The sequence below is a fragment of the Helicobacter sp. genome, assembly GCF_022511165.1.
Classification (GTDB): domain Bacteria; phylum Campylobacterota; class Campylobacteria; order Campylobacterales; family Helicobacteraceae; genus Helicobacter_C.
This window is the reverse complement of sequence record NZ_JAFLSB010000013.1, coordinates 1-40982: the sequence shown is the minus strand read 5'-3', so window position 1 is coordinate 40982 and position 40982 is coordinate 1. Positions and strand designations below refer to the sequence as shown.

The window sequence follows — 40982 nt, the reverse complement described above, 5'->3', positions numbered from 1 at the left end:
ATTATTAATAGTTGCAGAGGCTGTGAGTAAGGTGCCCATAACATCTTTGGTTACAGAGTGAAGTAAGTTCCCATAGCGATAAGAGGCTTGCTCTAAAATAAAACGTGTCTCTTGATTAATGGTTTTGCTTGCAATAGTGGTAATAAAAAATGCGAGTATAGCTATACACACAATCACAAGCGCACTTATAACAGCGGCTACTTTTGATCCAACACTTAAGCGAGAAAAAAAATCCATACATAACCTTTCTTATTTTTGTTTTTTGCAGTGATTATCAACCTCAAAATACTATCAAAAAAAAAAAAAAAAAGAATTTTAATAAGGGGAGTATAGGAGAAAAAAGCAGAATAAATGTTGCATATTGTAATATAGTGAATAAAAATTCAAGTATGTAAAAGGAGTTTATTTAGTATCTATCAATAGATAATTTCTACTTTTCTTTTTTATATTTTTATGATTTAAGCCCCCTCTTTTGCCCAAAAGGCAAAAGGGTTTAAGCAAAAAGTGGCACAATCACAAACCCCAAAGCCACAGCAAATGCAATCGCTAAAATACCCGGTATAATAAAGCTGTGATTAAAGACATATTTGCCAATGCGCGTTGAGCCGGTATCGTCCATTTGCACTGCTCCAAGTAGTGTGGGGTAGGTAGGTAAGACAAAGAGTGCAGAGACAGCGGCAAAACTTGCTACGAGAATATAAGAAGATTCAGGTGTGCTTGCGCTAATGCCAAGTGCGGTTATTACCACAGGCATAATTGCCTTTGCGGTAGCAGCTTGAGAGTATAAGAGCATACTTGCAAAGAAAAGCGCCACCGCCAAAAGCGCGGGATAATCGCTCACAAGGCTACTTGCTAGATTACCAATTTCTGTTTTATATCCAGCTACAAAAGTATTGCCAAGCCACGCCACGCCAAGCACACAGATACAAGCTGTCATTCCTGCCTTAAAGGTGCTTGCTTCAAGGAGTTTGTTTGTCTCTACTTTGCAAAAAATCGCAATACAAGTGGCAATAGCGAGCATAAATGCCATAATCGCCCCATCGCGTGGCAAACGCACAGGATCAATGTAGCTTTTGATTATGGCGCTTAAGTTTGCGAGGATTCCATCTTTTTGCGCCCAATCTGTGAGAATATCCTCTGCTTCACTTTTTAAGCTTATGAGCTGTGAAAGCAAGTCGGCTAGACTTCGCCTATCTGCTTGAGATTCTACGGCTGCTAGCAGGGCTGCTCCTGCTTCATTAAAGTGTGAATCTAAAAAGCCTGCTATATCGCCCTCACCCTTTGCAACATTAGCTTTAATCGTGCTTTGTGCGTCTATATAGGCTTTTTTGAGGGATTCTAGGGTAGGAGCAAATGTATTAAACTCTTCTTGTGCAAGTTTTGATTGCGCTTCTTTTTTAATCGCCTCTACCCTTTCATCAAAATATACAGGGATATTTTTGCTCACAGATTCTAGCATTGGTTTGCGTACCACATCAGAAATAGAAGTTGCATAAATAACTACGCATAATACGCCAATAAGAAATATGCCTACGCTTAATTTCGCGCCTTTTTTAAGCTCAATATGTTGTGCGCCCACAGAAGCTTTAACAAGCCCAGCCTTTAATCGCTCTTGATATACTGCATCTTTGCTTAAATCAAGTGGAAAAAATGTGCTCACTACAAAAGCAGTAAGCATACACGCTGCAAAGGTGGTAATTAGCCAAATAAGCAATAAAGTAGGATAGTTCCAGCCAAATGCCTCCAATGCCCCAGACATATACACCACCGCTGCACTCACGGGAGAAGCAGTAATAGCAATTTGACTTGCCACCACTGCAATAGAAAGGGGGGCAGAGGGCTTGATATTTTGCTCTTTTGCCACCTCTACAATCACAGGAATCATCGAAAAGGCAGTATGTCCTGTTCCGGCAAGAAATGTGAGGAAATAAGTAACCGTTGGGGCAAGGTAGTTAATGTATTTTGGATTCTTGCGCAGAATCTTTTCTGCTACTTGCACCATATAGTCTAAACCCCCAGCAAGTTGCATTGCTGCAATAGCTGCAATCACAGACATAATAATTAAAATCACATCCCACGGAATATCGCCGGGCTTCATACCAAGCACAAGGCATAAAATTACTACACCAAATCCCCCAGCATAGCCTATTGCCATACCCCCTAAGCGAATCCCTAAAAAAATCGCGCCAAAAAGCACGATTAATTGCAAAATCAAAAGTATCGTATCCATAAAAATCCTTTAGCCCTTGTAAAATCAATGCTTATTTTTTGAATCTTGCCTTATCTTCAGCGCTCATATGAGGATTAAGCATATTTTTGGGTTGGAAAATTTCATTCAGCTGCTCCTCGCTCAAAAGCCCTCGTGCAAGAGCAATTTCTTTGACAGGTTTGCCACTTTGGAGGGATTCTTTAGCAATAGAAGCGGAATTTTCATAGCCGATGTAGGGATTAAGCGCTGTAACAATACCGATACTATTATAAACAAAATCGCTACATACTTTTTCATTTGCAGTGATACCATCGATACATTTACTTGCAAGAGTAAGCATTGCATTGCGCATCATTGAGACAGAATTAAAAAGTCCATAGGCAATCACAGGCTCAAATACATTGAGTTGGAGCTGTCCGCCCTCACTTGCAAAGCTCACGGTTACATCATTACCAATTACTGCATAGCAAACTTGATTGACAACTTCAGGGATTACAGGATTTACTTTACCGGGCATAATCGAACTTCCCGGTTGCATTTTGGGGAGATTAATTTCATTTAATCCCGCCCTTGGACCAGAGCTTAAAAGACGCAAGTCATTGCATACTTTAGAGAGCTTAACAGCCACTCTTTTAAGCACTCCGCTTACTTGCACATACGCACCGGTATCCTGTGTCGCCTCAATCAAATCATCAGCAGTTACAAAAGGATAGTTTGTAACTTCACAGAGATGTTTTTGGACGATTTTTGGATAATCAGGGTGGGAGTTAATACCTGTACCAATAGCTGTGCCACCCATATTAATTTCAGTAACAAGACTTCTTGCTTCAAGCACGCGTGAAATATCTTCACCCATCATTACTGCAAAGGTATGAAACTCCTGCCCCAAAGTCATAGGCACAGCATCTTGGAGCTGTGTGCGTCCCATTTTGAGTACATCTTTAAACTCTTGTGCTTTGCGCAAAAAGGCATCTTTAAGCACACCCATATCTTGCGCGAGAGCTGAAAGCTCGGCATAGAGTGCGACACGAATAGCCGTAGGATAAGCATCATTAGTGGATTGAGAGAGATTGACGTGATCGTTTGGGTGGCAATACTGATATTCTCCCTTTTTATGCCCCATAATTTCTAGGGCGAGATTAGCTACCACTTCATTTGTGTTCATATTGGTGCTTGTGCCTGCTCCTCCTTGAATCATATCCACGACAAATTGATCTTGGAGCTCACCAGCAATCAGCCTATCACAGGCTTTGCAAATAGCGTCCTTTTTATCCTTATCAAGAAGCTTTAAATCATAATTTGCCAAAGCCGCAGCTTTTTTTACCTGTGCAAATGCTTTAATAAAGCTTGGATAGCTACTAAGTTTATCTCCTGTAATATTAAAGTTTTGCAATGCCCTAAAGGTTTGCACGCCATAATATACATCATCAGCAATTTCTAGTTCACCGATAAAATCGTGTTCTTTTCTACCCATTGTGATTCTCCAACATTGAAATAAAAAGTTGGAATCTTATCTTAAACAAATAAATAATAAGAATGAAGGGCATAAATAAACAGCCTATTAAAGAAATAAAGTGCTATAGAAGAGCAAGGATTGTGCAAGGTAGATATTAAAGAATCGCTATACATTTAAATATCTTAAATTTTTGCATTATCTTGCCCTTAGTTTGCCTTCACATCATCTCAAAAAGCTAGATAAAAATTTATATATAAGGCAGGGGCTTAGGGCTAATTATTGGGATTCTTGTGTATTTGGCTCTTGTTGAGATTCTTCATTTGTGTTATTAGCATTATTTGGGGTAGATTCTTGATTTGTTTCATTTGTTTCTTGGCTCAAATCTTGAGAAGCATTTGAATCTTGGGTAGATTCTGCTTCATTTTGTGTATTTGCTGGTTTTGGGGGGATATTTGGAAGTGTTTCAGGGAGACGATTTGGACTTATTTCGCGGATAGCTGAAGTAATTTTTGCCGCCTTTTGATTATCCATTTTGCCTAGAATCTTTACCATATCCCTTACATCCATTTGTGAGAGAATCTCCACAGCTTCTTTTTCGGGCAAATCCTCAAGTATGGCAGCAGCCTTGGCTTCTTTTAAGCCTTTATAGGCTTGGACAATTTTATCGTCTTTTTGTGTCTTAATTTGTGAGAGAATCTCCTCATTTTGCGCGATAAGCTGCTCTATCTCTTTATTTTTTTGCTCTAATTCTTCCAAATTGCGCTTGTGGGTTTGCTCTTCTTGCTCTTTTGCCTTTTTTTGCTCCTCTGCAAAAAGCACAATTTTTTGATCAATCTCTTTTTCTTTATCTTTGAGTTGTCGCTCTTTTTCATCAAGAAGCACTTGGGTGGCATTTTGAAGCACTTGTAGGGCTTGTTGCCGCTCATCAATCTCATCAAGTTGCGCTTTAATTTCATCTTTGCGTAATTCAAAAATAACGCTACAATCAAGGAGTTGTGATGTCTGCCCAAAGCTGTATGTACCCAAAGCGCATATAAGGGCTGATGCCATTAAGATTCTCATATGAATCTACCTTCGGTATTACTATATAGCATTGTTGCAATCTCATCAACTTCTTTTTTCTCTTTAAGTTTTAAGTTTTTAAACATACTCTCTTGCTCCCTTTTTTCTAAAGATGCCATTTTTTCATATTCAATATGACATTTTTTATATTGCTCTTGTAAAAGCATCTTGTTTGTGTGTAGCTCCTCTAGCTCTTGCTGTGCAATACTCATACGAAAAAGTAGCATTTTTTTAAGCTCTTCGTATGCCATAAAGGCTTGGAATGCTCCACTTTGTGGCACTTTAAGCCCTACAAGCTCATCAGCAATATCATCAATTTGCATTCGCTTACTCGCGATTTTATTTTCATTTTGCATTATTGCACGCTCGCATTCTTGCATATCCCTTTTGCGTAAATGCACGATAGCACTAAATTTTGTTTTCATTTTCTAACGCCTAATTGTATCATCGCGTTCGGGGCTTGTAGAAATCATAGCAATTTTTATACCAGTGAGACGACCGAGTTCTCTAATGTAATGTTGCGCCGCTTTTGGTAGCTTAGTAAAGGCGCGTATGCCAGAAGTCTTATCCCAGCCCTCAAATTCCTTATAAATAGGACGGACATTCTCATAATCAGTTGGCACATAGCTAATCTCTTTGCCTTTATACTCATATCCTACGCATACTTTGATAGAGGGGAATCCATCAAGCACATCAAGCTTCATTATACTAAGAGATTCACAGCCATTTAAACGCGCTCCATAGCGCACCGCCACCGCATCAAACCACCCACATCGCCTTGCCCTGCCTGTTGTCGTGCCAAATTCTTTTCCTGCCTCGCGTAGTCTCTCTCCTATTGCTCCGCTTTCTTCGGTAGGAAATGAGCCATTGCCTACTCTTGTGCAATAGGCTTTAGCAATGCCTATAACGCGTTTTATGTCTCTTGGAGCAAGCCCACTCCCACTACACGCTCCTGCGGTAATAGTCGTGGAGCTTGTTACAAAAGGATAAGTGCCGTGATCAATATCAAGCATACTGCCTTGTGCTCCTTCTAAAAGAATACGCTCACCCCTCTCTTGCGCGTCCCATAAAAGCTGCGCGGTGTTTGTGATAAAAGGCAGAATCTCTCCTGCAATCTCTTCTATTTGTTTTACTACACTCTCCACACTTGGAAGCTCTATATCATAGAGGCTTTGTGCATATTGCACTTGCTCATAAATAGCTTGAATCTTTGCCTTTAGTTGTGCGGGATTATGTAAATCTATAAGTCTCACACCATTGCGTGAGACTTTATCGGCATAACAAGGTCCTATACCCTTGCCTGTTGTGCCAATAGCGGCTTTATTTTTGCTTTTTTCTTTTGCTTTATCTAAAATCTCGTGGTAAGGGAGGATAATATGGGCTTTATCACTGATAAAAAGTCTCCCCTGCAAGTTGTTAAAAGCTTTCATCTCTTTAAGCAATGCTTCAAGGTTTATCACCACGCCATTACCGATAATATTTTTGCATTGATTATAGAGGATTCCAGAAGGTAGGAGATGTAGGGCGATTTTTTGCCCATTTACAACAATCGTATGTCCGGCATTATGCCCCCCTTGATAGCGCACGACATAATCATACTCTCCTGCCATTGCATCAACGACTTTACCCTTGCCCTCATCGCCCCATTGAATCCCCACAACCAAATCAGCCATATTATTTCCTCTTTATCTTTATTATATTCTTTGCTTAATGAGGCATTCTACCACCTCATCAGTATAAATAGCAAAACCACAGGAGCTTTGCTTCCCTACGCTATATTTGCCTCCTTGCAACAAAGTAGCATTGCCAAGAAACATTCTAAAAAACAAATCCTCATAATATGAAGCAGGAGAAAAAGCAAGAGGGGAGAAAATGCTTTTTTCATACTCACAATAACTCGCACACTCTAAGAGTCTCTCAAGCTCTCCACGCAAAAATACAGGCACTTTATCCATTGCATTTTGTACATCTTGTTTTGTTTTGATATGCACCAAATCCGCCACATACCCCTCCATTTGTAAGAGTTTGCACATATCTTGAGAGGCAAAAACTTCTATATCTACACCGCTATGTTTAGCACATAAAAGTGGAATCTTCATATTAGAGATTTGTAGATAAGGCTTTAAGCCGAGTTCTTGGAGAATCTGTATCCCTAGACACACTACAGGTGAAAGACTTTCACCCTCTAAATGCTCTGCACCAATTTGGTGAATTTCAGTCGTGGGATAGCTAAAAACAGGTTGGATATAAAACCATTTTTTGTGCTCACTGATGTGGGTAATATGCTTTGTAACAATGCGCATTGCTTCAAGGGTGGTATCATAGCGCAAAGTGATTTGGTGATTGCTCTCGCTATTTAATCGCACAAGCCTACGATTTAAAATATCATCTTGATGCTTTAAAAAAGTGAATGTAGGCGTTACAATCTCTTTATAATCATTTTCATAAAACGCCTTAATGGCACAAGATTCTATATCGCGCTTGAGCTTGGCTGATGTATCAAAATATAATTTGCTCCCTTGAGGTAACTCGTGCTCTAAAATCACAATATACTCCAAAATAATAATCTCAAATGTCAATTTTTAAAAGATAATGTAAGAATTTCTCACACAAAGACTAGATTATACCACAAAATCGCATAAGAGAGATATTTACGCGTGATTTACCTCAAAATGCTATCTCTTGTGCTTCATTTTTTGATTATTTCATTGTAATTAATTCATAAAGGATTTTTAGTGAAAGTTGCACTCCTTATGAGCGGTGGCGTGGATAGCTCTTACTGCGCCCATTTGCTCTCATCGCAAGGCTATGAAGTAATAGGACTCTATCTTAAGCTTCATAATAAAGAAAAAAAACACGAAGTATTTATACAAAATTGCCAAAAAGTTGCACAGCATTTGGGCATAGCCTTTGAGGTGCTTGATTTGCAAGATGAGTTTAAGCGCAATGTCTATGATGTCTTTGTGCGTTCATACAAAGAGGGGCAAACCCCTAATCCTTGCGCCCTTTGCAATCCACTAATGAAATTTGGCTTAGGCTTGCAAAAAGCCGATGAGCTTGGTTGTGATTATATTGCCACAGGGCATTATGCACAGATTAAAGAAGTAAATGGCATAAAACGCATCGCAAAGGCAGTTGATGACAGCAAAGATCAAAGTTATTTTCTCTATGCTTTGCCTCAAAGCGCGATTGATAGAATCATCTTTCCACTGGGGGCGATGTATAAAAGTGATGTCAAGCAAACAGCCCTTGCTCTTTTGCCTTTTCTTGGGACATTACAAACTTATAAAGAATCTCAAGAAATTTGCTTTGTAGAGGAGAGTTATATCGATATTTTGCGTCTTTATGAAAATGTGGATAATGAAGGCATTGTGCGCGATAGCAAAGGCGCAGCAGTTGGCACGCATAAGGGCTATATGCACTATACTATTGGCAAACGCAAAGGTTTTAGCGTGTTTGGCTCACACGAGCCCCATTATGTCAAAGCCATAGATCCACAAAAAAATGAAATTATTGTTGGCACAAAAGATGAATTAGCCATAGATTCTATACAAGCTCTTAATAAAAGCCTCCCTCAAGCCTTTGATGGGGGTGTATATGATGTGAAAGTGCGCTATCGCTCTACTCCGCTTAAAGCGCGTATTGATATAGAAGGTGAGCATATTCGTGCCAAACTTTTAGAATCTGCCTATGGTGTGGCACAAGGACAAGCTCTTGTTGTGTATCAAGATGATTGTGTGCTTGGTGGAGGAGTGATTACACAGGCACAATAATATACCCCAAGGCATTAAGATTTTGTGCAAGGGCAGAAATGTGGAGGGATTTAATTGTAGAGCTTTGCGCTTCACGTGATATTTTACTGCAATATAAGGATATACCTTAAAGGCTAGAATCTTGCAAGATGCAAACACATTGCCGAGTTTAGCTAGATTCTCAATAAAGGGCGTGTAGCCTTTGCACCATTAAGGATTCCTCATATAGAATTGTTCTTTATTCCCTATGATGAGTGAGTTTATTGAGGCGATTGGCATTGGCTTCGCTCACTTTTGCGCCAAGCTCGATAAGTTTTTGTGCGGCTTGGAGCTGGGGTTTATGCCACAAATTATTTGCATTGAGTGCAGCATCAAGTGGTGTTTCACCATTTTTGAGTGCATTAATGGGCATTTTTTTGTGTGTTACTAAATACTCTAAAAGCTCCACATTGCCTTCTCTTGCGGCAAAATGCAGCATATTACCCCCACCAAAGCGATATAAGAAATTTTCATCAAAATACAATACAAGTTCCAAAATGTATGGGTCGCCAAAAGTAATAATACCATTTGTGAGCGGATATTTAGGGTCATTATAATCTGCGCCTTTTTGGAGCAATGCCCAAAACATATCATAGCGATGATACATTGCGCTCAAATCAATGGCATTCACGCCATAGGTATCATATATTTTATTTCCTAAACTAAATATGCCTGTTGATATTTGATCATGGGATATAACACGATTTATATCATATTTTGGCTTCTTCCTAGAGAATTTACTTACTTTTCCAGAATCTGCAAGAATAAGCTCAAAGACTTGTGTAGAATCAAAAACAATTGCTGCCATAAGGGGCGTGATTTCAAGGCGAGGAGGGTGCGTAGTGTAGAATAAAAAATATTCACTTGTCTGCCCATCTGCTACCATAGAGGTATAAGTGAGGACATCATCATTTATAATAGACTGAAGCAATCGCTGCTCCATCAAACAATGCTCAAGGGCTTTTTGCCCTTTATATTGGATTTTGTGTGTAGCACTTCTTAGGATATTGACATTTTTGCAATTTACACTTAAAAAAGATTGAAGGCTTGATTCAAGGCTAGGTGGGGCTTTCATAGTTTTTTGTCTTGCGAACCAATCCCCAAGTGCAAGACTAAAGGCAAGATTGCAGATACACATACTTATAAAATATATTCTAATAAGCATTTGTTTTGCCCTCTAAGCTTTGTTTTTGTGTGTTATGAGTGCTTTTGTGCTTATATTTTATTTTCATTTATTGCTCTTAATTTTTTGTTTGAGCAGCATTTTCTTCGTGTATTGCTTTGTTAAAAAGTGCGATTCTATGCACGCTCTCTTGCTCCCCTAAAATAATCAGCGTCTCACATATTCCAATCCCGCCACTTTTGCCAAGTAAGGCACATCGCAAGGCGGGCATTAGCTTGCCAATTTTTATATTTGAGCGTGTGGCAAACTCGTGCAAATATGTTTCCATATCCTGCACTCCTGCCCACACTTGCGCATCGGTTTTATCAAAAAGAGAATCTAAGCACTTTAGAGCTGTTTTGTCAAGTTTTGAACGCATTTTTTCATCATATTTTTGCGGGGCATTCATCACCTCAAAAAAGCCTTGCGCGAAGCTTACAAGTGTATTACAGCGGTCTTTGAGCGCAGGATAGAGAATCTCGCGCGTTTGTGAAGGGAGTTTTGGTACATTAAAGGCACTTAAGAGGCATTCAAGCTTTGCATTATCAGTGTGCTTTATATAATGAGCATTGAGCCACAAAAATTTATCCTCATTATATGCGCTAGGAGAGCTATTAAGCGCATTGGGGTTAAAGAGTCTGAGCATTTCTTTAAGTGAAAAAATCTCTTTATCACCATAGCTCCACCCTAATCGCACGAGAAAATTCAAAATCGCTTCAGGCAAATAGCCCATATTTTTATAATCCATAACACCCATTGCGCCATCACGCTTACTCAATTTTCGCCCTTGAGGGTTAAGAATCATTGGCACGTGAAAAAATCGTGGAATCTGAAAACCGAGCGCGTTATAGATGATAATTTGTTTTGGTGTATTGCTTAAATGATCATCGCCTCGTATTACATCTGTAACGCCCATAAGCGCGTCATCGATAGTTACAACAAAATTATAAGTAGGAGTGCCATCACTTCGTGCAATAATAAAATCATCAAGTTCTTTGGCTTTGACTTTTATCTCGCCTTTTACGCCATCTTTAAAGCTTATCTCACCTTCAAGCGGTGCTTTGATGCGCACCACAGGCTCTCTCCCCGCAGGAGGCGTGCCATTAAAATCACGATAGCGATTATCGTAGCGAGGTGTTTGTTTTTTAGATTCTTGCTCTTTGCGTAGGGTATCAAGCTCTTCTTTGCTCATATAGCAATAATATGCTTTTTTCTCTTTTAAAAGCTGCTGAATGTATTGTTTATAAAGAGGAAAACGCTCACTTTGATAGACAACTTCTCCATCATATTCTAGCCCTGTCCATTCAAATGCTTCTAAAATTGCTTGTGCTGCCTCTAGTGAATTTCGTGCCAAATCTGTATCTTCAATGCGTAGCAGGAACTTACCGCCATTTGCCCTTGCATAGAGATAATTAAAAAGCGCAGTGCGTAAGCCCCCGATATGTAAGTATCCTGTGGGGGAGGGTGCAAAACGCGTGATGATTTGAGCCATTGTATCCCTTTGTGTAAAGATTTGCGCGAGGATATAGAATCTTAACTTAATACCCTCTTAGTTAAAGGGCATTCAAATATTACTAAAACATCATTTTTGCACATTACAATATCATATTTTTGCGCAAAGGATTCTTATGTTTGCAATTACAGGTGGAGGAACAGGAGGGCATTTAGCGATTGCTAAAGCCATTGCGGAGGCAATAGCCCATAATGGAGGAGAATCTATCTATATAGGCTCGACTTTGGGGCAGGATAGGGCTTGGTTTGAGCATTCCCCACTTTTTAAGCAATGTTATTTTTTAGATTCAGTGGGGGTTGTCAATAAAAGGGGGTTAGGCAAAATCAAAGCGCTTTTGAAGCAATTTCAATGCGTGATACAAGCGCGAAGTATTCTTAAGGCTCATCAGGTGCAAGGAGTGATAAGTGTTGGCGGATTTAGCGCGGGGGGTGCGAGTATAGCAACACTTTTTTGCAATATACCGCTTTTTATCCACGAGCAAAATGCAATTAAAGGCAAGCTTAATGAGATTCTTACTCCTTTTGCTAAGGCGGTTTTTGGGAGTTTTGAGGGGGATAGCAAACATTTTATTCGCACTTCTTATCCTGTGCGTGATGAGTTTTTTGCCAAAGCTAGAGTGCGCAAGAGTGTGCGTGAAGTGCTTTTTTTGGGCGGTTCTCAAGGAGCCAAAGGCATTAATGACTTTGCGCTTACACTCGTGCCAGAACTACTTCAAAGAGGTATAAATGTAGCTCATCAATGTGGAGAGAGGGATTTTGAGCGTATAAAGGAAGCCTATGCACATCTTGGCATTTTGGATAAGGTTGATGTATTTGCCTTTGATAAGCAACTTGTCAATCGTCTGCATAAAGCGGATTTGTGCATAACGCGTTCCGGTGCTTCAAGCTTGTGGGAAATGAGTGCAAATGGGCTTATTGGTGTGTTTGTGCCTTATCCTTATGCGGCAAAAGATCATCAGTATTTTAATGCGCTTTATTTTGTTCAAGAGGGCTTGGGGCAAGTAGTGCGAGAGGAGGCGCTTCAAAGCGATGAGGTTTTAGGCTTTATTGATTCACTTCAAAATGGCTCACTTGAGCAAAAATCACAGCAAACAATGGATAAAATTAAGCCCTATGGCGCACAAGAGATTCTAAAACACATTAATCGCCTAATACAAAAAGCATAAGGCTAAAGGCAATGCCAAACATCACACAGGCAACAAAACCCTCTAGTATTTGCCACGCACGAGCCGAAGTAAAATAGGGCGAAAGGGCATTTGCCCCAAAACCAAGTAGGGCAAACCACGCTGCTGAAGCACTTATACAACCCAAAAGAAAATGAATCCGTGAATCTGCGCCTATACCAATGCTACCAAGCAGAATAATGGTATCTAAATACATATGGGGATTGAAAAGGGTGATAGCAAGTGTGGCTAAAAGCGTGCGCTTTAGAGACAAAGAAGCGCTCTCTTGCTGTAAGGAGAGCGTTTTATGTGTAAAAGCTCCTTTAAGTGAGCGTATTCCATAAAAGCATAAAAAGATAATGCCACCAAGAGCTAAAATTTTGCTCCATAGCACAGAATCTGCGAGTATTGCGCCAAAGCCAAGCACCCCAAGACTCATAAAAACTATATCACACAGCACACAGAGTGCGCATACAAAAAAGGTATGCTCTTTTTTAATGGCTTGTTTAATGACAAACACATTTTGCGCTCCAAGGGCAGAGATAAGCCCAAAGGCGACTAAGAATCCCTGAATATAATCCTGCATTACCTAAAACACCATTTTTTGTGGTTTGAGCCTTGTCTTTGAAGCAAGGTAGCTATTGTAGCAAATCTTAACTAAGGTTTGCTATACTTTTAATGACCCTTTCATCTAGAGGCCAAGGATACCACTCTTTCTCAGTGGAAACGAAAGTTCAAATCTTTCAAGGGTCGCCACTTTATAACACGCTTTTTTAGATTTACAAGGATTTTAATGAAACTTATTTCGTGGAATGTCAATGGATTGCGTGCGTGTATGAATAAGGGATTTATGGATTTTTTTACGCAAGTCAATGCTGATATATTTTGTATTCAAGAATCTAAAATGTTTCAAGATCAAGCTAATTTTGATTTTCAAGGCTATCATAGCTATTGGAATAGTGCAGAGAAGAAAGGTTACTCTGGCGTGGTAGTTTTAAGTAAAAGCACACCTTTAAAAGTAGAATATGATATGGGGATTACTCATCACGATAAAGAGGGGCGCATTATTCGTGCAGAATACCCGCATTTTTATCTTGTCAATGTCTATACGCCTAATGCTAAGCGTGAGCTAGAGCGATTAGAGTATCGAATGGAGTGGGAAGATGATTTTAGGGCATTTGTTGGGGATTTAAGCAAGTATAAGCCGGTGATTATCTGCGGGGATTTAAATGTCGCCCACAAGGAGATTGATTTAAAAAATCCAAAGACAAATCGCCGCAATGCAGGATTCACAGATGAAGAGCGCTCAAAAATGAGTGAGCTTTTAGAATCAGGTTTTATTGATACTTTTAGGCATTTTTATCCGCATAAAGAGGGGGCTTATAGCTGGTGGAGTTATATGGGGAATGCACGAGAGAATAATACCGGTTGGCGTATTGATTATTTTTTATGTTCGCAAAGTTTAAAAGCACATCTTAAAGATGCGCACATTTATCCTCATATTTTTGGAAGCGATCATTGCCCGGTGGGCTTAGAGCTTGATATATGAGAGTAAATGATGAAGGCGCAGATTCTTAAATACCTCCAACTCAAACTTCTTTATGGGCAATATGCGTGTGGAGAGCGATATATTATGCCTTTTCATCGCCCCCTTTCTTACACTTTGCATAATGACTTAGAATCTATGATTGAGTATTGTTCTTTGTGTAATCGCATTAAGCATTGCAAAAAGCCAAGTGCAGGGCTTTTAAACCCCAAAGCAAAGCTGTGCTTTATCAGTGAAATACCCTTGCTTGATGAAAAAGGAGCATTTGTGCAAAATAAGAGTGCCTTGATGCTACAAAATATTATTGCACGTGTTTTTGAGCTTTCTTGGTCACAAGTGAGTATCCTCTCGCTTGTGAAATGTGATGGGCATAATCCACACACAGAAAAAAGTGAGATTCTTGCTTGTATGGGGTTTTGCCTCTCTCAACTGCAAAAAATTACCCCCAAAGTATGTATTTTGCTTGGCAATCAAGTCGCCGAGCATATTTTAGGAGCGCATTTAGAAGTCGGTAGAATTTTATGGCACAATAACAGAAATTTTTTGATTACTCATTCGCTCAATGAGCTTGTGCGCAATCCTTCTTTGAAAAAAGAGGCACATACGCATTTTTTACTCGCAAAAGGACAATTATGAGTGCATATATGAAAATTTTTGTATGGCTATGTTGCAACGCATTGTTTGTCTCATATATGGCAGCAAAAAGTTATATTATCTCGCCTCTCCCCTTACCTCAACAAGAAGTGCTCAATATAAGCACTGCTAAATGCTCAAGCTCGTGCTTACTTAATTTTTTCACAAAGGGGCAATTTTTTTCATTTGTTGCTTTTTTTGATCCCTATACCAATGATGTCGAGCTTCGCTCAAAATTCTCATCTGTATTGGCGGATTTGGGGATTATGGATTCTGCTATTCCTGCGAGCTTGCAAAGTAATGCCAAAATCAAACTTGCCCTTTTGATGCCTAAAAAAATCATTGGGCGATATTCTGCAAGTAGTATTGATACGATTTTAGCTTATTTAATGACGCGCGGCAACGATTTTGTGTTTGAGATTTTTGATACAGGTGATGAGGGTGCGGCAAATTTGCGCAATACTTATGCAAAAATCGTGCAAAATGGATATGATTTTGTGATTGCTATTCTTACTGCAAAAGGCGCACAAGAATTTGTGAATCTCAATATCAGCCTCCCCACCTATCTTCCAACCATTAACAAGAAACAAATTAAAACAAGCCAAATCCCCAAAAATCTCATTTTTGGAGGAATTGATTATGAAGCACAAATTGAGCTCCTTCTTTCTTTTGCGGGTAATAAGCCCATTGTTGCTTATAATGATAGCAGTGCGATTGGGCGCAATCTAGGTGCGACATTGCAGAGCAAAACCCAACGCATTATTTTTCAAGAAGTGATAGATTCAAAATCAGCCACGACTTTTTCACAAAAACTCAAAGCTTATGAAAAATATGTTGCCGGAAATGTTGTGTTTTTTAATACACCTGTGGTAAAGACAGGGCTTATTGCTTCACAGCTTGCCCTTGCGACAAAAAAGCCTGATAAATTACTCTCTACGCAGATTAATTTTAATCCTTCACTTTTATTGATGATTCAAAGAGCTGATCGCAAAAATCTTTATATTGCCAATGTGATTAATAATCCAAATCAAAGGCTTGTAGAGTATGCTTCGCTCCTAGGGGGGGATTTGCGCTATGATTGGGTAAATTATGCCACTGCCATAGGCGTAGAGCAACTCATTTTAGCTCAAATCGATCGTGAGCAAAGATTTTTTATTGAGCGTGTGCAAGATGCACAGGTTGAATATATTAATAAAATTTATAGAACAGATCAGAAAAGATTCTATGAAAATTGAACAAGAAGCTTATCCTTTTAGCTTTGAGGCAGATAAATGCCAAAGCTGTGGAGGCAGATGTTGCACAGGGAGGAGCGGGTATGTGTTTGCAAGCATCAAAGAAATGCAAGAGATTGCGGCATTTTTAGCTTTAAGTTTTGAATCTTTTTGTATGCAATATGTGCGTAAAGTAGGCTATAAATTCTCATTCCTTGAAAAATCTCATCATAGCGGCTTAGCTTGTGTATTTTTAAATGAGGGCAAATGCAGCATTTATGCCCATCGCCCTGCACAATGTCGTTATTTTCCATTTTGGGAAGCTCACAAAAACTTAAATGAATCCGAATTTGCTTTATTGCAAGAAGAGTGCCCGGGTATTGTAAAAAAGGAGCAAAAATGAAATTTATAATAACTTTGCTTTGCTTTATATGCCTTTGTTATGGCGCATTTGATGAGGATAGCTATCTTTTTGAAGCACTTGATTATGAGAGTCAATCACAATTTGATAAGGCGCGAGACTTATATCTTGTGCTTTATGAGGAGACACATAAGCTTGAATATCTCAAAGAGGCAATTTTACTCTCCTCTATGCTTAATAATCCTACCGCTACACTTGAATTTGCAAATGATTATCTTGCACAAGGGGGCAAGAAAGACATAACATTGCACAAAGTTTTTTTGGATAGCTATCTCAAGCTTGGCTTGAATGAAAAGGCGATACAAGAAGCAAAAATCATCGCCCAAAGTGAACCCTCCTCTATGCTTGATGATATTTTAGGCTCACTTTATGCTACAAAGGGTGCATATAAGGAGGCTTTGAAGTATCTCTATCGTGCTTATGAGAGTGATAAAAATACTGATGTGTTACAAAAAATTGTTACCATAGAATTAGCATTATCTCATAAAGACAAAGCCTTGGAGCTTTTAGATAAACATATTAAAGCTTATGGCTGCACAGGGAGTTTTTGTCAATTTAGTATTTCTGTGTATGCGAGATTCCCACATTTTGAGAAAATTGAAACTCTTTTTGAAAGTGCATTTGATAAGAATCCTACGATTGAAAATGCACATAATTTAATTTTAATTTACACCCATCGCAAGAAATTTAAAGAAGCTGCTGAAATTGCCGCCAAATTTCCATTTAAGGGGCAGATTCTACTTGATTTGTATGTAGCGCAAAAAGATTATCAAAAAGCCGCTATGCAAGCAAAAATGCTTTATGAAGAAAATAAAAACCCCTATTTTTTGGCATTAGAGCAAGTCTATGCGTTTGAATCTCTCAAAGATAAGCGAAACATCGCCCAAGTGCGCAGCATTACTCAAAATCTCAAAAATGCCCTAAGATTAATGCAAGCATCTGATAAAGATGTGCCTAAAAATGAACGCATTGATGCTTCTTTGCAGAATCTAAGAAGTGGAGAGATGGGCTTTTTTTTAAACTTTTTGGGTTATTTGATGATTGATTATGAGTTTGATGTGAAAGAGGGAGTGGGGCACATTAAAAAGGCGCTTGAGATTTCTCCGCTCAATTCTGCATATTTAGATTCTTTGGCGTGGGGATATTATAAACTCAAAGATTGTGCCAATGCCAAAAAGACTTTTGAGCTGATTCCGCAAGTAGATGTGCAAAATGAGCAGGAAATAAAAGCCCATAAGGCTTTTATCGATAAATGTGTGGTGCATTAGAGCTATATTACACTTTCTTTATGGAGCAATTCCCCTTCGTAGAGAAAAATTGAAGGGACATAATCAATATTTTTAAGCGCATCTTTTTTGGCAAACGAGAGAATAAGATTTTCTTTTGCACGAGTGATTGCGACATAAAAAAGCCGCCGCTCTTCTTCTAAGCTCCCACTTTTGCTCATTAGCTTTCGATTAGGGAATCTCCCCTCCATTAAATCCACTATATACACATTTTGAAACTCTAATCCTTTTGCTGCGTGTATGCTAAGTAAATGCACCCCATTTCCTTCAAACGCCTCACTTGAGCCAAGAATCATTGCATTTAAAAATTTGCCTAAATCATCATAATTTTTTGAGAGGTCAAACAAAAGTGCACACTTTCGCCCAATAGATTCTAGGGCATTTTCAAATCGCGCATTATCGATTGTGCCGTCTTTATTTTTTGCGCGATTTTTGGCAAGTGTATGCGTGATATGAGCAAAAAATGGAGCTTTGGCGATATGGCTTACAAGCACTTTTGGATTTTTCATTGTATGAATGCTATGGAGCATTTCATAAAAATCACTTAGAAATATTGCACCATCTTTATGAATTTTGGGGTGTTGCAAGAGTGGGTGAGAGGCAAAAGCAGGGGAGATAAACTCATCAAAGCGGCTTTGGGATTCTAAAATAAAAAAATCATCAAAAAGCCCAAGTTGCGTATTTTTACTCCTTTGTTTGTAGGCTTTGATTTGCTCATTTGGCTCAAACATACCCTTCAAACAATCTCCATTGCCTAGCATAAAAAAGGCTTCATAAATATCTTTTGCAATGGCTTCTCCTATACCCTTACCATAGCTTAGGGTGTGAATATATGCCATCATATCGCGTGGATTATGCACAATAGAGCAAATATCAAGCAAAAGACTTACTTCTTTGGTATCAAAAAAACTTACACTCCCTTTGCGTTTGCAGGGGATATGAAGTTCTCTCAAGCTCGCTTCAAGTCCATCAGCGCTTGAATTATTGCGAAAAATAATGGCTGTATCTTCATAGGAGTGGTGGTTTAGAGCGATATGTTTTGCAATGCCCTGATATTGCAAAAAAAGCTCATCATAGCCAATGAGTTTTGGTGGGGCAAAATCGCCTTGTTTGATAACTTCTAAATGTTTGGGATAGATGCGTTCATTTTTCTCTATGACTTTATTAGCAAGTTGCAAGATGTATTTGCTTGAGCGGTAATTTTTGCTCAAAGTAAAAATTTTTGCATCGGCATATTTTTGCCTAAAACTGCTGATGATTCTAATATCTGCACCATTAAAGGCATAAATACTCTGGTCATAATCCCCCACGCAAAAAAGGCTAGGAGGGGCAAGGGCATCAAGTATGCAATCTTGCAAGGGGTTGGTATCTTGGTATTCATCACAAAGCACTTCGGCAAATAGCGGTTTTTCTTGTTTTTGCAAAGATTCTTTATATAAGAGAAGCAAATCATTATAGTCTGCATAATGATGCGCTTTTTTTAAATCATTAAATTCAGCCAACATATCTTCATAAATAGCAATATATGGCTCTTGATTGGCATTTCTCTCCATAAGCCACGCGCCAAAGGTGCAAGGAGCGGCGGAGTTAATAAAAAGAGAATAGCAATCGTACAGATATTGCGCGGAATAGGGCTTAGGCTCTTGGAGTGTGAATACGCGTTTATTGTAGAGGCTCTTAAAAAGTGTGAGAAGCTCTTTGGGTTGTTTGAGGTGAATATGATGATGTTCCCGCAAATAGCGATACGCCACGGCGTGAAATGTGCCAGATTCTATATTTTTTGCTAAATTCTCACCAAAAATTTTCCCCACGCGTGAAATCATCTCACTACTTGCTTTATTAGTAAAAGTAAGGAGCAAAATATCTTTGGGTGTGTAGCCATTTTTTAGCAAGTAGGCAATGCGCCCTACAATCGTGGCGGTTTTGCCTGTTCCAGCTGAAGCGATGATGAGATTATGTCCGCTTGGCGCACTTGCTGCCTCTGCTTGTTCTGCATTGAGTTGAGAAAGCGGCATAAGGTAGGGAGTTTAGGCTATTTTGCAAGGCTTTGCAAAATCTCACTTGATAAAAACTCTTTTAAAGGTTGCACTTTGCTAAATTGTGGATATTGTGCCACAGGTAAAGTTGTAACTTGTAAGCACGAAGCATTGGCAGGATTAAATACAAAAGGAGACATTAGATTCACGATGGAATTTTCGATAGGTTTTTGCACGACAACAACACAATATACTTCCACTTTATCGCCTCTTTTTTCATCTAAATCAAGGAGTTTTTCATCGGCTGTGGGAATTGTGAAGTCATAATCACAGAGGGAAAATGGATTTACAAGAGTAATTTCAAAAGGCTTATTACCATCGAGTGAGCGGATTTTGCTAAAAGTTTCATCAATTTTTTCTAATTCCACTTTTTTGACATCTTCAAATCCTAAAATTGGCATCTTGAGCTCATAAGTCATATTTACCTCCATTTTGTTTTTGGCATTATGGTATTATAGCACAAAAGCAAATTAAATACCACAAGGGCATTGTATGAATCCTGCAGAGCAACATACACAAGAAATCAAAAAAGGATACCAACCACAGAGTGTGGAGTCGATGTTTTATCAATTATGCGAAGAGCGGGGGTATTTTGAGATTGAAGGAAATAAATCCCTTTGGCAGAGTGAGAATCCGCAATGTTTTTGTATTATGATGCCTCCGCCTAATGTTACAGGAATGCTTCATATAGGACACGCTCTCACTTTTACGCTCCAAGATATTATTACGCGCTTTAAGCGAATGAATGGTTTTAAAACCCTCTATCAGCCCGGTTTGGATCACGCGGGGATTGCTACGCAAAATGTCGTGCAAAGGCAGCTTTTAGCACAGGGCTTAGATAAGGAGAGCTTAGGCAGAGAAGCATTTGTTGCTAAAATTTGGGAATGGAAGGAAAAAAGTGGCGGAGCAATTTTGCATCAAATGCGCCATCTTGGCATTACTCCAGCGTGGTCGCGTTTGCGCTTTACAATGGATCAAGGCTTGCAAAATGCGGTTAAAAAGGCATTTGTGCAGTGGTATGAACGTGGATTCATTGTGCAGGATTATTATATGGTAAATTGGTGCACACACGATGGCGCACTTTCGGATATTGAGGTGGAATATGAGGAAAATCAGGGCAAACTTTATTATTTGCGTTATCCCTTGGAGCAAAATAAAGCAGCTTCTACCACCCAAGAGCTTATTGTCGCAACTACGCGTCCTGAAACATTTTTTGGCGACACAGCTGTAATGGTAAATCCACAAGATGCGCGCTATAAGCATCTTATTGGCAAAAATGTTATTCTTCCGCTTCTTCATCGTCCTATTCCTATTATCGGGGATTCTAGTGTGGATATGGAGTTTGGGAGTGGCTGCGTGAAAGTAACGCCCGCACACGATATGAATGACTATGAGGTGGGCAAAAGACATCATCTTCAATCCATAGTGATTTTTGATCAAAAAGGTATTTTAAATGAGTATGCGGGGGAATTTGCAGGACAAGATAGATTGCAAGCGCGTTTGGCTATTGTGGAGAAATTGCAGGAGGGAGGCTTTATTGAGAAAATAGAAGATTATACCAATCAAGTGGGCAAGTGCTATCGCTGTGGCAATGTTGTAGAGCCTTATATCTCAAAGCAATGGTTTGTGAAAAAAGAAGTTGCCAAAAAGGCTATAGAGAGGGTAAATAATAAGGAATTGCAGTTTTTCCCCCCTCAATGGCTCAATAATTATAATGCGTGGATGAGGGAGCTAAAAGATTGGTGCATTTCTCGTCAGCTGTGGTGGGGGCATAGAATCCCAGTGTGGTATTGTGAGTGTGGAGAAAAAATCGCTTCAGAAGAGAATAATCCCACCTGTCCTCAATGCCAAAAAACTGCGACAAAACAAGATGAAGATGTGCTTGATACTTGGTTTAGCTCGGGACTTTGGGCATTTAGCACTTTGGGTTGGGGGAATAAAAAAGAAGGACAAGAAGCCAAGGATTCACTTTATAATGAGAGCGATTTAAGGGAGTTTTACCCCAATACTTTGCTTATCACGGGTTTTGATATTTTGTTTTTTTGGGTAGCGCGTATGCTCTTAAGCGGAGAATCACTCCTTGGCGCATTGCCCTTTAAAAATGTTTATCTCCACGCCCTTGTGCGTGATGAGTTTGGGCAAAAAATGAGTAAATCTAAGGGGAATGTGATTGATCCATTAGAGACTATACAGACTTATGGAGCTGATGTTTTGCGTTTTTCTTTGGCGATTCTTTGTGCGCAGGGGCGAGATATAAAGCTCTCTAGCCAAACGCTTGAAAATACTAAAAATTTCACAAATAAACTCTATAATGCCACGCAATTTTTGAATATGTATTTAGAACAGCTTGGTGATGAAAAAGCAAAACAAGAGGGTTTTGCTCATCTTGCAGAAATAGAGATAAAAACAGCTCTTGGGCGCTATATGTTAATGCGCCTTAATGTGGCGACAAAAGAAGTACGAGGTGCGCTAGAGGAATATCGCTTTGAGCAGGGGGCGAGTATTTTGTATCGTTTCTTGTGGGGAGAATTTTGCGATTGGGGGATTGAACTTGCAAAGGCAAGTAAGGATTCTATTTATGAATTAGGGGCGATTTTTAAATCTGCACTTTTGCTTTTACACCCTTATATGCCTTTTATTACAGATTTTTTATGGCATAGCTTAGATAAAAGCGATATAGCCTCTTCGGATTCTATTATGATTGCTCCTTATCCTAAAGCAGAGGCTGAATCTATGCAAGATATAGCTTTGCAGCAGTCTTTTTATATCATACAAGATGTGATTATTAGTATTCGCCGATTAAGAGCAATGCTTGAGCTTGGCTTAGCTCCTCTAAATGAGGTATATGTTAAATTAAGTGATAATGTGGATACTGCCCTTTTAGAGCAATTTGTGTGTAAGCTTACTAAAGTGGGGGCTGTGCATATCACACATACAAAACCAAAGGCGAGCGTGGGTGATGTGGGAGAATTTTGTGAATGCTATATTCAGCTTGAGGGCATTGATTTAAGTGCTATCACTTCGCGCCTAAGCCATCAAAAACAAAAATGCGAAAAAGAGTTGCAAAAATTGCAATCTATGCTTGGTAATGAAAAATTTATCCAAAACGCCCCTAAGGCAGTGCTTGAGCAAAATAGGGCAAACTTGCAAAATACACAAGAGAAATATGACAAGATTTGTGCTGAATTAGATGCACTTTTAAACCCATAGAGTAAGGAGAAAATGTGAAAAAAATACTTTTGTTTGTGCTATGCTTAGGCTTTTTGGCGTGTTCGGATTCTCAAAAGGAGCAAAGTGCTTCTGCAAAAATGGTAGCTATTTATCCGCAAATTGTGGCTCTTATGGAAAAAAGAGCCACAGGTGATGCAGAGGGTGCAACACAGATTCAAGATTCACTGCTTCATTCGGGTGTAGAGCAGTATATGATTGATGATAGTGTTGCATTGATTGCGCGTGCGGCAATAAGCGGATATGAGCTGATTTTACCTAATGAACTCAATGCGCATAGTGATGATTTTGTGATTATTGCAACCTTGCCTCGTGGCATTTATAATCTTGGGCTTATTCCTAATGCAAAGCATTTTGAATTTGCGCTAAGTCCATCTTTAAATCCAGATGGGAGTGAGTGGAATTGGGAGAGTGATGCACTTTCACGCTCACAGGAGGATTTTATTCAATTACTTGGGCAGAAAAAAGATGCAAAAATCGTGTTTTATGATAGTGGTGAGTATATTACTGCACCTATGGGAAGTGCGCATATAGGCATTATGTGGGCGCAACGTTTGGGCTATACACAGCTTTATCGCCTCGTGGGGGGGTTAAATGCGTGGAAAGATTTGGGATTGCCTCTTACCACAGAAGTGCCACATTGCTGTAAAATGTAGATTCTAGCTTATTGCTAGAATTTTTTTAATGTTTCTTGCAAAAGTAGCTATTGTGGGGAGATTAGCGCTCAATCCAAAGATAAAGAAAGTTTTTTGGGATTTGCCTTGCAAGTGGGGCATAAGCCAATAAGCACGGCTGAAATATCAAAAATTTCATAACCGGTTTTTTCTTTGCAATCACTTTTTAAATGGCTTGTTTCAAGTTTAATATCTTTGAGTTCGCCACAGATTTCGCAATAGGCGTGTAAATGCTTATCGCTACTTAGCTCATATCTTTGCTTATCTTTAGGAGCTTTAATCTCGCGCAAGATATTTGCTTCACAGAGTGCGCTCACATTTTTATAAATAGTAGCAAGTGAGATAGAGGGATAAATCGATTTGATTTGCTCATAAATTTCCTCTACGCTCATATGCCCATTATGCTCGATTTGATTAAGCATCGCAATGCGTTGAGGTGTGATTTTTAGGTGTTTTTCTCTTAGGTGTTGTTCAAAGCTCATCATAATATTAACCCTTTTTTATTACAGGATAAAAATTCTTATTAAAAAAAGGAATCTACAAACTTGAAGTAAATAAAAGCATAATAAAAGTGATTTTTGCATACAATGTAGCAATGTAGTTTTTAGTAATACAATCCCTAAAGAGGTTTATATGGAGAGTGCGAATGTTTGATACTTTAACAAGTTCATTTAAAGGCATTATGAATAAGATTCGCTTTAGCGATGATGAGAGGGCATTGCAAAGGGCGTGCGATGAGTTAAAGAAGACTTTGCTTAAAAATGATGTGCATCACAAAGTAACAAAGCATATCGTGCAAGTAGTGCAAGAGCGCACAAAGCAAGAGGGTATTGGCAAACAAAACTTTAGTGCCGCCTTGCAATATGCTCTTGCAGAGATTTTGCACTCATCAAAGAGCTATGGCATTAGTTTTTCGCCAACGCCTCCAAGTGTTATTGTGATGATGGGCTTACAAGGAAGCGGGAAGACAACCTCAAGCGCTAAACTCGCTCTTTATCTCAAACAAAGAGGAAAAAAAGTATTACTTGTTGCTTGTGATTTGCATCGTCTTGCAGCAATTACCCAGCTTGAAAGTCTTGCTCAAAGTATTGAGGTAGATATTTTTACGCCAAGTCTTGCAAGTAAGCCTGAAGATGCTTTGAGTGTAGCTAAAGAAGCAAGACAAAAGGCAGCTATGGAGCATTATGATGTAGTCATTATCGATAGTGCGGGGCGATTAAGCATAGATGAGGCTTTAATGAATGAATTAGGGCAGATTAAAAAGGCAGTAAATGCCACAGAGTGTATTTATGTGGCAGATTCTCTAAGTGGGCAAGATGGTATCCGCTCCGCCGAGCATTTTAATGAAAAAATTGGCATTGATGGGGTTATACTCTCTAAATTTGATAGCGATAGTAAGGGGGGCATAGCCTTATCGATTGCCTATCAAATCGGCATTCCCCTAAAGTTTATAGGGAGTGGGGAGAAAGTGGTGGATTTTGATATTTTTCTCCCAGAGAGAATCATCTCGCGCCTTATGGGAGCAGGGGATATTGCGACTTTGGCAGAAAAAACTGCTAGTGTAATTAGCCAAGATGAAGCCAAAGGCATTGCTAAAAAGATTAAAAAAGGGCAGTTTAGTTTTGAAGATTTTATCGCTCAAATCGAAAATGTTAAAAAGCTCGGTTCTCTCTCACAGATTGCCTCAATGATTCCGGGGCTAGGAAATATGGCAGGTGCGCTTAAAGATGTGGATTTAGATAAATCAAATGAAGTAAAAAATATCCGCGCAATGGTTAATTCTATGACAAAAAAAGAGCGAGAGAATCCCTCCTTGCTTAATGGCTCAAGGCGAAAACGCATAGCGCAGGGGAGTGGCTTAGAAGTAAGTGATATAAATCGCATCATCAAGCAATTTGATCAAGCCGCCAAGCTTGCTAAGAAGATATCGCAAAAAGGTGGTATGCAAGAGCTTATGAGTCTTATGGGTAATATGAGAATGCCAAAATAATAAGGATTTAAGCAAAATACACTATAATGCGCTACTCAATAAATGCCAAATTTTAAGGAGAGGCAATGGCAACAGTAATTAGATTAACTAAAATGGGACGCAAGAAAAAACCTTTTTATCGCATTGTTGTAACAGATTCTCGTAAAAAGCGCGATGGAGGCTGGATAGAATCTCTAGGATACTACAATCCTTTAGTAGAACCACCACTTGTAAAATATGATGCACAGAGATTAGAATATTGGAAAAGTGTGGGAGCGAAGATGAGTGAAAGGGTAGCAAAGCTTACCTCAAAATAATTATAAATTGTATAGTAGAGAAGTATTATGGTCGAAGATTTTATTAGAGAATATGCAAAGAAAATCGTCAATAAACCTGAAGCAATAGATATACAAATAACAAATGCTCCTGATAACACTTATGAGATTCTTATACTCGCTGATGCACAAGATGTAGGGCGACTTATAGGACGTGATGGTAAAATGGTAGGTTCGCTTAAAACTTTTATTTCTGGCACAAAAGCAAAAGATGGCAAAAATTATAGAATCGCCGTGCAAGCTCATTAAGTCTTTATATGATAGAGCAGAGATTGATAAGGGAGAGTGATGAAGCAAAAATCTCCCCTTCTTTTAGTCGCCAAAGTCGGTCGGGTTGTGGGCGTGTGTGGGGATTTAAAGCTTCATATTATAAGTGATTTTCCCTCTATTTTTACTCCCAAAGCTATTTTTCATACGCAAACTTTAGGCACACTTTGCATTCAATCTTTTAATATCAAAAAAAATCTTGTGCGTTTTGAGGATTATCATTCGCGTGAGAGTGCGCTTAGGCTCGTAAATTGTGAGTTGTATTCTACACTTGCAGAGAGTAGGGCAATGTGCCATCTCAAAGAGGGAGAGTTTTTATGGGAGGACATCATAGGCGCAAATGTGGTGGAGAGTGGTGAAAATGGGGATTTGAATCTTGGCAAAGTCATAGATATTGAGCGCATTGGCACACTTGATTATCTCCTTATTGGCACGGATAAGGCACTTACCCAGCAAGGCTTAAAAAAACAATTTCTCCTCCCAAATATTGAGCAATTTGTGCTTTCTCTCTCGCCTCAAGGCATTTTTACACGCAATGCCCTAGCAATCCTTGAGCAAAGCTAATGATAAAATTCTCCTTTCTCACACTTTTTCCTGCGCTTATAGAATCTTACTTTGCAGATTCTATACTCAAAAGAGCCATACAGAAGCATCTCATTGAAGTAGAGAGTATTAATATCCGCAATTTTGCGCTTGATAAATACAAAAAAGTCGATGAGCCTCCCATAAGCGGCGGTGCAGGGCAAGTGATGAAAGCTGATGTGCTTTTTGCAGCATTGCAATCCGTGCGAGATTCACATATTATTTTCCTTAGCCCCTGTGGCAAACCTTTTAATAACTATGATGCTTTGAGGTTAAGCAAGAAAACACATATAAGTTTTGTATGTGGGCGATATGAGGGCTTTGATGAACGCGTCATTGAAGAGCGTGCAGATGAAGTATTTAGCGTGGGCGATTTTGTTGTAACCGGTGGGGAATTACCCGCGCTTATGCTTTGTGATAGTATCTCTCGCTTTGTAAATGGGGTGCTTGGCAATGCAGATTCTCTCAAAGAAGAGAGTTTTGAATCCCATTTGCTTGAAGCTCCTCATTTTGCCAAAATCACTCATAACACTTCATTTTCGGCAGTGCCTTCAGTATATTTAAAGGGAAATCATAGTAAAATCATCAGCTTAAAAAAATGCTTAGCGATATGCAAGACAAAGTATTTTCGACCAGATTTATATCAAGCATATCACACATATTTAAGAGATGAGCAGAGAAAGGAAAAATAATGAGAAATCGTTACATACAGAGTTTTAATGAAGCACAAATTGGCGATAAGAAAGCCCCACAATTTAAGGCAGGGGATACTTTGAGATTGGGCATTAAGATTCAAGAGGGAGATAAAAGCAGAACACAATATTTTGAGGGTGTGTGTATTGCAATTCGCGGAAATGGCGTAGATAGAACATTTACAACAAGAAAAATGGGCGCAAACAACATCGGCGTAGAAAAAACCTTTCCGCTTTATAGCGCAAGCTTAGAGAGTATCGAGGTATTGCGTATAGGACGCGTAAGACGCGCAAAACTCTATTATTTACGCAATAGAAAAGGCAAATCAGCACGTATTAAAGAATTACGCAAATAAGCGCTTTGAGCCTTTCACACACAGAGGCTCTTTGCTTTAGCGTAGATTCTAGAATCTAAGAATTTCTTTAAACTTCTCACAAACCAAGATTCTTTTTATAAAGGGCGAGTGCAATCTTACGAGGGACTTGAATATGTAAGTATGGATTGGTGCTTTGCACAAATGCAAAGTCATTCCCCTTATCCATCTTAGATTTTATATTTCTTTTATAATGGGGACAAGGGGGTTTTAATTAGGCGAAATCGCTTCACACTCCCTTATATATCCCCGCTTTGCTCCCCCGCCACTTCGTGTCGCTCGATAATATATGTCTCGCCCCAGAGGACGCTTTTAAAGTATCGCACTTTGTGCGCCGTTAGTTCTAAATGTAATAAAGATATACTTTATTGCTAAAAGATTCTAGAATCTCGCCCCTTAAAATATGCGATGATTTGTGTGGATTCTATCCACCCCTACCCAAATAGCGAAATTTAAGACGCAATTTTGTCATCATCTCATCATTATCGCACATTATTTTTGCATAGCCCCACACAGCGTAAGCCTCATCGCACAAAGCCTTTTTAAATCGTGTGCTTTAAGTGCGTATCAAGCCTCTATCCCATTTGATACGCAAAGCATCGTATAGCTCATTACCATTTTATTGAGAGCTGATTCTATAATTTCTACACAACGTGCATAAAAAAGCGCGATATTATCACTTGGGATATGGAGCGCACATAACATCATCGTGTGTAACATATGCGAAACACTTCCCTCAAAAAGCACACCTACAAATGGTATTTTTGCAGAATATTGAAGGCTTAAGGCGTGAATAGTATCAATGCGCGCAAAAAGCTCTTGCTTATTTGCCACAGAGTGATTTTGTCCCTCTATGCTCTTGCGTAAAGCCTTTAAAATTTCTTCTTTATAGGCATTAAGCTCTTCTTTGTAGGATTGCTTATGTGTAAAAAGCTTTTTTTTATCTGCACACATATAGCTTTTGATGTTTTGAATGCACTCCTCTTTGTTAATCTCACGCAAAATAAACTCATCAGTGCGCGTAGAGCGAGTTCCTCGCACATATGCCCCATCACCAAGATTCATCACAAGCTTTGGCGTGAAAGCATTAATAGCCTTGCTCATCATTGCACTTGATAGGCTAAATAGCGCATCTGCATACACTTCATATTCGCTATTGCCCTGCACCACATAGGCATTTTTTGGAATCATACTCTCTTCATCGCCATAATATGAGCCTTGTGCGTGTTTTGTTTTGCCTTTGATATAGCCACAATCAAGCCCACACATTATTACCTCTTCACTAAGAAGGCACGCGAGAGCAAATCCTGCATTGCCCACATAAGGTGCGGCAAATTCTACCACGCTCTTTGGGTTACCAAAATATGCACTTGCGCTCCCACCACGCATAAATATATAGGCTTCTTTGGCAATCTCTAGCGCACTTGGTTGCACCATATTGCCACATAAAAGTGTGGTATTTTCAAGCGGGGCAGATTCTAAAACATCTTTAAGATAAGCAATGCGCTCAATTTCGATTTGAAAATCCGGCATAATACCTGCATTTTTGAGTGGCTTCAAAGCCGTGCCACAGCTAAAAATAATCATTTTTTGCTCATTTTCTTTAATAAAAGGAAGCAAAGAATCTAAACTTGCCCCATTACCTATCACACAAATAGGCGCATTTATGCGTTTTGGGAGATGCAAGAGAGGATATTTACTTTTTTTGTTTTTACCAAGATTCTTAAAAGTATTTCGCACCCCTATCATTTCATCATCAAAGCTTCCCCACCCACGCGCGTTTATAGCATAGCTTTGAGCAACTTCATCTTGGGCTTGTTGCAGTTTAGGGCTTTCATAAAGGCAGAGTTCAAGGCGGAGAAAGTTGTTTGTGATGCGTTTATGCGTGAAATAGTTTTGCACAAATTCTTTTTGCACGATGTTTTCGACAAAAATATAGCACGATCGCTCACTCACGCGCTCGAATAAAAGCGGATAATCCACAAAATAAAGTGAGATTCTAAATAAGTCTATATCCTCTTCAAAAAGCAGTAATGAGTGAAAATAATAGCCCTTTTCGAGCAAAAATTGCAAAAACATACCTCCAAGTAGCCCAAAAATAGTGAGATTTGGTAGAAAATATGATGGTAAATGAAAGCGATTGGCTCCATTAAAATCTTTAAGCATTAGCTCAATCATTGGATTGCACGCGCTTGCAGTAAGCGGGAGATTATGCTCATCAAGCTTATGGAGGGCTAAGTGATTAGTATAAATTGTGTAGGCAGGATTATTGGGTGGATTTTCACATAAAGCGAGATTCTGCTCTATCATCATATGTTTTGGTGCATTATTATGCTCCTGCACAGGATAGACAAAGATTTTTGAATGCACATCGATAATGTTTAAATCTTGGTGGTGCAAGTAGAGATTGTATTGTTTGATTGGGGCTTTTAGCTTAGCAAAAAGCTTGTGATTAAGCGAGGAGAAAAAATCCATATTCAACGCATAGCGTCTAGCAGTATAAGATTCTAAAAGTCCTATATCGCCACTTTGGCAGATATGGAGCAAGGAGGGGGTGGAATCTGTATTTTGTTGCATTTTATCTCTTATATGTGGCTATGTGAGAGGAGCATAAGCGCGATAGAGCAAATCATAGCACTTGTGCGCGTCCATTTTTCATCACCACCAAATCCTCGATTCTGATGCCAAATTGCTGTGGCAGGTAGATTCCGGGTTCGATAGAAAAAACCATATCATCTTCGATAATATCCTCACTCCTACTAGAAATACGTGGCAACTCGTGTATATCTAGCCCTATGCCGTGCCCTGTGCTATGCACAAAATATTGCCCATAGCCACTTTTATCAATAACATCTCTAGCGATAGCATCAATCTCCTTGCCACTCATTCCGCTCCTCACCCTCTTAATCGTCTCTTCTTGCGCTTTTTGCACAATATCATAGACTTTTTGCACAAGTTTATTTTTAAAACATTGCTTTTTGCTGAAATCTATATTTTTGCTTACACTCGCTGTGCGCGTCATATCTGAACAATACCGCTTGTATTTGATTCCCGCATCAAAAAGCAACACATCATTTTTTGCCAAAAAACATTGCGCATTTGGCAAGGCGTGAGGCTTAGCACCATTGGCATTAATGCCCACAATTGGCTCAAAGCTTAATTCATACGCGCCAAAATCACTCAAAAACTGCATTGCCTCATAATGTAGCTGTTTTTCGCTTGGCGCTTTTTTTAGTGTTTCTTGCAAATGTTTAGCAAAATGTTTAAAGGCTTTTTTATTGAGTTTTTGGCTTTTTGTAATAAGCTCAATTTCTTTGGGTGTTTTTTTGATACGCAAGGCTTGATGAAAATTTGGTTTAGCAATAAGCTCACATTGAATAGAATCTAACGCGATTTTGAGTTTTTCATACACGCTCACGCTAAGTTCTTGTGGATTAAAGATGATGTGAGGTATGTGCAGCTTTTGCAAAATTTCTTGTGCGCTTTGGATAAAGTCAGTAGATTCTATGATTTGGGTGTGTGGGTGGCATAACTCCTTGGCTTCAAGGGTATAGCGAGAATCTGTAATAAAATACCGCTCATCTTTGATGCGCAAGATAAGCGCATTATCGCAGCTAAAGCCACATTCATAATATTGAGCATTTTCATTGAGTGTGAGATAAATGTGAGTATCTAAGTCCATTATTTATTTCCTGTGCCGTTTTGGGCTTGTTGTTGGGATTTAAGAGCTGCAATCTCACTTGCAATTTGTAAGATACCTATAAGGGCAAGATGATAGCCAAATGCACCAAAACCTGTAATCACCCCCGCACTTACCGCTCCTGTATAGCTTTTAGAGCGAAATTCCTCTCTAGCGTGGATATTACTAATATGCACTTCAATCACAGGCACACCGCAGCTTGCAATCGCATCGGCAATAGCAATAGAAGTGTGTGTAAAGGCGGCAGGATTTATAATCACTCCTGCATATTCTCCACCGATGCACTCTTGAAGCTTATCAATAATTTCACCTTCAAAATTGCTTTGAAAAAATTCTAATTGTGCGTTATGCTGCGTAGCTTGAGCTTGGAGATTGGTGTGAATTTGCTCTAGTGTGAAATTACCATAGATATGTGGCTCACGATGCCCTAAAATATTGAGATTTGGTCCTTGAATGACTAAGATTTTCATTTCTTGCACTCCTTAATAGAATCTATTTATCTATCATATTACAAAGAGCGCACATTATAGCTAAATTTGCGATAATATGGGCGTGTTTGCTAAAACAAGCCTTTTTGGGCATTAAATGCGTGAAGTAAAAGCTTAAAGGCGCATTGAACATATATAAAATTTGAAGGATTCTAAAGATTTAGCTTAAAATGCGTTATAAAAGCTTATTTAGAGATATTTTGTGCTATTTAATCCTAAAAGTTGCTTTATTTTATTTTTTATTTTTCTGCGCAATCTTTTTAAAAATGGAGGGCTTTGTGGCTAGATTCTCTGTGTGAGATTCTAAAAATTTGCCGTTTTGTGTGGATTCTAAAATCTCACAAGCCTTAAGGAAAATCTATTCTAGGATTCTTAAAAATTCTTAATAACAATAAAATATATCTTTATCGCATTGGAACTAGCGGTGCACAATAATGTAATATTTCAAGGGGGCGTTGTTGTGGTAGGGAGGGTGCGTTATCGCGCACAGATTCTAAAACCTAGAATCTGCACTAAGATGCTTTTTTAAGCTTTTAGAATCCTAAATCCGCGCTTTAAGGCTCGAAAATCTCGCCTTTTGTATAAAATCTTGATTCTACACCCACAACATTTATACTTTGCAAAAGCAAAGTATAAATCAATTTTTAGCTACGCGCCTTCAGGAGCTTCAAACACGCACACATCTTGTATTTCACCTTCAAATTTTTCAATATTTACAAGCGTTGTATGTGCAATATTGCCATTTGCAAGAGGTGAGGTGGGTAAGTCAAGCGTAAGCACATTTGCCGAGCCATTTTTGCAAGTGCTACCAATTTGTCCTTTGACTTCAGGGTCATACCACGCGCCCTCACACAAGCGCACCACGCCTTGCAAAATCTTATCAGTTACAAAAGCACCAGCAAGCACACTTCCTCTTTTATTGCTTACTTTGACTATATCGCCTGTTTTAATGCCCTTAGAGGCGGCATCTTTGGTATTAATCCAAATCGGCTCTTTATTGGCAATCGCATAATCCTCTCGCAAGGAGGTATTTGCGCATTGAGAGTGTAATCGTAACGCAGGGTGAGAGGTAACGAGCGCAAATTCCGCAGGTTTATTTTTCATACCTAGCCATTCAACAGGCTCAAGCCAAGTAGGGTGTGCGGGGCAGTCAGCATATTTGTATCCTGCAATTTTTTGAGAGTAAATCTCAATCAAGCCTGAATCTGTGCCAAGTGGATTTAAAATAGGATCTTCCCTAAAATCCGCATAGCGCACAAAACTTTCAGATTCTGCGGGAATCTCAAATTTAAGTGGCTCATTTGCCTCCCAAAAGCTTTCAAAATCAGGCATTGTAACCATTAAATTTTGGGCTTGGCTAAGGGCTTGGTTATAAAATTCCTTGAGCCAAGCCATTTCATCTTTACCCTCGCTAAATTTATCATAAATGCCAAAAGCTTTTGCTAAATCGCAAAAGACTTGATAATCATCAGTGGCTTCAAATTGTTTTTGCACTAGCTGTTTCATTGGCACGATATGGAGATTTGAATAATCCCCGCTCATTGAAATATCATTGCGCTCATAGCTTGTTGTAATAGGCATTACAATATCAGCATATCGCGCAGTTGGCGTCCAATAAATCTCATTCACAACGATTGTGCGTGGTTTGCGCCACGCTTTGATGAAAGTATTTGTGTCTTGGTGATGCACGAGCGGATTGCCCCCTACCCAATAGATAAAATCAATATCGGTGTAGGTGATGGTTTTACCATTGTGCTGAATGCTTTTTCCCGGATTAAGCAAGGCATCAGAAATACGCGCAAGAGGGAAATTATTATCACTTCCCTGCATAAGCCACTCCGCACCGCCACTATCGACATTGCCTAGATTAATCCCTCCAACTACAGGTGCAGTTGCTGTGGGTGAGCCGCCATTGCTGTAATGATAAGATAGCCCGAATCCTCCGCCGGGTAAGCCAATCTGTCCTATCATACACGCAAGGGTTACTAAAGCCCAATGTGCTTGTTCGCCGTGGTGAGCGCGCTGCATACTCCAGCCAGACATTAGCATTGTGCGGTTTGTGAAAAAAAGCTTGGCTAAAGATTCTATTTTCTCTTGAGGAATCCCACAAATTTGAGACGCCCAAGCGGCATCTTTTTCTATGCCATCTTCTTTGCCTAAGAGATAAGCAGAAAATGGCTCAAATCCTGTCGTGTAATTGTCTAAAAATTCTTTATCGTATTGGTTAGTTTTAAGCATTGTGTGCATTATACCAAGCATTAGCGCTACATCAGTATTTGGCAGAGGGGCAATCCACTCTGCACCTAGATATTCACAGCTCATATTGCACACAGGATCAATACTGATGATTTGTTTGCCACTTTTTTTAAGCTGCTCGAAAAAATCAAGTCCTGTGCCTTCATTAATCGTCCAAGCATTGCGTAAAGTTGCCATAGGATCAGCCCCCCATATCACAATCACTTGTGTGTTATCAAGCACCACAGGAAAGGCGGTTTGTTGCTCATAAACTTCAATACTTCCTACAACATAGGGCATAATCACTTGTGAAGCTCCTGTGGAATAATCCCCGCTCACGCCTACATAGCCTCCAGCCATACCCATAAATCTTTGTAACAAAATACGGGCATTATGCAAGTTTCCGCTACTTTTCCAGCCATAGCTTCCAGCAAATACACCCTCTTTGCCTTTTTGTTTATAAGTGGCTTTAAGTTCTTTGCTAATAAGCGCAATGGCTTCATCATAGCTCACTCTTACCCATTCATCAGCCCCGCGTAACTCGGGCTTAGGGTTTTGAGGATTCTCAAGATAAGATTTTCGCACCATAGGGTATTTAATGCGTGTAGGTGCATAAATCAAATCGGGTATAGTGCTATGAAGTGGATTAGACACAGCATTTTTAAGTGCATTGGTGCTTGAGATAACCTTGCCTTCTTTGATTGTGGCTTTGAGTACGCCCCAATGCGCACCTGTAATTACTTCGCCATCAAGCACAAGATTCTCACTAAAAGCTTTTACGCCAGATTCTATTGTTTCTTTTTTACTTTGGTTATCACAGCCCACAAAAGGCACAAGGGCAAATACTGCCAAACCCTTTCCCATTGCTTGAAGCACAGTTCTTCTACTCAATGTATTCATTATTTCTCCTTTGGCATATCTTTGGCATTTTTTTGAAGGTATTGAGATACGAGATATTCCTCATCATTGTTGTAGCCCACGCGCGTTTTCATTGATTTGATTACGCTAGGCCAAGCATTTGCGGTAAATTCTTTGGGTGGGTGCAAGGTGTGGCAAATCGAGCAATTTGTAAAAAGCTCACTTGCTTTTTTATAAAGGCTTTGCAAATCTTGTGTTAAGTCTGTATCCTCACTCCATAAATCCACACTTGCAAGTTCCCAATCTTGCTTGGTTTCACTCTCTTTAAAGGTTTCTATGTTGGTAAAAGTTACACCTACATTTTTTGAGAATCCAGCATTGAGTATCCGCCGATTTGGGGCGAAATACAAAGCCGCATTAGAGCCTACTTGCGTATAGCCTTTGATACGCAAAAGCACCTTATTATCTTTGCGCTCTAGCACTTCAACAGCAGCGGTGGGTAAAAGCCTCCCCACAATTTTATTATCACCCTCTTTGTAGAGTGATTTGATTTTGGAGGCATAGTAGATTTCGGCTGCTTGAGTGCATATGAATGTTAATGTGAGAGTTGAGATGATTTTCACAAACATTTTCATATTTTCTCCTCCTTGTATCAAAATATCTAAAAAGATTTAAGAAATTATAGAAAATAAAAACTTGAAAATAGATTAAAATAGCATAGAATACGAGCGTGTAGCTTTTTAAGATATAACGCTTTATTTTGATGATATGCCAAATAAAGCAGGGAGAAAACAAATTATTGTGCAAGATTTGAGGTTTTGTTTAAGATTATGTCAATATAATGCACAAATTGAAAGGTATCTATGTCAAAATTTAAAGCCAAAAATCACCCCGCTACTTATCTTACACAAGCATTTCAAGCGCATAATGCAAAAGAACAACATATCATAGAATCTTATAGTCATTATGAGGATTCTCTCATACGCTTTATGCTAAAGGCTTTCTCTTCGCACACTGATGTGCATATCCCTAGCTTTAAAAGTGATATTCGCACAATCCCTTCTCAAGAGAGTTTTGTATGGTTTGGGCATTCCTCTTTTATGCTGTGGCTTAATGGTAAGAGTGTGCTTGTTGATCCATTGATTGAGAGTGCAGCTTCGCCTTTGCCTTGTATGTTTCGTGCTTTTAAGGGGGCAGATATTTTTAGTGCGAGTGATTTTGGGGTGATTGATTATCTCATTATCACACATAATCATTATGATCATTTAAGCAAAAAGAGCATTCGCGCCCTAGCAGAAAAGATTCAATGTGCTATTGTGCCTCTTGGTATAGGCAAAATTTTGCGCAAGTGGGGGATAGCCTCTCATTGTATTATTGAGCTTAGCTGGAATGAATGCGTGACTTTAGGAGATATAAAGATTCATTGTTTGCCAAGCAAACACTACTCTACGCGCTCATTCTTTGATAAAAATACAAGTTTATGGGCTTCTTTTATGCTGCAAACAGATAATAAAAATATTTTTTGCAGCGGTGATAGTGGCTATGGCGGACATTTTAAGGTTATCGGTGAGCAGTTTGAATGCGTGGATTTTGCGTTTATTGAAAATGGGCAATACAATATGCGTTGGGCGCATCATCATCTTTTCCCTCATCAAACCCTCCAAGCTGCCATTGATATAAAGTGCAAAAAGCTTATGCCTATCCATAATAGCAAGTTTGCCCTTGCTCCGCATCATTTTACCCAGCCTCTTAAGGCTCTTTATGCGCTTTATGAGGGGAGGAGATTAGAATCTTTATGCGATTTTACCCTCCTTACGCCTTGTATTGGCGAGATAGTGCCTCTATGGGAGGAGAGAGCGACTTCGCGTTGGTGGGAGTCTCTTTAAAAAAACTAGAATCTTGGAATCTAGATTTTTAAAGCGAGCAATATATTTTATTTTTTGCACGAGCAATTTTGTGTGTGAAACTTAGATTCTAAAATGCTAAAAATCGCGTGAGATACTTGCACCCACAGTGCAGGAAGCGAGAATGTCAGGTTTTTTGATACAAAGGTTAAGGTGCGTGATGCTTGGAAAAAGAACTTTAAGTGCGCGAGCTATATCAATGAGCGCAGTTTCTAAAAGCTCATACGCGCCATATTCAAGGCATTCAGTGATGCGCTCGCAGATATACGCGTAGTCGATGAAGGTTGGCGAATCCTCATACTCATAAGTAATATGTGCCTCTATGATAAGCTTTTGTGGTTTTAATCGCTCTTCGGGCAGTATGCCAATAATGGTTTTGCAAGTAAGATTCTCAATATGCAAAGAAATATTCTCTTTCATAGCACTTTGCCTTCTTGCCCGCTAAAAAGTCGTTTGATATTGGGGATATGTGTGTAGCATATAAATAGTCCTATAAGCACCACAGGCGTATGTGTATGAATCTGCGCGATGATAGAGATAGAATCTGGCAAGGGCAGGATATAAGGGAACACAAAAGTGAGTGCAATCCCACCTAACACTCCTGCAAGTGATGAAATGGAGGAGATTTTAAAGACTTTGCCCACAATGCCCCAAATAAGAAGCCCACAAATGCTTTCACAAGGAATAAGTATTAATACAGAACCAATCGCCGTAGCCACTCCTTTGCCACCTTTAAATCCTAAAAATGGACTATAACAATGCCCTAGAATCGCCAAAAGTGCGATTGTCCATTGTGTCTCATAGCTTAGTTCTAATATTTTAGCGATAGCAACGACTATTAAGCCTTTGGTAGCATCAAGTATGATAGTGAGGATAGAGAGAGGTTTTGCTTTTTTTGCATCTTTTTCTTTGAGAGCGCGATAGACATTTGTTGCTCCAATACTCCCTGAGCCAATCGTGCGAATATCGGTTTTATAAAAGATTTTGAGTAATAGCCACCCAAATGGAATCCCTCCAACAACAAATGCAAGGAGATAAAAAATCACATTGATGTTTGAGAGTATGTAAAGTAGATTTGATAGAGTATTCATTATTTTCCTTTGTATGGGATTCTAGCGTTATTGAGTGATAAGTTGGACAGACGCATTTTCAAGCGTAGAAAATTCATCATCATAATAATAAATATTTTCTAATCCCTCTTCTACAAGCTCTGTGCCTAAAATACTCGCAGTATGCCCTGAATAGCATACGAGGGCGTATTTTTGATGAGGATTTTTTTTGATAAAAGTATAGACATCATAGGGGTTGTTGAGATGAAGAGAATCTTTGATATGGCAAAGTGCATAATCTTCGGGGTAACGAATATCAATGATGCAAAAACTCTCATCTAAGTCCTGTGCATAAAGTGGCGTAGCAAGACTAGGATTATTCTTTCCTTTATATTCCATTAAGATTCCTTATTTTATAGTTGATGTATTACTGCTATTGTAGCATAAGAATCTTGGGATATATTGTAGGAAATAAATAAAGATATATAAGGCTTTAGGAGCCTATATTAATAGGATTCTTAATGTGTATTTCAAAGATACATAAAATAAATACAAAAATTTAAAGATTTTTGTATGATTGAAGGCTAGAATCTACTCTCTTTAATAGATAATTTTAAAGAATAAAGCTTTAAAAAATAAAGAAGCAAAACCAAAAAGGTTTTTTAAAATGTAGGTTTTATGAAAGAGATAGAGTTTAAAATTTTATTAGGAGAATCTCCCGCCCTCTTTTGTGTGAGGGCAGGGTGTTTAAATATTTTGTTTTAAGCTTTATTTGTGGGAGGCTTTATGATAAGGTTTTATTCTTTTGTGTGGCTGTTTCTTTAGATTCAGCTTTAGTCTTACTTTCAGCTTTAACTTCCTTTTTAACTTCCTTAGCCTCTTTTGCTTTTGTCTCAAGCTTAGCCTTTTTTTCCTTTTCTTTCTCTTTTTGCACCTCTTTTTCTTGCTTTTCCTTAGCTTCTCTTGCTACTTTTTGTGCTTTTTTTCTTGCTTTTTTAGCCTCTCTTGCTTCCTCTAGTTGCTTTTTAATCTCCTCTGCGGGGTCTGTATGCGTTGCTTGATATTGAGAGTAAGTCCATACAATGCTTGGGTCTGGCAAGAGGCATACATTGGTTTGGTCTTTACCTTCATAATCAATCTTGCTCAAAATATCGCGGGCGATATTTAATCGTGCGCGTTTTTTGTCGTTTGTATTTACAATTGTCCAAGGGCAGATGTGGGTATGTGTGCGTGCAAACATTTTCTCAAACACTTCTGTGTATTGTTCCCATAAATCAAGGGATTTGTTATCAATGGGGCTTAGCTTCCACATTCGAAGAGGGTCAGTCTTGCGACGCAAGATTCTACGTTTTTGCTCTTCTCTACCTACATCAAGGAAGTATTTAAAGATAATCATTCCGCTTGAAACAAGCATTTGTTCAAGATTGGAAACTTGTGTGATAAATTCTTTATATTGCTCTTGGGTGCAAAATCCCATTACTCTCTCTACCCCTGCGCGGTTATACCAACTTCTATCATAAAATACAATCTCACCGCCGCTTGGCAATGTGCTAATGTAGCGCTTAAAATACCATTCTGTTTTTTCTGCTTCTGTGGGTTTAGCCAAAGCAACAGTTCGGCAGCTTCGTGGATTCATACGAGATGTAAGAGCTTTAATCGTTCCTCCCTTTCCTGCTGCATCGCGCCCCTCCATAATAATAGCAATTTTTTGGTTTGTAGCCTTTACCCAATTTTGCATTTTTACAAGTTCGATTTGGAGTTTTGTGAGTTCGTGGATATAAAACTCCTCTTTCATACGCCCATTTTTGCGCTTATATACATCTTTGATGTTGCCCTTATTTTCTGGTCGTATAACGACTTGTTTTTCTGTTTTTCCCATAGTTACCCTTTTTTAGAAATTTGACTTACATCATATCACTTTTTGTAATAAAATTCTACTAAAAGATATAATTATTTCCTTGAAAGGGAAGTATCTAAACAAAAAATAGCGGGGATTTAGATTCTATGCAGGTGTATATAAATGAGGCATTAGCAGAGGAAGTTTTGAATCTACTTTGTGCCAAAAATTACAAAATAGGCATAGCAGAGAGTTGCACAGGAGGGCTTTTGAGCTATCATTTTACCGCGCTTGGCGGAGCTTCAGCTGTGCTTGATGGAGCAATGATTAGCTATGCAAATGCTATCAAGGCTTCGTGGCTTGGTGTGAGCGCGGTGCATTTACAAGAATATGGCGCGGTAAGTGAGCCTGTGGTGAGGGCTATGTGTGCGGGGATTTTAAACCAAAGTGGCGCAGATGTTGCCCTTGCTACAAGTGGTGTAGCTGGTCCTAGTGGAGGAAGTGCGCAAAAACCGGTAGGGTGCGTGTATATTGGGGCACAGATGAAAGGAAGTGAGGCGGTAATAGCGCGCTATCAATTTGATGGTAATAGAAATGCTGTGCAGTCTCAAAGCTGCATTCAAGCACTTGAGATGCTGCTCACGCTTTTAAAGTCTTGACAAATACGAGCAAACTTACTATAATTTCGCTCTTTGTGTCTATGGCATTGCTTATGCGTGTGGTGCAGTGTTTGAGTAGATTTAAGATGAAGTAGGCATATGACCCGCTAGCTCAGTTGGTAGAGCAATTCCCTTTTAAGGAATGGGCCGTTGGTTCGAATCCAACGCGGGTCACCACTATAAATAAAAGTGGCCCCTTCATCTAACGGTTAGGATACCACCCTTTCACGGTGGCTACAGGGGTTCGAATCCCCTAGGGGTCACCACTTTTATTTGTTTTGGTCGCTTAGCTCAGTTGGTAGAGCGCCACCCTTACAAGGTGGATGTCATAAGTTCGAGTCTTATAGCGACCACCATTTACGCTTCATCTTTCATTGATTGCGGATTATAAGGGCTGCTTAATGGAGCGGTAGTTCAGCTGGTTAGAATACCTGCCTGTCACGCAGGGGGTCGCGGGTTCGAGCCCCGTCCGCTCCGCCACTTTGGCTATTTTAGCTCTATCCTCTCCCCCACAAACGGAATCCCCTTTGACTTGACAACAGCTTCGCCAAAGATGAGAATCGCCGGCTGCTCGCATAGCTGCACCATTTCTTCGAGCCTGCCGAGCGTGCCGATGATACAACGTTGGCTTGGCGAATCCACC

At 39.3% G+C, this 40982-nt stretch carries 37 protein-coding genes, 5 tRNA genes and 3 pseudogenes; 22 read left to right on the top strand and 23 right to left on the bottom strand.

All coding sequences use genetic code 11. From position 1 onward, the window contains the following. The 8 genes and pseudogenes from J1E28_RS03330 to J1E28_RS03300 all read right to left on the bottom strand — a co-directional run. Positions 1-237: pseudogene (locus tag J1E28_RS03330) on the bottom strand (methyl-accepting chemotaxis protein); the annotation flags it as partial. 256 nt (positions 238-493) lie between these two features. Beyond that, positions 494-1069, bottom strand: a pseudogene (locus J1E28_RS07820) (anaerobic C4-dicarboxylate transporter family protein); the annotation flags it as partial. Positions 1070-1465: 396 nt separating this feature from the next. After that, positions 1466-2230 (bottom strand): annotated as a pseudogene (locus J1E28_RS07815) (anaerobic C4-dicarboxylate transporter family protein); the annotation flags it as partial. 31 nt (positions 2231-2261) lie between these two features. Continuing rightward, complete coding sequence (gene aspA, locus J1E28_RS03320) at positions 2262-3683, bottom strand: aspartate ammonia-lyase (protein WP_291026630.1); 1422 nt, start codon at positions 3681-3683, stop codon at positions 2262-2264. Positions 3684-3941: 258 nt separating this feature from the next. Beyond that, positions 3942-4727 carry a pdp protein gene (locus J1E28_RS03315; protein WP_291026627.1) on the bottom strand — a complete coding sequence of 262 codons (786 nt, stop codon included), beginning with the start codon at positions 4725-4727 and terminating at the stop codon, positions 3942-3944. Beyond that, the gene (locus J1E28_RS03310; protein ID WP_291026624.1) at positions 4724-5152 is read right to left on the bottom strand and encodes a flagellar export protein FliJ; all 429 of its coding nucleotides are present in this window, start codon (positions 5150-5152) and stop codon (positions 4724-4726) included. The genes J1E28_RS03315 and J1E28_RS03310 overlap by 4 nt, the downstream gene beginning before the upstream one ends. Positions 5153-5155: 3 nt before the next feature. Next, positions 5156-6400, bottom strand: coding sequence for an adenylosuccinate synthase (locus J1E28_RS03305; RefSeq protein WP_291026621.1), 1245 nt, complete (start codon positions 6398-6400; stop codon positions 5156-5158). 21 nt (positions 6401-6421) lie between these two features. Continuing rightward, complete coding sequence (locus tag J1E28_RS03300; protein WP_291026618.1) at positions 6422-7273, bottom strand: ATP phosphoribosyltransferase regulatory subunit; 852 nt, start codon at positions 7271-7273, stop codon at positions 6422-6424. Positions 7274-7462: 189 nt separating this feature from the next. Between J1E28_RS03300 and mnmA the strand changes: the two genes are divergently transcribed. Next, positions 7463-8500, top strand: coding sequence for a tRNA 2-thiouridine(34) synthase MnmA (gene mnmA, locus J1E28_RS03295; RefSeq protein ID WP_291026616.1), 1038 nt, complete (start codon positions 7463-7465; stop codon positions 8498-8500). A gap of 217 nt (positions 8501-8717) precedes the next feature. On the opposite strand, the gene J1E28_RS03290 is transcribed toward mnmA, so the two are convergent. Both J1E28_RS03290 and gltX read right to left on the bottom strand, forming a co-directional pair. After that, the gene (locus tag J1E28_RS03290) at positions 8718-9683 is read right to left on the bottom strand and encodes an ankyrin repeat domain-containing protein (RefSeq protein ID WP_291026614.1); all 966 of its coding nucleotides are present in this window, start codon (positions 9681-9683) and stop codon (positions 8718-8720) included. Positions 9684-9759: 76 nt separating this feature from the next. Next, positions 9760-11172 (bottom strand): glutamate--tRNA ligase, encoded by a 1413-nt coding sequence (gene gltX, locus J1E28_RS03285; RefSeq protein WP_291026611.1) that lies wholly within the window; start codon positions 11170-11172, stop codon positions 9760-9762. 136 nt (positions 11173-11308) lie between these two features. Between gltX and J1E28_RS03280 the strand changes: the two genes are divergently transcribed. Next, on the top strand, positions 11309-12358 hold the full coding sequence (locus J1E28_RS03280) for a UDP-N-acetylglucosamine--N-acetylmuramyl-(pentapeptide) pyrophosphoryl-undecaprenol N-acetylglucosamine transferase (protein WP_291026609.1): 1050 nt from the start codon (positions 11309-11311) through the stop codon (positions 12356-12358). Here J1E28_RS03280 and J1E28_RS03275 read toward each other — a convergent pair. Beyond that, positions 12333-12941: a LysE/ArgO family amino acid transporter gene (locus tag J1E28_RS03275; protein ID WP_291026606.1), complete on the bottom strand. Its 609-nt coding sequence runs from the start codon at positions 12939-12941 to the stop codon at positions 12333-12335. The two genes, J1E28_RS03280 and J1E28_RS03275, sit on opposite strands and share 26 nt — an antisense overlap. Before the next feature lie 94 nt (positions 12942-13035). Between J1E28_RS03275 and J1E28_RS03270 the strand changes: the two genes are divergently transcribed. From J1E28_RS03270 to J1E28_RS03245, 6 genes are all read left to right on the top strand, one after another. Then, positions 13036-13111 (top strand) — tRNA-Glu (locus J1E28_RS03270). 37 nt (positions 13112-13148) lie between these two features. After that, positions 13149-13904, top strand: a complete 756-nt coding sequence (locus tag J1E28_RS03265) for an exodeoxyribonuclease III (protein ID WP_291026603.1) — start codon at positions 13149-13151, stop codon at positions 13902-13904. A gap of 6 nt (positions 13905-13910) precedes the next feature. Next, entirely contained in the window at positions 13911-14537 is a 627-nt protein-coding gene (locus J1E28_RS03260; protein ID WP_291026601.1) for a uracil-DNA glycosylase family protein, read from the top strand. Beyond that, positions 14534-15769: a hypothetical protein gene (locus J1E28_RS03255; RefSeq protein ID WP_291026599.1), complete on the top strand. Its 1236-nt coding sequence runs from the start codon at positions 14534-14536 to the stop codon at positions 15767-15769. Before J1E28_RS03260 ends, J1E28_RS03255 begins: the two co-directional genes overlap by 4 nt. Continuing rightward, positions 15759-16148: a YkgJ family cysteine cluster protein gene (locus tag J1E28_RS03250; protein WP_291026597.1), complete on the top strand. Its 390-nt coding sequence runs from the start codon at positions 15759-15761 to the stop codon at positions 16146-16148. The genes J1E28_RS03255 and J1E28_RS03250 overlap by 11 nt, the downstream gene beginning before the upstream one ends. Beyond that, positions 16145-17434: an ATP-dependent nuclease gene (locus J1E28_RS03245; protein ID WP_291026595.1), complete on the top strand. Its 1290-nt coding sequence runs from the start codon at positions 16145-16147 to the stop codon at positions 17432-17434. The genes J1E28_RS03250 and J1E28_RS03245 overlap by 4 nt, the downstream gene beginning before the upstream one ends. 2 nt (positions 17435-17436) lie before the next feature. Here the strand turns inward: J1E28_RS03245 and J1E28_RS03240 are convergent, their stop codons facing one another. Together J1E28_RS03240 and fliW are read right to left on the bottom strand one after the other, a co-directional pair. Then, on the bottom strand, positions 17437-19467 hold the full coding sequence (locus tag J1E28_RS03240; protein ID WP_291026593.1) for an ATP-dependent helicase: 2031 nt from the start codon (positions 19465-19467) through the stop codon (positions 17437-17439). A 17-nt stretch (positions 19468-19484) separates the two neighbouring features. Then, positions 19485-19907, bottom strand: a complete 423-nt coding sequence (gene fliW, locus J1E28_RS03235) for a flagellar assembly protein FliW (protein ID WP_291026590.1) — start codon at positions 19905-19907, stop codon at positions 19485-19487. A gap of 73 nt (positions 19908-19980) precedes the next feature. Between fliW and J1E28_RS03230 the strand changes: the two genes are divergently transcribed. Both J1E28_RS03230 and J1E28_RS03225 read left to right on the top strand, forming a co-directional pair. Beyond that, positions 19981-22698, top strand: a complete 2718-nt coding sequence (locus tag J1E28_RS03230; RefSeq protein ID WP_291026587.1) for a valine--tRNA ligase — start codon at positions 19981-19983, stop codon at positions 22696-22698. A 14-nt stretch (positions 22699-22712) separates the two neighbouring features. Then, complete coding sequence (locus tag J1E28_RS03225) at positions 22713-23372, top strand: rhodanese-like domain-containing protein (RefSeq protein WP_291026584.1); 660 nt, start codon at positions 22713-22715, stop codon at positions 23370-23372. Positions 23373-23440: 68 nt separating this feature from the next. Here J1E28_RS03225 and J1E28_RS03220 read toward each other — a convergent pair whose 3' ends face one another. Continuing rightward, on the bottom strand, positions 23441-23875 hold the full coding sequence (locus J1E28_RS03220; protein ID WP_291026582.1) for a Fur family transcriptional regulator: 435 nt from the start codon (positions 23873-23875) through the stop codon (positions 23441-23443). A gap of 161 nt (positions 23876-24036) precedes the next feature. Here J1E28_RS03220 and ffh point away from each other — a divergent pair, with 161 nt between their 5' ends. The 6 genes from ffh to rplS all read left to right on the top strand — a co-directional run bounded on the left by ffh (position 24037) and on the right by rplS (position 27591). After that, positions 24037-25380 carry a signal recognition particle protein gene (gene ffh / locus J1E28_RS03215; RefSeq protein WP_291026580.1) on the top strand — a complete coding sequence of 448 codons (1344 nt, stop codon included), beginning with the start codon at positions 24037-24039 and terminating at the stop codon, positions 25378-25380. Between the two features lie 65 nt (positions 25381-25445). Then, complete coding sequence (rpsP, locus tag J1E28_RS03210; protein ID WP_291026578.1) at positions 25446-25676, top strand: 30S ribosomal protein S16; 231 nt, start codon at positions 25446-25448, stop codon at positions 25674-25676. Positions 25677-25703: 27 nt separating this feature from the next. Continuing rightward, the gene (locus J1E28_RS03205; RefSeq protein WP_291026576.1) at positions 25704-25943 is read left to right on the top strand and encodes a KH domain-containing protein; all 240 of its coding nucleotides are present in this window, start codon (positions 25704-25706) and stop codon (positions 25941-25943) included. A 39-nt stretch (positions 25944-25982) separates the two neighbouring features. Further along, a complete protein-coding gene (rimM, locus tag J1E28_RS03200) occupies positions 25983-26525 on the top strand; it encodes a ribosome maturation factor RimM (RefSeq protein ID WP_291026573.1) in 543 nt (180 codons plus the stop codon). A 2-nt stretch (positions 26526-26527) separates the two neighbouring features. Then, positions 26528-27235 carry a tRNA (guanosine(37)-N1)-methyltransferase TrmD gene (gene trmD, locus J1E28_RS03195; protein WP_291026637.1) on the top strand — a complete coding sequence of 236 codons (708 nt, stop codon included), beginning with the start codon at positions 26528-26530 and terminating at the stop codon, positions 27233-27235. Beyond that, on the top strand, positions 27235-27591 hold the full coding sequence (gene rplS / locus J1E28_RS03190; protein WP_291026571.1) for a 50S ribosomal protein L19: 357 nt from the start codon (positions 27235-27237) through the stop codon (positions 27589-27591). Before trmD ends, rplS begins: the two co-directional genes overlap by 1 nt. Positions 27592-28176: 585 nt before the next feature. Here rplS and J1E28_RS03185 read toward each other — a convergent pair. The 5 genes from J1E28_RS03185 to J1E28_RS03165 form a co-directional block, all read right to left on the bottom strand. Next, on the bottom strand, positions 28177-30186 hold the full coding sequence (locus J1E28_RS03185; protein WP_291026569.1) for a 6-hydroxymethylpterin diphosphokinase MptE-like protein: 2010 nt from the start codon (positions 30184-30186) through the stop codon (positions 28177-28179). Between the two features lie 52 nt (positions 30187-30238). After that, entirely contained in the window at positions 30239-31291 is a 1053-nt protein-coding gene (locus tag J1E28_RS03180; protein WP_291026567.1) for an aminopeptidase P family protein, read from the bottom strand. Beyond that, a complete protein-coding gene (gene aroQ / locus J1E28_RS03175) occupies positions 31291-31779 on the bottom strand; it encodes a type II 3-dehydroquinate dehydratase (RefSeq protein WP_291026565.1) in 489 nt (162 codons plus the stop codon). Before aroQ ends, J1E28_RS03180 begins: the two co-directional genes overlap by 1 nt. Positions 31780-32445: 666 nt before the next feature. Beyond that, on the bottom strand, positions 32446-34932 hold the full coding sequence (locus J1E28_RS03170; protein WP_291026563.1) for a molybdopterin guanine dinucleotide-containing S/N-oxide reductase: 2487 nt from the start codon (positions 34930-34932) through the stop codon (positions 32446-32448). Continuing rightward, positions 34932-35525, bottom strand: coding sequence for a heme-binding protein (locus J1E28_RS03165; protein ID WP_291026561.1), 594 nt, complete (start codon positions 35523-35525; stop codon positions 34932-34934). The genes J1E28_RS03170 and J1E28_RS03165 overlap by 1 nt, the downstream gene beginning before the upstream one ends. A 228-nt stretch (positions 35526-35753) precedes the next feature. On the opposite strand from J1E28_RS03165, the gene J1E28_RS03160 reads away from it, so the two are divergent. Then, positions 35754-36776, top strand: a complete 1023-nt coding sequence (locus J1E28_RS03160) for an MBL fold metallo-hydrolase (RefSeq protein WP_291026559.1) — start codon at positions 35754-35756, stop codon at positions 36774-36776. Positions 36777-36872: 96 nt separating this feature from the next. Here J1E28_RS03160 and J1E28_RS03155 read toward each other — a convergent pair whose 3' ends face one another. The 4 genes from J1E28_RS03155 to ppk2 form a co-directional block, all read right to left on the bottom strand. Continuing rightward, on the bottom strand, positions 36873-37214 hold the full coding sequence (locus J1E28_RS03155) for a dihydroneopterin aldolase (protein WP_291026557.1): 342 nt from the start codon (positions 37212-37214) through the stop codon (positions 36873-36875). After that, complete coding sequence (gene plsY / locus J1E28_RS03150) at positions 37211-37885, bottom strand: glycerol-3-phosphate 1-O-acyltransferase PlsY (protein WP_291026554.1); 675 nt, start codon at positions 37883-37885, stop codon at positions 37211-37213. Before plsY ends, J1E28_RS03155 begins: the two co-directional genes overlap by 4 nt. Before the next feature lie 27 nt (positions 37886-37912). Beyond that, positions 37913-38242, bottom strand: coding sequence for a rhodanese-like domain-containing protein (locus tag J1E28_RS03145; RefSeq protein ID WP_291026552.1), 330 nt, complete (start codon positions 38240-38242; stop codon positions 37913-37915). Between the two features lie 385 nt (positions 38243-38627). Continuing rightward, positions 38628-39722, bottom strand: coding sequence for a polyphosphate kinase 2 (ppk2, locus tag J1E28_RS03140; protein ID WP_291026550.1), 1095 nt, complete (start codon positions 39720-39722; stop codon positions 38628-38630). Between the two features lie 125 nt (positions 39723-39847). Between ppk2 and J1E28_RS03135 the strand changes: the two genes are divergently transcribed. The 5 genes from J1E28_RS03135 to J1E28_RS03115 all read left to right on the top strand — a co-directional run bounded on the left by J1E28_RS03135 (position 39848) and on the right by J1E28_RS03115 (position 40819). Then, positions 39848-40339 carry a CinA family protein gene (locus J1E28_RS03135; RefSeq protein ID WP_291026548.1) on the top strand — a complete coding sequence of 164 codons (492 nt, stop codon included), beginning with the start codon at positions 39848-39850 and terminating at the stop codon, positions 40337-40339. A 101-nt stretch (positions 40340-40440) separates the two neighbouring features. Next, positions 40441-40516, top strand: a tRNA-Lys gene (locus J1E28_RS03130). Positions 40517-40530: 14 nt separating this feature from the next. Further along, a tRNA-Glu gene (locus J1E28_RS03125) sits at positions 40531-40605 on the top strand. Between the two features lie 14 nt (positions 40606-40619). Further along, positions 40620-40695: transfer RNA gene (locus J1E28_RS03120), tRNA-Val, on the top strand. Positions 40696-40742: 47 nt separating this feature from the next. Further along, positions 40743-40819: transfer RNA gene (locus J1E28_RS03115), tRNA-Asp, on the top strand. Positions 40820-40982: the final 163 nt, after the last annotated feature.

What these genes read in the sequence shown, in the direction of transcription:
- aspA (WP_291026630.1), bottom strand. Translation starts at nt 3,683, where the DNA reads ATGGGTAGAAAAGAACACGATTTTATCGGTGAACTAGAAATTGCTGAT.
- J1E28_RS03315 (WP_291026627.1), bottom strand. Translation starts at nt 4,727, where the DNA reads ATGAGAATCTTAATGGCATCAGCCCTTATATGCGCTTTGGGTACATAC.
- J1E28_RS03310 (WP_291026624.1), bottom strand. Translation starts at nt 5,152, where the DNA reads ATGAAAACAAAATTTAGTGCTATCGTGCATTTACGCAAAAGGGATATG.
- J1E28_RS03305 (WP_291026621.1), bottom strand. Translation starts at nt 6,400, where the DNA reads ATGGCTGATTTGGTTGTGGGGATTCAATGGGGCGATGAGGGCAAGGGT.
- J1E28_RS03290 (WP_291026614.1), bottom strand. Translation starts at nt 9,683, where the DNA reads ATGCTTATTAGAATATATTTTATAAGTATGTGTATCTGCAATCTTGCC.
- gltX (WP_291026611.1), bottom strand. Translation starts at nt 11,172, where the DNA reads ATGGCTCAAATCATCACGCGTTTTGCACCCTCCCCCACAGGATACTTA.
- J1E28_RS03280 (WP_291026609.1), top strand. Translation starts at nt 11,309, where the DNA reads ATGTTTGCAATTACAGGTGGAGGAACAGGAGGGCATTTAGCGATTGCT.
- J1E28_RS03275 (WP_291026606.1), bottom strand. Translation starts at nt 12,941, where the DNA reads ATGCAGGATTATATTCAGGGATTCTTAGTCGCCTTTGGGCTTATCTCT.
- J1E28_RS03265 (WP_291026603.1), top strand. Translation starts at nt 13,149, where the DNA reads ATGAAACTTATTTCGTGGAATGTCAATGGATTGCGTGCGTGTATGAAT.
- J1E28_RS03260 (WP_291026601.1), top strand. Translation starts at nt 13,911, where the DNA reads ATGATGAAGGCGCAGATTCTTAAATACCTCCAACTCAAACTTCTTTAT.
- J1E28_RS03255 (WP_291026599.1), top strand. Translation starts at nt 14,534, where the DNA reads ATGAGTGCATATATGAAAATTTTTGTATGGCTATGTTGCAACGCATTG.
- J1E28_RS03250 (WP_291026597.1), top strand. Translation starts at nt 15,759, where the DNA reads ATGAAAATTGAACAAGAAGCTTATCCTTTTAGCTTTGAGGCAGATAAA.
- J1E28_RS03245 (WP_291026595.1), top strand. Translation starts at nt 16,145, where the DNA reads ATGAAATTTATAATAACTTTGCTTTGCTTTATATGCCTTTGTTATGGC.
- J1E28_RS03240 (WP_291026593.1), bottom strand. Translation starts at nt 19,467, where the DNA reads ATGCCGCTTTCTCAACTCAATGCAGAACAAGCAGAGGCAGCAAGTGCG.
- fliW (WP_291026590.1), bottom strand. Translation starts at nt 19,907, where the DNA reads ATGACTTATGAGCTCAAGATGCCAATTTTAGGATTTGAAGATGTCAAA.
- J1E28_RS03230 (WP_291026587.1), top strand. Translation starts at nt 19,981, where the DNA reads ATGAATCCTGCAGAGCAACATACACAAGAAATCAAAAAAGGATACCAA.
- J1E28_RS03220 (WP_291026582.1), bottom strand. Translation starts at nt 23,875, where the DNA reads ATGATGAGCTTTGAACAACACCTAAGAGAAAAACACCTAAAAATCACA.
- ffh (WP_291026580.1), top strand. Translation starts at nt 24,037, where the DNA reads ATGTTTGATACTTTAACAAGTTCATTTAAAGGCATTATGAATAAGATT.
- rpsP (WP_291026578.1), top strand. Translation starts at nt 25,446, where the DNA reads ATGGCAACAGTAATTAGATTAACTAAAATGGGACGCAAGAAAAAACCT.
- J1E28_RS03205 (WP_291026576.1), top strand. Translation starts at nt 25,704, where the DNA reads ATGGTCGAAGATTTTATTAGAGAATATGCAAAGAAAATCGTCAATAAA.
- rimM (WP_291026573.1), top strand. Translation starts at nt 25,983, where the DNA reads ATGAAGCAAAAATCTCCCCTTCTTTTAGTCGCCAAAGTCGGTCGGGTT.
- rplS (WP_291026571.1), top strand. Translation starts at nt 27,235, where the DNA reads ATGAGAAATCGTTACATACAGAGTTTTAATGAAGCACAAATTGGCGAT.
- J1E28_RS03185 (WP_291026569.1), bottom strand. Translation starts at nt 30,186, where the DNA reads ATGCAACAAAATACAGATTCCACCCCCTCCTTGCTCCATATCTGCCAA.
- J1E28_RS03180 (WP_291026567.1), bottom strand. Translation starts at nt 31,291, where the DNA reads ATGGACTTAGATACTCACATTTATCTCACACTCAATGAAAATGCTCAA.
- aroQ (WP_291026565.1), bottom strand. Translation starts at nt 31,779, where the DNA reads ATGAAAATCTTAGTCATTCAAGGACCAAATCTCAATATTTTAGGGCAT.
- J1E28_RS03170 (WP_291026563.1), bottom strand. Translation starts at nt 34,932, where the DNA reads ATGAATACATTGAGTAGAAGAACTGTGCTTCAAGCAATGGGAAAGGGT.
- J1E28_RS03165 (WP_291026561.1), bottom strand. Translation starts at nt 35,525, where the DNA reads ATGAAAATGTTTGTGAAAATCATCTCAACTCTCACATTAACATTCATA.
- J1E28_RS03160 (WP_291026559.1), top strand. Translation starts at nt 35,754, where the DNA reads ATGTCAAAATTTAAAGCCAAAAATCACCCCGCTACTTATCTTACACAA.
- J1E28_RS03155 (WP_291026557.1), bottom strand. Translation starts at nt 37,214, where the DNA reads ATGAAAGAGAATATTTCTTTGCATATTGAGAATCTTACTTGCAAAACC.
- plsY (WP_291026554.1), bottom strand. Translation starts at nt 37,885, where the DNA reads ATGAATACTCTATCAAATCTACTTTACATACTCTCAAACATCAATGTG.
- J1E28_RS03145 (WP_291026552.1), bottom strand. Translation starts at nt 38,242, where the DNA reads ATGGAATATAAAGGAAAGAATAATCCTAGTCTTGCTACGCCACTTTAT.
- ppk2 (WP_291026550.1), bottom strand. Translation starts at nt 39,722, where the DNA reads ATGGGAAAAACAGAAAAACAAGTCGTTATACGACCAGAAAATAAGGGC.
- J1E28_RS03135 (WP_291026548.1), top strand. Translation starts at nt 39,848, where the DNA reads ATGCAGGTGTATATAAATGAGGCATTAGCAGAGGAAGTTTTGAATCTA.